This is a genomic window from Anaerovibrio sp. RM50, assembly GCF_000622005.1.
In the GTDB taxonomy this organism is placed as follows: domain Bacteria; phylum Bacillota; class Negativicutes; order Selenomonadales; family Selenomonadaceae; genus Anaerovibrio.
The window spans coordinates 173,015-230,685 of the sequence record NZ_KK211383.1; the positions used below are offsets into that span (position 1 = coordinate 173,015).

The 57,671-nt window shown below is 42.0% G+C and carries 44 protein-coding genes (2 of these 44 running past the window's edge); all 44 read right to left on the minus strand.

Annotated elements, in window-relative coordinates:
• Window positions 1–644: the 5' portion of an ABC transporter substrate-binding protein gene (locus T525_RS0112195; RefSeq protein ID WP_027407408.1), read on the minus strand. Its footprint begins 406 nt before the window's first position; the window shows 644 of its 1,050 coding nt (coding positions 1–644); it begins with the start codon at window positions 642–644; the stop codon falls past the left edge of the window.
• Window positions 645–661: 17 nt separating this feature from the next.
• The gene (locus tag T525_RS15165) at window positions 662–1,756 is read right to left on the minus strand and encodes a uroporphyrinogen decarboxylase family protein (RefSeq protein WP_037325654.1); all 1,095 of its coding nucleotides are present in this window, start codon (window positions 1,754–1,756) and stop codon (window positions 662–664) included.
• Window positions 1,757–1,786: 30 nt separating this feature from the next.
• Window positions 1,787–3,715 carry an ASKHA domain-containing protein gene (locus T525_RS0112205; RefSeq protein ID WP_027407409.1) on the minus strand — a complete coding sequence of 643 codons (1,929 nt, stop codon included), beginning with the start codon at window positions 3,713–3,715 and terminating at the stop codon, window positions 1,787–1,789.
• Between the two features lie 11 nt (window positions 3,716–3,726).
• Entirely contained in the window at window positions 3,727–4,749 is a 1,023-nt protein-coding gene (locus T525_RS0112210; RefSeq protein ID WP_027407410.1) for a methylcobamide--CoM methyltransferase, read from the minus strand.
• A 4-nt stretch (window positions 4,750–4,753) separates the two neighbouring features.
• A complete protein-coding gene (locus tag T525_RS0112215) occupies window positions 4,754–5,419 on the minus strand; it encodes a corrinoid protein (protein ID WP_027407411.1) in 666 nt (221 codons plus the stop codon).
• Window positions 5,420–5,623: 204 nt separating this feature from the next.
• A complete protein-coding gene (csaB, locus tag T525_RS0112220) occupies window positions 5,624–6,733 on the minus strand; it encodes a polysaccharide pyruvyl transferase CsaB (RefSeq protein ID WP_027407412.1) in 1,110 nt (369 codons plus the stop codon).
• A gap of 25 nt (window positions 6,734–6,758) precedes the next feature.
• Window positions 6,759–8,804: a DUF5693 family protein gene (locus tag T525_RS0112225; protein WP_027407413.1), complete on the minus strand. Its 2,046-nt coding sequence runs from the start codon at window positions 8,802–8,804 to the stop codon at window positions 6,759–6,761.
• 14 nt (window positions 8,805–8,818) lie between these two features.
• Window positions 8,819–9,517 carry a DUF2993 domain-containing protein gene (locus tag T525_RS0112230; protein WP_027407414.1) on the minus strand — a complete coding sequence of 233 codons (699 nt, stop codon included), beginning with the start codon at window positions 9,515–9,517 and terminating at the stop codon, window positions 8,819–8,821.
• Between the two features lie 95 nt (window positions 9,518–9,612).
• Complete coding sequence (gene prfB / locus T525_RS0112235; RefSeq protein WP_027407415.1) at window positions 9,613–10,719, minus strand: peptide chain release factor 2; 1,107 nt, start codon at window positions 10,717–10,719, stop codon at window positions 9,613–9,615.
• Between the two features lie 207 nt (window positions 10,720–10,926).
• Window positions 10,927–13,473, minus strand: a complete 2,547-nt coding sequence (gene secA, locus T525_RS0112240) for a preprotein translocase subunit SecA (RefSeq protein WP_027407416.1) — start codon at window positions 13,471–13,473, stop codon at window positions 10,927–10,929.
• 321 nt (window positions 13,474–13,794) lie between these two features.
• A complete protein-coding gene (gene hpf / locus T525_RS0112245) occupies window positions 13,795–14,343 on the minus strand; it encodes a ribosome hibernation-promoting factor, HPF/YfiA family (RefSeq protein ID WP_027407417.1) in 549 nt (182 codons plus the stop codon).
• A 159-nt stretch (window positions 14,344–14,502) separates the two neighbouring features.
• Complete coding sequence (locus tag T525_RS0112250) at window positions 14,503–14,703, minus strand: cold shock domain-containing protein (RefSeq protein ID WP_027397389.1); 201 nt, start codon at window positions 14,701–14,703, stop codon at window positions 14,503–14,505.
• Between the two features lie 224 nt (window positions 14,704–14,927).
• Entirely contained in the window at window positions 14,928–15,647 is a 720-nt protein-coding gene (locus T525_RS0112255; RefSeq protein WP_027407418.1) for an amino acid ABC transporter ATP-binding protein, read from the minus strand.
• Entirely contained in the window at window positions 15,644–16,300 is a 657-nt protein-coding gene (locus tag T525_RS0112260; protein ID WP_027407419.1) for an amino acid ABC transporter permease, read from the minus strand. Before T525_RS0112260 ends, T525_RS0112255 begins: the two co-directional genes overlap by 4 nt.
• 171 nt (window positions 16,301–16,471) lie before the next feature.
• On the minus strand, window positions 16,472–17,248 hold the full coding sequence (locus T525_RS0112270; RefSeq protein ID WP_027407420.1) for a basic amino acid ABC transporter substrate-binding protein: 777 nt from the start codon (window positions 17,246–17,248) through the stop codon (window positions 16,472–16,474).
• Between the two features lie 105 nt (window positions 17,249–17,353).
• A complete protein-coding gene (locus T525_RS0112275; protein WP_027397393.1) occupies window positions 17,354–17,647 on the minus strand; it encodes a zinc-ribbon domain containing protein in 294 nt (97 codons plus the stop codon).
• A 124-nt stretch (window positions 17,648–17,771) separates the two neighbouring features.
• Entirely contained in the window at window positions 17,772–19,499 is a 1,728-nt protein-coding gene (locus tag T525_RS0112280) for a hypothetical protein (RefSeq protein ID WP_198022695.1), read from the minus strand.
• A 109-nt stretch (window positions 19,500–19,608) separates the two neighbouring features.
• On the minus strand, window positions 19,609–20,337 hold the full coding sequence (locus T525_RS0112285; protein WP_037325686.1) for a glycosyltransferase family protein: 729 nt from the start codon (window positions 20,335–20,337) through the stop codon (window positions 19,609–19,611).
• Between the two features lie 997 nt (window positions 20,338–21,334).
• Entirely contained in the window at window positions 21,335–22,912 is a 1,578-nt protein-coding gene (locus tag T525_RS15170; protein WP_051533583.1) for a hypothetical protein, read from the minus strand.
• A gap of 30 nt (window positions 22,913–22,942) precedes the next feature.
• The gene (locus tag T525_RS0112295) at window positions 22,943–24,640 is read right to left on the minus strand and encodes a phospho-sugar mutase (RefSeq protein ID WP_027407423.1); all 1,698 of its coding nucleotides are present in this window, start codon (window positions 24,638–24,640) and stop codon (window positions 22,943–22,945) included.
• 320 nt (window positions 24,641–24,960) lie between these two features.
• A complete protein-coding gene (locus T525_RS0112300; RefSeq protein WP_198022696.1) occupies window positions 24,961–26,352 on the minus strand; it encodes an ATP-binding protein in 1,392 nt (463 codons plus the stop codon).
• A 116-nt stretch (window positions 26,353–26,468) separates the two neighbouring features.
• Window positions 26,469–27,590: a UDP-galactopyranose mutase gene (gene glf, locus T525_RS0112305; protein WP_027407425.1), complete on the minus strand. Its 1,122-nt coding sequence runs from the start codon at window positions 27,588–27,590 to the stop codon at window positions 26,469–26,471.
• A gap of 181 nt (window positions 27,591–27,771) precedes the next feature.
• Entirely contained in the window at window positions 27,772–29,706 is a 1,935-nt protein-coding gene (locus T525_RS0112310) for a flagellin (RefSeq protein WP_027407426.1), read from the minus strand.
• Between the two features lie 52 nt (window positions 29,707–29,758).
• Complete coding sequence (locus T525_RS15735) at window positions 29,759–31,534, minus strand: flagellinolysin (protein WP_051533584.1); 1,776 nt, start codon at window positions 31,532–31,534, stop codon at window positions 29,759–29,761.
• Between the two features lie 157 nt (window positions 31,535–31,691).
• On the minus strand, window positions 31,692–32,639 hold the full coding sequence (locus tag T525_RS0112320) for a sugar phosphate isomerase/epimerase (protein WP_027407427.1): 948 nt from the start codon (window positions 32,637–32,639) through the stop codon (window positions 31,692–31,694).
• A complete protein-coding gene (locus tag T525_RS0112325; protein ID WP_027407428.1) occupies window positions 32,640–33,884 on the minus strand; it encodes a sugar phosphate isomerase/epimerase in 1,245 nt (414 codons plus the stop codon). It abuts the gene before it with no gap.
• A 33-nt stretch (window positions 33,885–33,917) separates the two neighbouring features.
• Entirely contained in the window at window positions 33,918–36,164 is a 2,247-nt protein-coding gene (locus T525_RS16650) for an adenylyltransferase/cytidyltransferase family protein (RefSeq protein ID WP_232219219.1), read from the minus strand.
• A gap of 33 nt (window positions 36,165–36,197) precedes the next feature.
• Window positions 36,198–37,562, minus strand: coding sequence for a glycosyltransferase (locus T525_RS15740; protein ID WP_051533585.1), 1,365 nt, complete (start codon window positions 37,560–37,562; stop codon window positions 36,198–36,200).
• Complete coding sequence (locus T525_RS0112340) at window positions 37,552–38,934, minus strand: glycosyltransferase family 4 protein (RefSeq protein WP_027407430.1); 1,383 nt, start codon at window positions 38,932–38,934, stop codon at window positions 37,552–37,554. Before T525_RS0112340 ends, T525_RS15740 begins: the two co-directional genes overlap by 11 nt.
• Window positions 38,935–38,981: 47 nt before the next feature.
• The gene (locus T525_RS0112345; RefSeq protein ID WP_198022697.1) at window positions 38,982–41,012 is read right to left on the minus strand and encodes a hypothetical protein; all 2,031 of its coding nucleotides are present in this window, start codon (window positions 41,010–41,012) and stop codon (window positions 38,982–38,984) included.
• 77 nt (window positions 41,013–41,089) lie between these two features.
• Window positions 41,090–42,838, minus strand: a complete 1,749-nt coding sequence (locus tag T525_RS0112350) for a hypothetical protein (RefSeq protein ID WP_027407432.1) — start codon at window positions 42,836–42,838, stop codon at window positions 41,090–41,092.
• A 104-nt stretch (window positions 42,839–42,942) separates the two neighbouring features.
• Window positions 42,943–44,067, minus strand: coding sequence for a phosphonopyruvate decarboxylase (gene aepY / locus T525_RS0112355; RefSeq protein ID WP_027407433.1), 1,125 nt, complete (start codon window positions 44,065–44,067; stop codon window positions 42,943–42,945).
• Window positions 44,057–44,764, minus strand: a complete 708-nt coding sequence (locus tag T525_RS0112360; RefSeq protein WP_037325656.1) for a phosphocholine cytidylyltransferase family protein — start codon at window positions 44,762–44,764, stop codon at window positions 44,057–44,059. The genes aepY and T525_RS0112360 overlap by 11 nt, the downstream gene beginning before the upstream one ends.
• Before the next feature lie 8 nt (window positions 44,765–44,772).
• Window positions 44,773–46,068 carry a phosphoenolpyruvate mutase gene (gene aepX, locus T525_RS0112365; protein WP_027407435.1) on the minus strand — a complete coding sequence of 432 codons (1,296 nt, stop codon included), beginning with the start codon at window positions 46,066–46,068 and terminating at the stop codon, window positions 44,773–44,775.
• Between the two features lie 12 nt (window positions 46,069–46,080).
• Window positions 46,081–47,211 (minus strand): 2-aminoethylphosphonate aminotransferase, encoded by a 1,131-nt coding sequence (locus T525_RS0112370; protein ID WP_027407436.1) that lies wholly within the window; start codon window positions 47,209–47,211, stop codon window positions 46,081–46,083.
• A 2-nt stretch (window positions 47,212–47,213) separates the two neighbouring features.
• Window positions 47,214–48,788, minus strand: coding sequence for a glycoside hydrolase family 99-like domain-containing protein (locus T525_RS0112375; RefSeq protein ID WP_027407437.1), 1,575 nt, complete (start codon window positions 48,786–48,788; stop codon window positions 47,214–47,216).
• A gap of 64 nt (window positions 48,789–48,852) precedes the next feature.
• Window positions 48,853–49,890 (minus strand): hypothetical protein, encoded by a 1,038-nt coding sequence (locus T525_RS15745; RefSeq protein WP_027407438.1) that lies wholly within the window; start codon window positions 49,888–49,890, stop codon window positions 48,853–48,855.
• Window positions 49,891–49,930: 40 nt separating this feature from the next.
• Window positions 49,931–50,902 (minus strand): glycosyltransferase, encoded by a 972-nt coding sequence (locus tag T525_RS15750; RefSeq protein ID WP_051533586.1) that lies wholly within the window; start codon window positions 50,900–50,902, stop codon window positions 49,931–49,933.
• A gap of 49 nt (window positions 50,903–50,951) precedes the next feature.
• Window positions 50,952–52,190 carry a glycosyltransferase gene (locus tag T525_RS15755; protein ID WP_051533587.1) on the minus strand — a complete coding sequence of 413 codons (1,239 nt, stop codon included), beginning with the start codon at window positions 52,188–52,190 and terminating at the stop codon, window positions 50,952–50,954.
• A 50-nt stretch (window positions 52,191–52,240) separates the two neighbouring features.
• Entirely contained in the window at window positions 52,241–53,245 is a 1,005-nt protein-coding gene (locus T525_RS15760) for an FkbM family methyltransferase (RefSeq protein ID WP_051533588.1), read from the minus strand.
• A 26-nt stretch (window positions 53,246–53,271) separates the two neighbouring features.
• Window positions 53,272–54,705, minus strand: a complete 1,434-nt coding sequence (locus T525_RS0112400; protein WP_027407439.1) for a glycosyltransferase family 9 protein — start codon at window positions 54,703–54,705, stop codon at window positions 53,272–53,274.
• 34 nt (window positions 54,706–54,739) lie between these two features.
• Window positions 54,740–55,756, minus strand: coding sequence for an FkbM family methyltransferase (locus T525_RS0112405; protein WP_027407440.1), 1,017 nt, complete (start codon window positions 55,754–55,756; stop codon window positions 54,740–54,742).
• A 30-nt stretch (window positions 55,757–55,786) separates the two neighbouring features.
• Window positions 55,787–56,950 carry a radical SAM protein gene (locus tag T525_RS0112410; RefSeq protein WP_027407441.1) on the minus strand — a complete coding sequence of 388 codons (1,164 nt, stop codon included), beginning with the start codon at window positions 56,948–56,950 and terminating at the stop codon, window positions 55,787–55,789.
• A 63-nt stretch (window positions 56,951–57,013) separates the two neighbouring features.
• Window positions 57,014–57,671, minus strand: partial view of a YhcG family protein gene (locus T525_RS0112415; RefSeq protein WP_027407442.1) — the 3' portion only. 392 nt of this gene lie beyond the right edge of the window; the window shows 658 of its 1,050 coding nt (coding positions 393–1,050); its start codon lies beyond the right edge, outside the window; the stop codon is at window positions 57,014–57,016.

The following is a 57,671-nucleotide window of genomic DNA, read 5'->3' on the forward strand; positions in this document are numbered from 1 at the left end:
TCAAAGCCAGGCACCTCCGGACTGTACTTAACAATCTTTAAGCCCTGCTGTTCTGCCATTTTACGGAATGGAGTCCATACAACAGAAGCATCTGCTGCACCATTCTTCACTGCCTCCATAGCCGCAGAAGCTGATTCCATTTCCTTAAAGGTTACATCCTCGCCAATCTTTAAGCCCTGCTTAATAGCTGCCTCACGGAATACAATATCACCGGTGGCCAAACGAATGGTGGCCACAGTCTTTCCCTTAAGATTCTTTAAATCAGCTAATTCAGCAGCCTTCTCCGGCTTTGCCACCAGAGCATGGCCCATGGACATCTGCCCGGCAAAAATCGTTATTGGGCTTCCCTTGGACATATACACCATTGGTGCCGAGCTGCCAAAAGCTCCCACATCCAGCTTACCATTGGCCACAGCGGTAATGCCCTCACCGGAATTATTGAATAATACCAACTCTGAATTTAACCCTTCTTCAGCAAAATACCCCTTCTCCTGGGCAATAAAATATAAAATATGTCCAGTGGAAGCCAGATAACCAATCTTAAAATCCGTCTTTTTATCTGTTCCTGCGGACTTTTCAGAACCACCGCAGGCTGTTGTAATTATAGCAATTACAATTAATAATGCTGCTAATATCTTCTTCATACCCTATCATCCCTCTTTCATGCCACAATGGATGTGGCATCCTTAATCGCAAACGGATTGCCGATACGACGTACCGTATTTAACATTTCGTGAATATTTTCAAATGGGGTTTCCGTTGGCAGGCTACACCCAGAGGCTACAATAAAGCCCTTTGGTGAATCGTAAACCTTGCGGACAACTTCCACCGTGGCTTTACGCACATCCTCCACCGTGCCCTCCAGCATGGTTTCCGATGGCCGTACATTACCCATAAGCATTACCCTGTCCCCTACCAGCTCCTTGGCCTTTAGGATATCCGCATCATTGTCAATACTCAGGCAGTCCGCCCCGGCCTTTACCATATCCTCCCAAATACCATCAGTTTTCCCGCAAATGTGCAGGGTTACCTTCTTACCCTTATTGTGAATATGGTCAATTAGCTTTTTCAAATATGGCAAGGAGAATTTACGGAACAATCTTGGGCTTATAACTGTGCTTGATGACATGGCGTCTGTAAGACTTGGGGTAACTCCCGCATCAATTACTGCATCCACATAACGAAGATTACTCTCCAATGACACCTGACATAGCTTATGAACAGCTTCCGGATTCTTCAATGTTAAACGCACCAGATTTTCTGCTCCCACCAAAAAAGATGAGTTGGTAAATGGTCCGGTGACTGCACCACCCACGGGGACTTCCTTGCCTACTGCATCCACCACTATCCTCATGGCCTTTAAATGCTCAGGCAAATTGCCGTCCTTATAGGGATCCGCCGGACGCAGCTTATCGATCTCATCCAAATTGGACAATCGTGGATCCAGCTTTATTACCGGTTGACCGAGATATGCTGTTTCATCCTCGGGATATATTACCTCGGACCCCATGGCCTCAGCCTGGGTATACAGATCTGTAAATACCCGGATATTATCATAATGAAATAATTTATAGGCCTCGATGTGGGCCTTGGCTATCAGCTCACCATTGCCACGGAAATCAGAAACCTTCACTCCGATAACTCTGGCAGCTGTATTGCCCACTATAGGCACACATGGCAGGCGGTCAATATCTTCGCCCTTGGCATAGGCCGCCATGCGTTCAATGGCCGTCATCTCATCCTTCCACTCACTCATGAAATCATCTGCCTTTCTTGCTCAACATTTTCATTCTGCATTTACATGGGGAAATTTTGCCTTGGCATGGGGAATGGCTATTGCCTCCATAAAACGGTCCTGAAAATCAGGCTCCGCTGCCGTTTCCACGAATTCCACCCGACGAGCTATTTCATCTGCCTCCCGCCGTTTATCCACATTCAGCAGTGCAATACGGGCACCGTCACCGGCGGCATTGCCCACTGCATGGATATTTTCCAGAGCGCAGTCCGGGAACATTCCCATAGTCAGCGCACTTTTCTTGTTTATATAACTGCCAAAGGCTCCTGCAAGAATTACTTCATCCACATGATCAATACCATATTTGTTCAGTAAGTATTCTGCTCCTACATAAATTGCCGCCTTGGCCAGCTGTATAGCTCTTATGTCGGCCTGGGTTACCACTATATCCTGTCCGATGGCCGTCTCCTTGGCATAGGCCAACACATATTCCCACTTGCCATTTTCGTCCTTTCTGATACGGGGTGAGTTCAGCTTGCCGTTAATTCGGCCGCTTTTCCCCACAATACCCGCCTCGTAAAGGGCAGCAAATACATCTATAATTCCTGATCCACAAATTCCAAGAGCTCCTGTAATTTCCAGCTCCGGATACCATGTATCATTGCCTATAACCTTGTAGGATGGCTCCAGTGTTTCCTTGTCTATTCTTACTCCTTCAATGGCTCCCGGAGCAGCCCGCATACCATATTTTATTTGGGCTCCTTCCAGGGCAGGGCCGGTGGCACAGGAGGTACAGAGAAGTCTTTCCTTGTTTCCAAGGTCAATTTCACCGTTGGTGCCAATGTCTATAATCAGCTTTATTTTGTCGCTGTTATATGGCTCCTCCGCAATAACCACTGCCATGTTATCGGCTCCTACGAAGCCTGCCTCAATTGGCAATGAATGAACCCACCCAGCGGGATTTATCTTTATTCCCAAGTCCCTGGCCTTAATGTCCAGTGCATGGGATGCCACCGGTGCAAAGGGTGAACGGCCCACATAGCCGGGATAAAGATTCAGTGCCAGATGATGCATTACGGTGTTATAAACCAGCACCATTTCATCCACATCCTCGGGCTTTGCCCCAATGGCCTCTGTCATTTCCCCGGCCAACTCATTTATATCATTTATGATGATGTTATGAAGGTTCTGAAGGCCCTCCTCATTACCAGTGGCGTAAGAAACTCTGGAAAGTATATCCTCACCGTAGCCAATCTGGGAATTCATGCGGGAAGCCTTCTGCAGCAGCTCCCCAGAGTCCAAATCGCAAAGGTAGGCCGCCAATGTGGTGGTACCAATATCAATGGCAATGCCCAGCTTACAGCTGTAATCACCTCCACGGACCCTGACGATTTCCTTCTTGTCCTCCCGTAATGTTACGGTGACTTCCCAGTTGCTTTCACGCAGTGTCCTTGAAAGACCACATAAAACCTTGTAATCAACAATTGCCCCCTCTATTCCCGTTTCCTTCTGGAATGCGGTCAGAAGTCGCTGTTGGTCATCGGTGGGATCCTCCAGGGTTGGAGGTGTAAGTCTGATAAAATACGACTTCACTGCTGGCTTTATCACAATATTTCGCTTACTGCCAGCCTCCAACACCACCTGCTTGGCACTTTGGCTTTTCTTTGGTACGCTGACCACCAAATCACCCTGTATCTGAATACAGCAGGCCAGCCTAACGCCCTTTTCCAACTCCTCGGTGGTCAGTATCTTTTCCTCCACAGGACTTAGTGGTGAAATATTTGCCTTTTCCGAGGTAAGCCCCAGCTTTTCAAAGCTGCCAAACTCCGGTATAACCTTGCATTTGCCACAGACCATGGCACCGCCACAAGCGGCTTCTATACCTACTCCCAGACTTTGGGCAGCCTGTAAAACTGTTTTCCCAGCCTCCACTTCTCCACGGCGGCCAGAGGGCTGAAATACAATTTGATATTTTTCCATCAAATTCCCCCTCAAACTGCCTTGGCAACACCAGTAAAGGTCTGGATATTCTGCAACGGCGTTGAGGTACTTAAACCACAGGCCGGAGCCAAAATATTTATCTCATCCTGAATCAGCTGTTCAGTACTTCTCTGAATATTTGGAGTCTCACCAAACTCCAGCAGGAATGTACTCAAATTCCCCATGGTTGTAAGGTGAGGATATTCCTCCTTCAGCTTTTTTAGGCTTACCAGTGCATCTACGCTGATGGCATCCGCATGGAGATTGGCAATATGCTGGGTTACCGCCTGCATTCTGCCGCAGATATGGACGATAACCGGTACCCCCATTTCATGAATGGCATCCACCAGCTTGTTAATATATACCACTGCATAATCCCCAAACATCTTTGGCCCCAAAATTTCTCCCGTGGCCGTCGGGTCAGCAATGGAAATTACGCTGGCACCGTTATCCACCATATGCTGGGCATAGCCGATAAGCTGATTAGTTACATAGTCCACAAAGCGATGGGACTCATCCTTTACCTTCCTAAGCTCTTTCAAAAAGTTCATAGGATCCACCACAGAGGCGGCGGTACTCAAGGGGCCGGTTATGCTGCCAATAACCGGTATGTCAGGAGAGTGGCCTGCAGCATTGTATATGGCCTGGAAAACTGTACCTGCCCTGTCGCTTTTTACTAAAGCATCATCCTCTTTGTAGATAACATCCTTTACAGAGGGGAAAATTTCCTTGGCGATTTTGGGCTCACATTTTAATGTACCAAAATCTATATCACTGCCCAGGGCTTCCGCCTCCACAGTCATGCAGAAGGGAATTCCCACATTTTCAAAGCCCGTATCCGCCTGCACATCCAAGGCCAAGTCTGCCATTATCTTAGAATCACGATGTCCATCGGGTAATACATTTCCATGATTTTTCATTACATCAACAATAGCTGAATTCATCATGCCTCCGGGACAAATCACTGGAGCCCTTTCAACTGCTTCGCCCTTCAGAGAACGTAGCAACCGCTCCTTGGGAGATAACACATCCATATTCTCACGCTCCTAACGCCAAATCGGTATTACTCAGCAGCTTTTCCGCCACTTTTACGGCATCAGCAGCATTCCTGGCATATCCGTCAGCACCAATCTTTTTGGCAAAGGCTGGAGAAATTGGGCCGCCACCCACAATAACCTTAAATTTATCACGAATTCCCTTATCAGCGAGGATATCTACCACTTCCTTCATCCCCGGCATCGTAGTAGTCATAAGAGTGGCAATACCAATAATATCTGCTCCGTATTCCTCTGCTTTACTTACAAATTCAGCTGGAGGAATATCTCGGCCCAAATCCAGCACCTCAAAGCCACCAGTTTCCATCATCAGCCGAACCAGATTTTTGCCGATATCATGGGTATCGCCCTCAACCACACCAATTACAACCTTGCCCTTCTTGGACACGTTTTCACTCTTTAAATGGGGCTTTAATACATCAATCCCCACATTCATAGCGTCAGAACACATCAACAGCTCTGGAACAAAATATTCTTCTTCATCAAATAACTGACCGGCTCGTTCCATTCCCTTTGCCAAACCGGAATCAATAGTTTCATAGGCATCAATTCCGTCTTCCAGGGACTGCTGTGCCAATTCCTCCACAGTATCCTCTTCCATTTCCACAACAGCATCGGCTATCTGCCTGAATAACTCTTCCTTTTCCATAGCTGTCAACCTCCTGCTCATAACTCACTTAATTTCATTACACATATAACATACTTGTTTAGTATGTTTATTGTTATGTTGAGATAGATATTACAACATACCATAATGGTATGTCAATAGAAAAATTTATTAATTTTTGATATAGCAAAAAAACACCGGAAAATGATTTACTCATTTTCCAGTGTTTTTAACTGAATAACTGCATTACCGCTTTTCTTTTTTCTTTTTATCAATGAGCTCAATGGCCAGCTCAGCATTGTGCATAGCCAGGCGGCGAAGCTCAGCGAATAAAAGCTCGTTTTTCTTACTGAAGGCGGCCTTGTCATTCCACTTGGAACGCACCTTTTTAACCAGCTCGTCATACTTGACGTTTTCCAAATCACCCACTGGGCTTTCTCCCACAGACTCAAGGAAACGGTCAATTTTAGGGTCGTAGGAAACACCAATCATTGGCACTCCCATAACCGCTGCAAAAATCAATGCATGAAGACGGACGCCAATAAGGAGATCCATGTTGCCCACAATGGATAACAACTCCTTGGTGGTGTATTCCTTGTGAAGCACCACAGCATTGCAGCTGGTCATAGATGCCACCATTTCTGCACAGTGCACGTCCTCCGGATACTGCATAGGCAAAAATACTATACGGGCATCAAATTCCTGGGAAATCTGGTCCGCTGCCCTGGCAATAACCGCCTTGTAATGGGTCCAGTCCTGCCACTCACGGACGGAGATGCCCACCAATGGCTTGGCCCCATAGGCGTTGTTTTCCTTCAGAATAGTCCTGCCGATATTTCTGTCCACAGGGTGAATGGCGTGAACCGGGTCAGAGGTACACTCAATGGCAGGGTGACGAATCTTCATCTGGGCCAGCTCACCAAGGGAACCCTTGTCACGGACCGTAATCTGCTTAATGCCGTTGCCAACAAGACGCATAATCCAGCGGGCCATACGCCCCTGAATAGGGCCGATGCCCTGAGCGTACAGCATAACAGGAGTACCAATAAACTCCGCCAGCACAATTATCATGAGATAATAATAAAGGCTGCGGCGGGAGGTAACATTCTGCAAAAGACTTCCACCGCCACTTATGAGAAGGTCAGCCTTGTACAGGGCAACTATAATGCTTCCAATATCCAGCAAACCAACGGAGTTCACCTGATGGCGCTCCCTGGTGTCAGCCGGGTCGGCGGAAATAACTGTAATATTTAAATTGGGATCCAAATCCGACAATACTTCAACCATAGCTGCCAGCATTGCTTCATCGCCGGCATTTCTGGAACCGTAATACCCGGAAATTACAACATTACTCATGTCTGTTGTCATTCCTTACCTTTACTTATTTTAGAAAACTCAGCTTCGGGGCAACAAATTTGCTCCAGAGCTGAAGGAGAATCATACAGATAGCACCCACGCCTGCTCCCAATACAATGCCGCCAATGCCACGGGCAAAGGACATAAATACAGGAGAACGCATATGGGCAAAGGTCTCAACCATGGAGCCCTGACCGATGGTAGCCACCAGAACAAGGGCAAAGAGAACCATAGTTGGCCACTTGCGGAACCAGCCCATTACCGCCAGCATAAATGCCGGATGGCCGATGAGAAGCTCCTTGGAACGTGGACGGGCATACATGGCCTGCTCCAAAAATGCCCTGAACTTCAGCTCAGTGGCAGAAACAGGCATACCCATGGTGTGACCGGAGCGGGCAACAAATACAACACCCGCAACCAATATCAAAAATAGAATCAACAGGGATTTTACCTTCACAGGCATATCCAGCATCTTGCGGAACTGGTCCATAAATCCCTCAGTATCATCCATCTTGCCATCAAACACATCGAAACGCTGCAGGAAGGCAATAGCCACCAAAATAATTGGCAATATAAAGGTGAGCTTAATGCCACGGAAGATATTTACCTCCAAAAGGTACTCCGTATCAGCAAGGGATCCGGAAAGATAGGAGGCCCCCACATAGGACATGATACCACACGTAAAGAGGGCAATCACGCCAGTGGCAATCATCTTTGGCAATGATGCCTTTTCATCCGGACTCTTGGCCCGGAAACGGTCCATCTGCCAAATAACTGCAATGGCAGGGAATACATTGGCGCTTAAAAGGGCCGCCACCACGCGGATTTTGTTGCCATGACCCATGAGAACAGGGCCAGCAAAGACCAAAATACCAATAATCAGCAAACCATAAATATATTTCTTCTTAAAGCCAGGAATAACAAGGCACAAATACAGCACACATGCTGCCGCCACACCTGTCATTACAAGGGCACGAATCCAGCCCGCAGGATAGAAGTGGTCAAATACACCAGCCTTGCCGATGGTATAGCCCTGGGACTCCAGCTTGTCCCTTACAGCTGAAAAATATTTCATATTTGTTTCCAGCAGGGTCATACCAGGAGCCGGCTTGTCAAATATCTTAAGGAGATTGTAGCGGATGTTGCGCTCAGCATCTGTATTGGCCCAGCGCTCCACACATTCCTCAATCTTCATTTTCTTCTGCTCGTCCTTTGGAATGGAGTAGAGGCGGGCAGAATGATAATCGTTGGCCTTGGCAATTTCCAGCATGCCATCCTGCTGGAAGAACTGAAGCTGTGTTACACCTTCAATCATACCCAGAGTAAGGTCACGCTCTGCCATTTTTTTGGCCGTATAATCAGAGCAGTTCGGAGCTCCAAGGGCCTGGGAACCGGAAAATACAATGCCGGATACCTTGTAATTGTCGATGCGCTTAAAGAAGGCATCCACATCGTCCTCGGTACACTTGTTGTAGTTGGTAGGGCGGGCCAAAACATAGAAGCCGCCTTTATTTACAGCTTCCATTTCATCAGTAGGCATGCCCAGGTCCATCTTCTCAAAGGCCTCAAACTGGGCCTTCACTGCCAGAACTGTATTGCCACCTACATTAAGGGCCGTAACCCTGTCCTTGCCAAGACGGCGCACCAGATCCTCATGGACCTCCTTGAAGGTCTGGGCATGATTGCCCGTAACGTAAATATCAGTACCCTTAATGGTGCCATCCTCCACCAGCTTACGCCAGTTAGGGTCAGTCATGGTACCTGTATAATAGCTGGTGAGAACATCACTGCCATTTACAGCAGTGGTCTTGCCATTTACATTCAGCTTCTTGAAGGTGGTTTCATAAACCGCCAATGAAGTAATGCCCGCTTCCTTGGCCTGCTTCATAACCTCATCCACCGGCACCCCATCGCATTCCGCCAGGGCCACCAGATCCTCATAATCCACAATAAGCTCAATGGAATTATTGCGAACCTCCACCTCATGGCGCTGAATATTAATAAACAGTGTAGCAAAAAGGCCAATGACTATCAGCACTATTAATAATTTATTATACGCAAACTGCTTCATCGCAATTTAACTCCTTAAATACCATTTGTATGACGGCTGGCCTTGATAATAACCCGGCCATCCTGCATGTCCACATCGTCCACATGGGCCCTTATAGGCATTTTGTTCAAATCAAAGAGAAGAATATCCCCGAAGAAATTGCCCACCACAGCCTTGCCAAATACGGCATTTTTTATGTCCAGATGAGTCATGTGAAAATAAACGCCGCCATTTTCCTCAAAGACTGTACCCTCAAGGGTAAGGTCAGCGGTGCGGCCCAGCAGATTTACGGTGCCGCTGGCAGACAGCTTTTCCTTGTCCATGGTGGCAGTAATGTTATCTACCTTTTCCAGCTTGTTCTGCAAAAGCATCTGAAGGGATTCCTGAGAAATAATGCCGGTCATTTCCAGTTTATCGGCGGACTTCACTGCAGAACCGTCCCGGGCATCCAGCTTGGTAAGGTCCCCGTTGACATTTTCCCCTTCAAGGGTCAGCTTGTCCACACGGACCTGTCCCACCATGGCATTGTCAGCATCAATATGAATGCTGTCCATGTGCCCCGCCAGAAGCATAAAGCCCGGCATGCTGGAAACCTTCACATTTACATTATCCGCCTTGGTGGCGTTCTCAACGCTGTGGGCAATGGATCCCTGCACCACAAAGGGCAGAATCAGCTGGCAGAATACCAGCACCACCACTACTGCCGCTATACCAAACTTTAATGCTTTATTCACAGTTATCTCCTAAAAAATCAATACTTAGTACCGCTACGCAAACTAGTGAGCGAGAGCGTTACCAACCGCATCTCCCAACATACTATTATTAACATTTATAACTGATGATTGGCCTTGGCCCGAAGGAAGGCCTCAATGAACATATCGATTTCACCGTCCATAACTGCCCCGGTGTTTCCGGTTTCAGCGTTAGTACGATGATCCTTTACCATGTTGTATGGATGGAATACGTAGGAACGGATCTGGCTGCCCCACTCAATCTTCTGCTGATCACCTTCAAGGGCGGCGATTTCCTTTTCCTTCTTTTCCTCCTCCAGCTCAAAGAGCTTGGCACGCAGCATCTTCAGACACTGCTCACGGTTCTGGAGCTGGGAGCGCTCATTCTGGCACTGAACTACGATGCCCGTAGGCTCATGAGTCATGCGCACAGCAGAGGAAGTCTTGTTGATGTGCTGACCACCGGCACCGGAGGCGCGATAGGTATCAACACGAACTTCATCCATATTAATCTTAACCTCTTCCGTGTCATCCAACTCCGGCATAATATCACATGCACAGAAGGAGGTATGACGGCGGGCAGCGGAATCGAATGGGGAAATACGCACCAGACGATGCACGCCCTTTTCAGACTTCAGGAAGCCATAGGCGTTGTGCCCTTTGATAAAGAGGGTAACAGACTTAACTCCCGCCTCATCCCCCGGAAGGAAGTCGGCAGTTTCCACGGTAAAGCCATGACGCTCAGCGTAACGGCCATACATGCGAAGGAGCATGCTGGTCCAGTCCTGGGCCTCAGTGCCGCCGGCACCTGCGTGAAGGGTCAGAATAGCATTGTTGGCATCGTACTTGCCGGAAAGCATAACCTCCAGCTGAAGCTCCTCCAACGCCTTGTCAATCTCAGCCATATCAGCCTTGATGTCTTCCTCAACGCTTTCATCCTTGTCATCCATGCCGATTTCCCACATTACCTGCACGTCATCGAACTTGGCAACAAGGGCCTTGTACTTATCAACGCTGATCTTAACATCGTTAAGCTCCTGGTTGATTTTCTGGGCGCTTTCCGGGTCATCCCAGAAAGTAGGCTCACCCATCTTATATTCCAACTCTGCGATTTTTTCTTCTTTATGAGCCACGTCAAGAGCCTTTTCCATCTCCTTCAGCCGCTCCTGGAGTGCCCCAATACCTGGCTTCAAATCCTCCAGCATCTTCTCACATCCTATTTTTCAGTTATATATTAAATGTTAATGGACCTCATCCCCCTCCTGCGGAGGGACCTTCCCCAAGGGGGAAGGCTCAAGGCCCAACGATTCTTACAAGTATAGACTCAACCTCTCCCATTAATGCCTTCCCCTCTGGGGAAGCACCCAGGGGTACTAGGGCAAAGCCCGTCGGTGCCCGAAGGGCGGATGAGGTCACTTATCTCTTCCGCAGCAGTTTTTGTACTTCTTGCCGCTGCCGCATGGACATGGGTCGTTACGGCCTATTTTTTCGCCCTTTACAACAGGCTGCTTCTTGGCCGGCTCCTCATTGTTTTCCTCTGCGGCATGGGAGCTCTTGGCCTGGGCAAGACGCTGCTTTGCCTGCTCCTCCATGGCACGCTGCTGCTCAGGAGTTATGATGTTTACGCGGTACATCATGGTGGCAATATCAGTCTGGATAGTGTCAATCATGGACTGGAACATATCGTGGCCCTTGATCTTGTACTCAACCAGCGGATTGCGCTGACCATAGGACAGGAGGCCGATACCTTCACGAAGCATATCCATGTCATCCAGATGCTCCATCCAGTGGGTATCAATAACACGAAGCATAACAATGCGCTCCAGTTCACGCATATTTGCCTCGCCAAACATCTTCTCGCGAAGCTCATAGGCCTCAGTTGCCATATTCATCAGAGTCTCCTGAACCTCATCGCGGCTCATTTCCTCCAGCTCCTCCAGCTTCAGCTTGCCGGCAGGGGCATAAATCTGCTCTGCATCCTTAATGAGATCCCCAAGGGTCCACTGCTCAGGATACAGCTTGGCATTGGCATACTGGTCCATTTCGGACTCGATAATCTGGCCAATCATGTGCATGATGTGCTCCTTCAGATCCTCGCCCTTCAGCACCTGCTTGCGCTCGGTATAAATAACCTCACGCTGCTGGTTCATAACATCATCGTATTCAAGGACGTGCTTACGCATATCGAAGTTACGTCCTTCTACCTTCTTCTGGGCATTCTCGATGGACTTGGTAATCATCTTGTGTTCAATTGGGTCGTCCTCACCCATGCCCAGGCGGTCCATAATGGAGGAAATATTCTTTGCGCCAAAGAGACGGAGCAAATCGTCCTCCAGGGACAGATAGAATCTGGAATTACCAGGGTCACCCTGACGGCCGGCACGACCGCGGAGCTGGTTATCAATACGACGGGACTCATGGCGCTCGGTACCTACAATAAAGAGGCCACCCAGCTCAGGCACACCCTCACCCAGCTTAATATCAGTACCACGGCCCGCCATGTTGGTGGCAATGGTAACTGCGTCACGCTGACCGGCGTCAGCGATAATTTCTGCTTCCTTCTCATGGAACTTTGCATTCAGTACGTTGTGGGAAATGCCGCGCTTTCTTAAAATGGCGCTGATTTCCTCAGACTGTGCAATGGAAGTGGTACCAATGAGAATTGGCTGGCCGGTGGCATGGATTTTCTCCACGTCGTTGGCCACGGCCTTCAGCTTGGCACGGCGGGTCTTATAGATAACATCCGGGAAGTCAGTACGCTTAACCGGCATGTTAGTAGGAACCACCACAACAGGAAGGTTATAAATCTTGATAAACTCGTCTTCCTCGGTCTTGGCAGTACCGGTCATGCCGCCCAGCTTCTTGTACATGCGGAAGTAGTTCTGGAAGGTAATGGAAGCCAGAGTCTGGGACTGACGGCGAACCTCCAGGCCCTCCTTGGCCTCAATGGCCTGATGGAGACCATCGGAATAACGGCGGCCCTCCATAAGACGGCCGGTAAATTCATCAACGATAACGATTTCGTCATCCTTAACCACGTAATCACGGTCGCGCTTCATAAGTGCCTTGGCGCGAAGAGCCGCAGTGAAGCAGTGGGACATTTCAATGTTCTCGGAATCGTACATATTCTTTACACCCAGGAACTTCTCCACCTTGGAAACGGCGCCCTCGGAAGGAGCAACAGTCTTCTGCTTTTCATCAACGGTGTAGTCCTCACCGGCCTTCAGCACTTCAACGGCCTTGGCCATGCGGGTATACATATCTGTGGACTTGGTGCCGGCACCGGAAATAATCAGCGGTGTTCTGGCCTCATCGATGAGAATACTGTCCACCTCATCCACGATGGCAAAGTTCAGCTCACGCTGTACCATCTGGTTAAGGTCCACCACCATGTTGTCACGGAGGTAATCAAAGCCGTACTCATTATTGGTACCAAAGGTAATATCACAGCTGTAGGCGAATTTACGCTCCGGAAAATCCATGTCATGCTTAATAAGACCTACACTGAGGCCAAGGAAGTTATAGAGACGGCCCATCCACTCGCTATCGCGCTTTGCCAGATAGTCGTTGACGGTAACCATGTGAACGCCCTTGCCGGTGAGGGCATTAAGATATACTGGCAGGGTTGCCACCAAAGTTTTACCTTCACCGGTGCGCATCTCTGCAATCTTGCCCTCATGAAGGCAGATACCACCGATCATCTGAACATCGAAATGTCTCATGCCCAGCACGCGGCGGGAGGCCTCGCGAACAACGGCAAATGCCTCAGGAAGAATATCATCAAGGGTCTCGCCATTGGCAAGACGCTCCTTAAAGGTCTCTGTATGTTTAACAAGGGAGGAGTCGCTAAGCTCGGTCAATCCCTCTTCATAGGAATTGATCTGGTCCACGATTGCTCTCATGCGTTTTATTTCTTTTTCATTATTGTCGCCTAAAAATCTTTTAAAGATGCCTAACAACAAAACTCACTCCTAACCAATTGGATATGTGCATAAAAACACCTTTTAACAGTTTATCAAACTATCCTGTATAAGTCAAAAGAAAGGACTATATTTTATATATGTAAGAAAGCACAGTTGCAGTAGTGCACTAAGCTCAGTCTGCGCCTTTTCTGGCTTGCTTCGCTAAGTGCACCTTGCGTACGTGGAACTTGCCGATCATCTGCATTCTTACGAATTTGATTCACGGAGTTCCACAGTAAAAAGAGCCGCTGCCCGCACGACCTACGAGCAACGGCCCCCACCTATTTTACCGATCCTACAACCGGCAAAGATCTTTATTTATCTGTTATCGGACTCGATTAAGCCATACTTGCCATCGGAGCGGCGATAAACCACATTGACCTCCTCAGTATCAGCGTCACGGAATACGAAGAAATCATGGTTCAGAAGGTTCATCTGCATAATAGCCTCTTGTACGTCCATAGGCTTTACAATAAACTTCTTGCGCTTAACGATAGGATAATCGTCTTCCTCATCCTCCACACGGGTCTGGGTTGCATTTGCTGCAAATGCTTCATCCAGCAGTGTGCCATCGCGGAAGCGGCGCTGCATCTTGGTCTTATGCTTGTGAATCTGGCGTTCCAGCTTTTCAATGACCAAGTCGATAGAGGCATACATGTCATGGGAGGCTTCCTCGCCCCGGAGGAGTACCCCCTGTACAGGAACGGTAACCTCAACGAGATGACGGTCCTTTAAGACGCTGAGCAATACAGAAATTTCGCCAACCGAATCGAAGTATCTGGTAATCTTGCCGATTCTCTTCTCCACATAATCTCTCAGGGCTGGGGTAATCTCTACATTTTTACCTCTGATAGTGAATGTTGTCATACTAACATCCCCTTTCCATTTTCTATGATTATATTATTCGCCATGATAAGGAAAAACCCTTTTATTTAATCTTTAAAATTAAATTAACGTATTTACGCAACTTAAAAAGGTGCCCCGGAATCTCTTCCAAAGCACCCTGTGATTTGCTGTATTTAAGAATTAGGCCTGCTTAACAACATTGGCTGCCTGAGGACCGCGAGCACCCTCAACGATCTCGAACTCCACAGCCTGACCCTCATTGAGAGTCTTGAAGCCTTCATCTACGATTGCAGAGAAATGTACGAAAATATCGTCGCCACCTTCACGCTCAATAAAACCGTAACCCTTTTCAGCACTGAACCACTTTACCTTACCTGTCATTTTGAAACCTCCTAGAAATACCCGGTTAAAAACCGTTAAAACTTACTCCTCCAATATATCACCTATAGTTGGCATACGCAACTATTTGAGCAAGAATAAATTTACCTCAAAGTAACACTTTTGCATAAAAAAATTAATGGCTAATCCTATTTTTAAAATTAATATAGGTTTAGCCATTAATTCTAAAATTTTTATATGTTTTTGTAAGAATTTTTGCACAATTCTCACAAAATTTTTGAGAAGAATAGTTTTGTCCTTTCTTCCTTAGGATTATCAAAGACATCCTTTGGAGGCCCCTGCTCAATAATCTGGCCCTCATCCACAAAGAGAAGTCTGTCCCCCACCTCCCGGGCAAAGCCCATCTCATGGGTAACAATGGCCATGGTCATGCCCTTATTGGCCAGGGATTTCATAACGTCCAGAACCTCTTTTACCATCTCAGGATCCAGGGCAGAGGTAGGCTCATCAAAGAGCATAACCTTTGGCTTCATGGCCAGGGCCCTGGCAATGGCCACACGCTGCTGCTGACCACCTGAAAGCTGTGGGGGATAAGCCTCCGCCTTGTCTGCCAGTCCCACCTGGTTTAAGAGCTCCATGGCAGTCTTTTCCGCTTCCTCCTTGGAAATCTTGCGGACCTTCATTGGGGCCAGGGTAATATTTTCCAAAACCGTCATGTGAGGGAAAAGATTAAAGCGCTGGAAAACCATGCCAATTTCCTCACGGGCCTTGTTGATGTTGGCCTCGCCATTAAGTTCAATACCGTCAACCACCACTTTGCCGGAGGTTGGCACCTCCAACATATTCATGCACCGAAGAAGGGTACTTTTGCCGGAGCCGGAGGGACCGATAATAACCACCACTTCCTTGGGATTGATATGCAAATTTATTCCCTTTAAAACCTCGTGATCCTCAAAGGATTTCCGTAAATCTTTAATATCTATCATGATGTTTTCAACCTCTTCTCCATATATGCCACCAGACGGGAAATTGCCAGGGTCATTGCCAGATAAATTACGGCTACGCTAAGCCATATCTCCAGAGAACCGTAGGTTCTGGCAATAATGAGCTGACCACGGCGGGTAAGCTCCTCAAAGCCGATAACGGAAACCAGTGAGGAATCCTTCAAAAGGGCAATAAACTCGTTGCCCAGAGGTGGAATAATATTCTTGAAGGCCTGTGGCACAATAATATAGCGCATGGTCTGAACCCAGGTCATGCCAAGGGAGCGGCCCGCTTCCATCTGACCATCGTCAATGGCCTGAATGCCCGCACGGAAAATCTCTGCCACGTACGCTCCGGAGTTAATACCGCAGGCTGTTATGGCTGCCACAAATGGGTCCACCCGCTGATCAAGCATTATGGGCAGGGCAAAATAAATAAGGAAAATCTGCACCAAAAGCGGTGTGCCCCGCAGGAAGTCAATATACACTGCCGCCAGCATCCTTAGAGGAGCCACGTGGGAAATACGGGCTATGCCCACAAACATACCGATAATCATACCCAGTCCCACGGACAGGGCAGTAATCTTAATAGTAATACCCGCACCCAGCAGAAGCAGCGGGAAGGACTGTATTACCAAGTCAAAATTAAAACTCATTTTAATTCACCCGACCATTCCAAAATGTATTTTTTGCATAATCATAAGATGATTATACATCATTTGTGAATATTTTTCCAATGAAATGCAAAATTTATTCACTGCCCCAAAGAAAAAGGCTGCCGCATATGATATGCCACCCATACGCAACAGCCTCTTTTATACTATTAATTACTTCTTGTCGCCAAACCACTTAGCGTAAATCTGGTCGTACTTGCCATTGTCCTTCAACTTCTTCAGTGCCTCGTTAATCTTGGTCTGGAGATCGGCATTCTTCTTGTTGATGGCCATGCCGTAATCCTCAGAGGTCAGCAGCTCAGGAAGAACCTTAACATTGTCGTTCTTTGACTCAACAATGTATCTGTCGTTAACAGGACGGTCATTGATAACTGCATCTACGCCCTTGGCATTCAGCTCAATAAAGGTATCAGCGGAGGAATTCAGCTCCTTAACCTCAGCGCTGCCAAGCTTCTTTGCCTCAGTAGCGGAGGTGGTACCAATCTGAACTGCAATCTTCTTGCCCTTCAAATCCTGGAATCCCTTGATGGAATCATCACTCTTGGCAACCATGATGGAAAGACCGGATTTATAATAAGGATCGGAGAAAAGCACCTTCTGCTTGCGCTCTTCGTTGATGGTCATACCGGAAATAATAACGTCGATGTTGCCTGCCTCCAGAGATGGAATCAGACCGTCGAAGGCAACGTTGTTAATCTCAACCTTGTAACCCATTTCCTCACCGATCGCACGGATAAGATCCATATCAAAGCCTTCATAAGCACTAGGATCTGCCCCCTGGAACTCAAATGGAGCAAAGTCAGCGTTGGTGCCGACCTTCAGAACCTTCTCACCCTCAGCGGCTTTCTTGTTGTCATTGCCACAACCTGCCACCATAGCCATTACAGCCATCAGGGCAGCCATGCAAAGCACTAAAATCTTCTTGGACATGTTTAAATTTCCTCCTTGTGAATCAAAGTTAAACATATTATATACAAGAGAAGCCCGAAGAACTACATTCTCGGGCCTCTTCGCCATAACTAATTCAGTTGAAAATCAAGCGTTCTTTTTAGCCTGGAAGCAGTCACGGCAATATACCGGGCGGTCGTTCTTTGGTTCGAAAGGAACCTCGGTCTCCTTGCCGCACTCAGCACATACTACAGTAAACATCTGACGCTGCTCTCTTGCGCCCTCGCCATCGCGGCTTCGACGTCTCTTGTCGCGGCAATCGCGGCAACGTACAGGCTTGTTCTCAAAGCCCTTCTCTGCATAAAATTCCTGCTCCCCTGCGCTGAAGATGAACTCCTTGCCACAGTCCTTACATGTTAAAGTCTCGTCTACAAAAGCCATTAAAAAAATCCCCCATAATTCTGATTTGACATCCCACTGTACTCTTACTTTTTTACCTACTTTCAGGTGGTCAAAGAGACATCCTTACCCGTCAAGTATATATGCAAAAAAGAAAAAAAGCAAGCTAAACTTTACAATAGCTATCCCAAATTTGCTTAAATTTATTCTCTATATCCGTCATGTACGTCCTATTGTCCATCAGAGGCGAAGTTCGTATCATTTTTGGCAAATTATGATGCAATTCATTCAATTGTGTTATCTGCCGTCCCAGCTGCACCGCCTTGCTGACATAGGCCCTGTTGCCGTTGCAGATAAGCTCAGGCAATCCCGCAGCCTTGAGAATGGTTTCCCCATATCTGGAGCCGTGACTGTGCCCCGCAAGGGTAATAACCGGCACCCCCATATAAAGGGCATCGCAGGTGGTAAGGCCACCGCAATAAGGCGATGTATCCAGGGCAATATCGATATCAAGGTACTGGGTAAGATAATCCTTGCTGAAAGGTCTGAGCTCCAGCTTTTCAGGATCGCCCCCAATACGGCGGAAACGGTCCCTTATAATATTACGGCCCGCCTCCACGCTGCAGGTTTTGCTTTTTATAACCAGCTTTGAAGGCACACCATCCAGTATATTTCGCCACCTAAGAAGCATATCGTCAGTGACCTTGGCAAAATTGTTAAAGGAGCCGTAGGTCACATAGCCGTTTTTCTGAGCGGGAGTATCACGGCCCTCCGCCTTCATGCTTCTGAGAATGTCAGGAGAGAAGCAGAGATGACAGCCATCAAGCTTCAAAAGCTTTTCCGTAAAATGGAGCTGGTCACCAACCGCCGGACAGCAGGTGGTGTCCGTCAAAAAATAATCCACAACGCTAAGGCCAGTGGTATTGATATAGCCAATGCCGGAAACCTGCACCGGAGCAGGACGATATCCCAAAACTGGAAGACAGCTGTTCTGGGTGTGGCCGGACAAATCCACCAATATATCTATGCGGTCATCAAAAATCTGCCGTGCCACCTGAAGGCTGTCCTTCCCGGACATATCACGCCACACATCGGGCATTTTCTTGAATCGCTGGGTAATATGGTCCGACTTCCCGGTAAAATAGGCATAAACCTTAAATTCATTGCGATTAATATCCCTCAACAGGGGAGTGAAAAAATAGGCCGCCGCATGCTGGCGGAAATCCGGGGAAATATACCCTATTCTGAGGGAATGATTCTTCCGCCGTTTTTCCTTGTCATGGGGAAATTTCATTTCCGTCCTGAGGAGATGTGCATACTGCTTATGCTGCTCAAACTGGCGGTTGCTGCCGCTGTCACGGTAGTTTGTCAGAAACAGGGCCTTGCTATGGTACATGGCCTTTTTTGCCATATCAGAAACAGTACGGCTGGCCTTGAAGGTTGCCGCTGCCGCCTTGTCCCCCTCCCCTGCCAAAAGACAGGTGTCTGCATAAAAGCCATAGCCCCGTTCAATTATTTTGTGGCTTATTTCTCCCCAGGTACCCTTGCCAACGCTGGCATTAAAACGGTTAAAAAGCTGGTCATAGGCATCCATGGCCTTGTCCAGAATAAATTGAGCACCATAAAAGGCAGCCGTGGCAAAAAGGCCCCGCAAATTTGCCCGGGCCACACTTCTTTGAGAGTCAAGATTCCACAGCTGATTCAAGGCAGCCTCGGCAGTTTCAAAATCCTCCAAATAAACCGATGCCTCAGCCACCAGAGCCCAACCCTCAGGATTATTCAGATTTTCATCCAAAATCTCCCGTCCACAGGCACGCATGCTGGAAAAATTACCTTCATCCAAAAAATTCTCCGCCTGCCTGGACCAGGAAAAATCCTTTTCTTTGCTGCTCAATTCGTACACCATCCAAATAATATTTACAACCGAGTATATTACTCCAGAAATATATTTCGCTAAAACTTAATAAAATCCTCTATACATTTTACTACGAAATCTTAGTGATTCAAATCTCCGGCTCCAGCTCGCCGCCGTATTCCTTCAAAAATATTTTCTGATATTTTTTATAGGAGGGATCCAGAGGTTTTTCCTTTGGGCAGTGAATACACCAAAAATCATCCTCCTGCCGTGGCACAACCACCTGATAGCCGTGACGCCACATTTCCATGGACTGGGAAATCTCATAAAAATGCCAGCCAGTGAACAAATCCTCCCGCCATGGCAAATCCACCTGGGTGGCAAAGAGCAATCCGTCCACTGCTTCCACATCCACATAGTCCCCGTCAATATCCCGGCAGGTGCTGTCCACCACGCTTTCCGCCTCACAGGCGTGAAGCACCCTGCCCACGGTTCTGAGGCCGTCCCACCAGATGCCGGTTTTAGGCAGCTTGCGGGCGCCAATAACCCCCAGGGCACCAATGGATTTATCTTTAAATATATTGAGCAAATCCTCAATAAAATTCTTATTGGCAATAAAGGTATCCTGATGGATATAAACCTTGTATTTGGCATCTGTCTGTTTCATGCCAATATTATAGCCCTGACACATGGACTCGGCCCCGCGAATAGGAAGAAGCTCCACCCTCATTCCTTCGGGCACCTTTAAATTATTAATAAAGAGCTGGCACTCATGGTACCATTCTTCCTTGTTGACACATGAAATAAAGGCAATTTTTTTCTCCGGAGGAACATCTGATAATGGCGCCCCCTTTGATTCAGTAGTCCCGTTTTCCACACAGTTTTCATTTGGGGTGAAGGTATCATTTTCTGATGCCGCCCCATTTGTGGAAGGAGCCCCAGCTTTTACCATGGGCTCCCCAGGGGCAATATAGGTCATATTGGCAGCGTCCAAATATTTCTCTGCCCACTCATTATGTCCCAGTTTCTTCAGTTGGAAAACAAATGCAGCCACAAAATCATCCTGATGGATAATGGTCTGTCGGGCAAAATCCGCCACGTATTCCGGAAAAATCATATTTTTCTCAAAGAGCTGCCACAGTTTTTCCGCATTTTCTGCCACATCAATGCCGTATTCAATCCGGCGGAGACGATTTGACAGCTCACGGCGAACTTCCTTGGTGTAGAGCTTCTTCAGGGCAATAATCTCCCCTATGGATTTGGTGGCCCGCACCAGCCAGGTCCGCACCCCTAAATCATTGGAATGATTTTCAAAGCCCATGGATTCCAGTTTACCAATAAATTCCTTATCCACCTTGGAGCCGTCATTAACCGGCAAGAAAAAGGCATCCTTGTAAAAAGAAGCCGCCAAAAGGGACAGCATTTCATCACGGGTAAATACATGAGTGCATACATGATAAAAATGGCCTGCCATCAAATCACGGATATTCTTCCAATAACGGGCATTGGTAAAGGTGGTCAAAAGACACCCCGTATCCTTTAAGTAAAGCCCCAGCCCCGAGGCAATATCCTGGGGATTCCAGGCCTCCAAAAACAGCTCCTCCCCCAAAATAATATCAAAAAATTCTTCCTCCAGGGGCAGCTTCTCAGCGAGATAATTCAATGTTACCCAATGAATATCCATGCCCTTGAATTCCTCATCAAGAGGCAAATCTTCATCTGCCGCCACTACAAAAAGCTCCGCCCTGGGCATAAGAGAGCGAAGCTTATGAATGTATTCCACATTTTCTATAAGAAGAACCCTTAGAGATTCCTCGGTTTCATGTATGAAATTTAACAAGCAAAGTGACTTGTCCCCTGTCATATTTCCTACCTTAACTGTTTTTTTCCTTTAATATACGACAATACATGGTCTCCACCTGGGCGGCATAGCCCTCCTCGTCCATAAGTGGGGAGGCCTTTACCATATCCCGCAGCTGGAAGCGCAAATCACTGATGATCTCAGGATTATTGCCCAGAGCCGAAGCTATATCCACATAATCCCCGGCATTATCCGCAGCCATATCCCCAAGTCCCACATTCATCAGCATACTGTAGCCAAAGCGCTGGCCACGGCTGTCCCCGTAGAGGCTTACCACGGGCACTCCCATGTACATGGCCTCAAAGGTGGTCATACCCCCGGTATAGGGGAAGGTATCAAGGGCTATATCCATATCCCCATATTGCTTGAGATAATCCTGGCTAAATGGGCGCAACTCCACACGCTCCGGAGAAATGCCGCATTTCTCCAGCCGTTTTCCCATATATTCCCGTCCGCTCTCGTTGTCAAAGAGCTTGTGCTTCAATAACAGCCTGCTCTTTGGCACTTTATTAAGAATTTCCCCCCAGAGTCTAAGCATATCATCAGTGACCTTGCTGAAATTGTTAAAGCAGCCGAAGGTTACAAAGCCATTTTTCTTCCATGGAGTTTCCGTAACCTCCGGCATATTCTTAAACAAGTGGAAACAGAAATGGCTCCCCTTTATGGCCAGCAGCCTTTCAACATAGGCCTCCTGCCTTTCGGAGGTGCAGCAATACTGGTCCCCCAGCACATAATCCACGGTCTTCATGCCCGTGCTGCCCACCCAGCCAATGGCTGACATCTGGACCCTGGCAGGCCTGTAGGCCAATACTGGCAGCATATTATTTGAGGTATGCCCCCCCAAATCCACCAATATATCTATTTCATCAATGTAAATCTGACGGGCGATTTTTTCGTGGCTCCAGCCATACACCTGGCGCCACACGTCTGCCTTGTCGCGGAAGGCCTTGGTTACAGAGTCCTCCCCCTTGTTCCCGCAGTAGCAGAAAATCTGGAATTCCTTATCATTGACCTTATCCACCAATGGCCACAGCAATGAGGATACAGGGTGCTGCTGGTAATCGCTGGAGAGATAGCCTACGCGAATGCGATGATGGTTCCAGCGCTTTTCCGGAACCGTTCCCAGATCCCCCTCGGCCAGCAATGCATCATAGCCGGAATAAAGGACACGCCAAAATTCCCTGTCCGTATTGGGCAGGGAAGCCGCCGCAAAAATAGCATTGCTGTATTCCACCAGTCGCTGGCGCCAATCCGTTTCCATCTCCACCGATTGCAGAAAGCTCTCCACAGCCTTATCTGCCCGGCCGATAGTATTGTAGGCCTGTCCCAGCAAGCTGTACATGGTACCCCTTAAATCTGGCTCATCCTCACAGCCGCTTTCCTCCAGCTTTTCCAAAATGGCCAGCTCCCCCAGCACATCCTCAAGGGAGCGCTTTATATACGCCCCCAAAAGCTGTGCCTTGGAAACCTGTGAGCCCCCCGCATCCAGCAGGGTCCCCATGGCATTGTCCGCCTCCTGAAAACGCCCCATTTTCCAAAGGTCATGGATCTTAATATAAAGTTTCCAGCATTCCTTGCTCATTTCCGCCATAAAATTCACCCATTACAATCATTTTCCAAACTAAGCCGAAGCCACCAAATCCCCACAGGCCCCAGCAATTTCTCTCTCCACATTTTCTGCCAGTTCCCTGTTATCTGCACTGACACTAAGGTATATTTTCAGCTTTGGCTCGGTACCGCTAGGACGCACCACAAAGGAAATATTATTTTCAAGCTTGATCTTCAGCACATTGGATTTAGGAAGCCCATTGAGTCCCTGGCTGTAGTCCTCCACCTTAATAATCTTCCTGCCGGCAAATGCATCCCCTTCACCGATATTCTGACGGGTGTGGTCCATAATAGCCTTCATTCTGGCCATTCCAGCTGAGCCGTCAAACTTGTAGCTATGGAGGGTATTCAGGCAATAACCATATTTTGCGTACAACTCATCCAGCTTGTCCAGAAGGGATATGCCCCTTGTCTTGTAAAAGCTGAACATCTCGCAAATCATATAAGCGCCGTCCACACCATCCTTATCCCGGACATAACCACCAGTAAGGTATCCATAGCTTTCCTCGAAGCCAAATACATATCTATCTTCTTCTCCATTGGACTCCAAAATTCCTATCTGTTCACCAATAAATTTAAATCCAGTTAAAACATTTATTGTTTCAAGGCCGTAATCCGCCCCGATTCTGTCTGCCATATCGATGGTAACAATGGTCTTTAAAAGAAGCGGTCTCTCCGGCATGGTGCTGTGTTTTTTCCGCTGGCTGCAGATATAATCCAATAAAAGAAGTCCAACCTCGTTGCCGCTGAGAAGCTTGTATTCCCCTGATTTATCCCTTACTGCGATGCCAACCCTGTCACAATCTGGGTCCGTGGCCAGCATCAGATCCGCCCCGGTCTTTTGACAATACTCAATGCCCAGGTCCAGGGCCTCCTTGATTTCAGGATTTGGATATGGACATGTCGGGAAATTTCCATCGGGATTTTCCTGCTCCTTCACCAAAGTAATATTGGTGTAGCCCTCCTCCTTAAGAATACGGGTTACAGGCTCCAGGCCGGTACCGTTTAAAGGAGAATAAACAATGGATACATTTTTATCAATATCGTCACCGTAAAGGACTGACTGGTTCTTGACCTTCTGAAGGAAGCTGTCAAAAACCTTTTCATCAATATAGGAAATACTGCGGGAGTCCAATGCACTGTCAAAGCTTTCAGAACGCACCCCATCAAAAATATCCACCTCTTCAATGGCTTCCAAAATTTCAGCAGCTGCTTTGGTAGTAATCTGACAACCATCATGGCCGTAGACCTTATAGCCATTATACTGGGATGGATTGTGGGATGCAGTTATCATAACCCCTGCACTGGTTCCCAAATACCGCACAGCATAGGAAACAGTAGGCACTGGTAATAGACGGTTCCAGATAAACACCTTCACCCCGTTGGCAGCAAATACCCCAGCCGCCACCTTGGCAAAGAGGTCTGAATTTATGCGGGAATCATAGCCAATGGCCACGCTGGCCTCATTGCCGTACTCCCTGCGCAAATATTCGGCGAGCCCCTGGCTTGCCTTGGCTACAGTATGAATGTTCATGCGGTTGGTTCCTGCTCCTAGCACCCCGCGAAGTCCCCCTGTACCAAAGGCCAGATTCTTGTAAAAGCTGTCCTCAATATGAGCCTCATCATAGCCCCGAAGCTCCTGCTGCAAACTCTCGTCAGCCCTCTCCAACCAACACTCGTATTCTTTCTTATAATCTCTTGTTGATGTCATTAAATAATCTTCCTTACTATTTTATTGAATTCATAAATATTTACATTTATATATTCTAAACCATATCTGCAAACATTGCACCCATCAAACATTCCTGATGAAAAACTTTTTGTTCTCCAGCAGTATATTGTCAGGATAAATTTTTTACTCGGTTTTATCCGAGTCGATTTGGGCCGAGTAAATTTTACTTTACCAAATCATTATCATAATTGCTTCAGTGTATTTCCCCATTTCGACATCTTGGGCGACATCTTGAGGGACACCATAATTCAAATTATACAAAATTTAAACATTTGCATCGCGATGTTGATTTAATCGCTCTAGAAGTCTTCCAACCCATACAATATCAAACTATTATCTTTTTTAGCTATTCTATTAACCTCGGAGGTAAAGCCAGACTTGGAATAGAGCACATATACTTTATTATCTATTGCCGGAAACAGTTGCTGGCCTTTACGGACCAGATTGTCCAATATGGTCTTATCCACCTTTTCGTTACGCCACTTACATTCCCCAATGTATGCCCCTTCCTTGCCAGCAGCAAACAAATCTATTTCTTCCTGCCGACGCATTACCGGATTATTTCCCCACCATCGTCCTATATGGCTAAACCTAAATGGCAGTCTATGTTCTTTAAGCTCCCTTAAAAAATGCTGATGGCATACCAATTCAAAGCCCTGGCCATAATACTTTGGCAATTCCGGCAATATTTCTTCATTAAAGCTATCATCTACCATGCCTAATTCGAGCTCTGACGTATTCGGAAATACAAATCGATACCAAAACTTAAAAAATGCATCTTGAATTCTATATATCCCCCGCCTGCTGGATTTGGGCTCGCCCACAGGGATTTCCCGTTCAACCAGCAGAAGCTCCATCAAAGTCTTCAGATATTTTGAACAATGATCAGATGGCAGCTTTGATTTCCCAACAATATTATTTAAGGTCGTAGCACCAGTGGCAATGGCCTCAATTATGGCATTATAATTCATTGGCTCCCGCAGTTCCTGCTTCAGCAGATTTTTAGGTTCCTCATAAAGATATGAATACTTTCTCAATATCTTCCCTTTTATATTATCTTCCAGTGAATCATTATCATCAAACTGGCTCAGATATAGAGGAATACCACCCAGCATGCAATAGGCCTGTATCTGCTTCTCAATGTCATATTTAGGAAAGAATTCCCTGCTGTCAAAAAAGGAAAAAGGCTCAAGCTTTATCTGAGCTGTACGTCGTCCATATAAAGGACTGTTATATCCCAATACTTCCTTCTCCATAAAGCTGACCTGGGAGCCGCAAAGAATCAAAAACAGCTTTGTATCCTTCAAATAATGGTCAATCACATTTTGCAAAACGGATTTTATTTCCTTGTCAGCCTTTGCCAAATATGGAAACTCATCTATAACAAGGACCAGCCGTCTGTCCCTGGTTTCCTTAGCTATGAACTGAAAAACGCTCTGCCAGCTATCCAGCGTGCCTATGCTGGGAGCATTAAGGGCCTGATACATTCTGTTACAAAATTCCTCCCGCATGGAATCAGAATTATTCTCCGTGGCAGCGAAAAAAAGGGCTTGTTTGCCCTTTACAAATTCCGAAATAAGGGTAGTCTTCCCTACCCGTCGACGGCCATATATTATTACGCACTGAAACTTATCCGTAGAATAAAGATTATTCAGTTCCGCCAATTCTTCCTGTCTGCCAATGAACATCATCCATTCCTCCAGCAAGATAATTTGAATTAAGGTAATTTGGATTAAGATACTTTAGATTACCTTAATTATACAATTATCTTATCACTATGTCCAATAAACAGTTGTAATTTTGGTAGCTAATTATTCCCCAGCTCTGCTTTTGCTGCTTCCAATGCCTTGGCAATGGTCACGTCCATATCATAATAGGAATAGGTTCCCAGGCGGCCGCCGAAATTTACATTGCCAAGCTTGGCTGCCTCCTCCTTATAGCGGGCGTATAAAGCACTGTTTTTCTCATCATTAACAGGATAATATGGCTCGTCGCCCTTTTTCCATTCCGAGGAATACTCACGGGATATAACGGTCTTTGGCAAATCATTACCATTTTCGTCCTTGCCGAACTCAAACCACTTGTGCTCAATAATTCTGGTCCACGGCGTCTCCCTGTCGGTGTAATTTACCGCCGCATTGCCCTGAAAGCTTTCTTTGTTCAACAGCTCATTTTCAAAGCGCACAGAACGGTACTCCAGGGTCCCCAGCTTATAATCGAAGAATTCATCAATAGGACCAGTGTATATTATTTTCTCTGCCACATTTTCGTATTCGCCCCGATGCTTCAAATAATCCACCCCAAGGCGTACCTCAATACCATCAAGGAGATTCTCTATGAGCTTGGTGTAGCCACCTATAGGAATTCCCTGATAGAGCGCATTGAAATAATTATTGTCATAAGTGTAGCGCACAGGAAGGCGCTTAATAATAAAAGCAGGCAGATCCTTGCAATCCCTGCCCCACTGCTTTTCCGTATAGCCTTTGATGAGCTTTTCAAAAATATCCCGGCCCACCAGGGAAATGGCCTGTTCCTCCAAATTCTGTGGCTCTCCCTTTATTTCCTTACGCTGCTCCACAATCTTTGCTGCAGCCTCCTCAGGAGTCACCACACCCCACATCTTATTGAAGGTGTACATATTAAATGGCAGGGAATAAATCTCCCCCTTGTAATTGGCAACAGGGGAATTGGTGAAGCGGTTGAATTCCGCAAACTTGGTTATATACTGCCAAACTTTTTTGTCGTTGGTATGGAAAATATGGGCACCATATTTATGGACATTGATGCCCTCCACCTTTTCGGTATAAACATTGCCCCCAATATGATCCCGCCGATCGATAACCAGCACCTTTTTCCCAGCATCCCTGGCCTGCCGGGCAAACACCGCCCCAAAAAGGCCGGAGCCTACTATTAAATAATCATATTGCATGATATGTACCTCGATTTATAAAAAGACCTCACTGTAGTGTTGCTCAATTCTTATGTTATCCTAAATATTTCTTAACTGTTCATAATTATACTATATTTTTCCTGAATACCTGTCTAAAAAAAATATAAAAATCAAAAACTGCCGCACATCAATGTGATATGCGGCAGTTCCAAAGGTTATTTTATTGCAACAAACTCAGTACATCCTGAGAATTCTTATTAGCCTGGGCCAGCATGGCCTGAGAGGCCTGACTGAGAATATTACTTGTCATATAATCTGTATAGCTCTTGGCTACATCAGTATCCCGCATTACCGACTCTGCACTTGTTTCATTCTCTGAGCGGGTAGTGAGATTATCCATAGTAAAGTTCAGTCTGGCCGATTCTGCCCCCAAAGTTGTATTGGAGTTCAACAAGAACTTAATGGCCTGATCAACCTGACTGAGGAAAACATTAGCCTTCTCCATAGTTGCAACGCATGTATCCACATCCAGCTTCTGGATTTTCACCGGATATTGCCATACTTCCTCTGCCCACCGCTGTTTCTTTTCATCTTCAGTGAGTAAATCATAGCCCTTAGGCCATTTGGTAGGCCAATCGCTAGAGGCTATATCCGTATCCCACCTGTCGCCAGGAGCCGGAAACAGCGCATCCAGCGTAGTAGTTGGCAACTTTACCTTGGTAAATTGGGCACTGGTGATATCCGTCTGTAAAGCCTTAATCTGATAAGGCTGGTAATAATCCTCCTCCACCATCTCACCGCGGATACCATTCATAAATCTTATATACGGTCCATTTTTTGAAATAGTAAACTTACCAGTAGAAGCGTAATAATTTAACTGTATATTATGAAGGCTGGTAATGGTTGCACTAGTATCAGTAGCTGAAGGCAACTTATTGCTTCCTGCAATACCATTAAATATTGTCTGCATTAAGGAATTTGACAAATCGGACATATCCACACCAGCCACCCCCACCACATAGGAAAGTGGTTTTGGAGACCCCGATGAACCTTCATACCTTTTAGTTTCATTACTGGAAGCATCAAACATAATTGTGACAAACTGTTGACAACCACCACACTCCATTGAAAATCCTTTACCATCTAAATCACCTAGGCTGGATACAGCTCCCTGTAAGGCACTAAAATCTAATTCCGTTGCTGAAGGACCACTACCATAAACCTGATCAGCAACTGGTTTAAAGTAAGATAAAACATGTGACCCCGGAGTTTCCGTTACCGTCTCTGTCAACACATTGCCACTTGAATCGAATGATGGTTTTTTAGATATAGCGACCTGACTTCCGACATTAGGTGGTGTGGTTCTTAAATCAAGTTCGGGCGCCTTAACATTTGTTGATGAATCAGGTGGATTTCCCGGAGGGTTACTTTTACCATTAACCGTAACACGGGTACCCCCAATAAGCAAAGTTCCTGTAGAATCCTGTGTAACCTGCTTCACCGAATTCGAAGCACTATCCCAAACCCAGTCACCTACACTTGGCAAAGAGGTAAGATTAGACCCTCCATGCAAGGAATTTTGGTCATACCCCATACCACTATCCAGAGGATAATATGTCCCCATTGTTTCTTTGTATTTGCCACCCACTGCCTGTGTCAAAACTGGTGTATTATCCTTATTAGGCTTATAAGGTGCACTAGAATCAAACCAATAATCCCTTCTGGACAGCGTTCTCTGATTAAGTAACTGGATACCATTAAAAGTTGTCTGATGGGCTATTGTGTCGCTCTGGTCCAACATCTGGGCAACTTCCTTCTGGATAGTAGCCCTGTCAATATCCGTATATGTACCATCTGTGGCACGAAGGGCGCAGACCTTCACCTGCTTCATTATATTGACCTGCTCGTCTACTGCAGCTGAGGCCAAATCCAGCATACTCTTGCCCTTATCTGAATTGGCATGGCACTGATCAATAGCGCGAATTTTACCCTTCATCTTTTCGGTAATAGCATAAGTTGCAGCATCGTCACCGGCATTACGGATCTTTTCGCCCAAAGACAACTGTCCCATAGCCTTGGTGGCTTTTTTCAGATTTTTATTATTTTCATTCAAAATACTCATTGCTGGCAAGTTATTATATATTACCATTCCCATGATGAGTTACCCCCTAAAAAGTGAAATTTTACTTTAATAACACCTTGCCTAATTATTGAAGTAAACTAAGAACATTTGAAGAAGTCTGATTTGCCTGGCTAAGCATGCTCTGGGCAGCCTGCAACAGTACGTTGTTCTTGGTGTAGTCCGTCATTTCCTTAGCCATATCACTATCTCTTATTACGCTTTCCGCTGATGTTACATTTTCAGAGGCCGTAATAATATTTGCGTCAGTATATTCCAGTCTGCTATGGAGAGCACCTATCTTTGTCAGCTGGTTAAGGGCCCGTTCTATGGACTTATCCAGCTGGGAAATTGCATTTGAGGCATCCCACTGAGTCCTGACACTGATATTTTTCCCATCCTTATCTTGCAGACCAAGGGCCTGGGCATCAGCATTGGAAAAAACTGCATGAATATTCTGGGCCGCCTTGGTACCAATCTGGAAGAACAATCCCCCACGAATATCCATGTATTCCATCGGCCATTTTACTTCAAGTCCGTTGATATAGGTGGAATCAGCGTCCGGGTTAGTCCAATACTTCACAGAACCACCTTCCGGTACCACGGATTCAGCCGTTTTATCCGCACGGCTCACCCCGGCATCGTGGCCGGTAATGGCACCGGTGTCATTGTTTGGAAGTATAATATTGCAATAGTTCTCTAAAAAATCAGTTCCAGCGGTGGCCGCTGCAGTTTCATCAGCCGCCATCTGATCCTTCATTGCCTGAAAAGACTGGAATTTCCCCTTGGTGGCTGCGCTCACTGCCGCATCGATACGTGCAGTGGTCATTGCTCCGCTTCCGCTGGCCAAGGAATCCATAAAATGAGTAAGGGATTTTTCCGCTGAATAACCACTCTGGGCAGCCATATAACGGAACATTACATATCCAGCCGCATATTGATTTTCATCCCCAGTGCCAGTATCGGTGCTCAAGGTGGTGGCTATGTGCCCAGTCAAGGATTGAATAGTGCCTCTGCGTTTATCATCAATACCATGAACGACTTCGGCGGCGCCTTCAGTAATACATTCATAAAGACCACCAAAGCCCTCGATGCTGGCCGCCATGGTAGCATGAGTCATTTCATGGGCAATAGTTCTGTCAAGATATACACTGGTAGAGGTACTCTTACCGTTTACATCACCCTCTACCAAATTATTGTAGTATCCCATGTTGACAGTTAGGCTCAATTTTTTAGTCACACCGCCAAGAGACTGACTAGATACATACGCCAAAGTCCCATTAGTTCCCTCATCCTTAAAAACAACATCCATTTCATTAACACTGGTATTGCCCTTATCAAAGCCAAGACCAGTTGAGCGGGTAATCATATCCAAGCTGTTACCTATCCATTCAGTATTCAGGGCCGCCATAATAGTCTGCTCATTGCTGTAAGTATGGTCAGCCGCCCCGTCGAATATATATCTGCCATTAAAGGTCACAAGAGCATTATCATTAAGCTGGTCAATCTGCTGATCCAGCTGCTTTTGTATAATAGCACGGTCACTATCTGTATTGGTATCATTAGCCGCATCAATGGCCTTTTCCTTCATGGTCCGCATGATGGCAACAGAATTTGACAGAACACCATCTGCTACCTTCAAAAGGCTCTGGGCATTCTGGGCATTTCTGCTGTCCTGATCAAGGCTGCGGATCTGGGCACGCATCTTTTCTGAGATGCTGTATTCAGAGGCACCATCTCCGGCACTATTAATCTTCATGCCCGAAGAAACCTTTTCCAGGCTTTTTTGCACGGCCTTACTGTTTCTTTGTGTCTCACCCAATATGGTCATTGCTGCTATATTATTGTTGATAACCATTGCCATAATAATCACCTACATCTATAAATCAAAAACATTAAAATACTATTCACCAACTATATCGAAAACAAAGTGAACTCTCTAAAGCCTTTCGCAATAATCGAATACTATAAGCCAAAAAATTATAACACGGTAACATTATAAAGTATTTTCAAAGAATATGCTACTTACGTCCTATTTCTTTTTCAAAATATCTTCCTATTTTAGCAATAAATTCCAGCGCATCTACCTTCATCTCCTCAGGAAACGATGTCAGCACCGGTGCAGTTTCAAAATTCAGCACTCCATCAAAATTAATGGCACGCAATCCTTTTATAAAGCCATCCCAATCCGTGGAAGATTTATTCTCACGGGTCTTGGCAAATGTAAATGGTATCTGGTGCAAATCCATTATGCCGTCATTGTCGTGAATATGAAGCACCTTTAAACGATGGCCCAGTCGGGTCAAAAAATAATCAAAATCTATTCCCACTAAATTAGCGTGCCCTGTATCAAAACAAAAGCCCAACACCTCTGCCCCATATTGCTCGTTAATCTTGTCAATTCTTTCAACCACTTTGTCTACATTACAGCATGGACCTTCTACCAGATGGCCATTAATACTATCATAAAGATTTTCGATACAAATGGTTATGCCCATCTCTTTTGCCATGGAAGCAAGATAGTGAATAAATCGTTCCGTCTCGGCCCACTCCGCATCCTCCGAACCTAAAAAATAGGCCAATTTGAAGCCATGAATAACAATATAAGGACACTCCATATAATGGCAAATCTGCATACTCTTAGGAGCCATTTCATTCCATAGATAATCATTCAGCTCAGCTTTTCCCTGGGGAACATATGCAGGATACGGCATATGCATCTGTCCAATGGCAATACCACATTTAGCAGCAGCTTCCTTATGAGGACGAAAATATTCTTTCAACTCCGTAATGGACTTATCAAAGAAGTGGCTGTTCTTCATCTGATAAATGTCTTTATTAATCATGTACTTGTTCAGACTGAAATCCACATGGGAAAAGCCAGCTTCCTTTAAGAGGCGGAATCCTTCCGATGGGCAAGCATCATCAATAGCTTCTTTTGTCTGAACACCAATACCACTAATTGCCATTTATTTCACCTGCCCCTTCCATGCATCCGATTCCAAACGGGTAAAATGGAAGGATGGCATAAATTCATCATTAAATCTCTCTATAGGATTTTTTATTCCCATATCCTTAAGCTGCTGCTCAATTTCGTCATAATATGAATTGCAAATAAATATTGCACAATCTATCGGAAGAGATTTCAAATCCTCCGGATTATGAATTATGAGGCCACAGAATTCATTGCCCCACACACTGGAATTATTATCACAAGTGTAGAGCGGCGGATACTTTTCACCATAACACTTCATGTAGGCACGACACATATTGCCTGCCCCAAACAGAACTCTTGAGGAATATTTATCAAGGGTCGCCTCCATGTCCACCTGCCACTCCAGATACTTGGCCACCTTGTGGGCAAATTCCAGCATAGATGGGCGCAGCAGCTGTGACAGGGATGCCAAACTTGTTGAAAAATCCATAATAGCCAGGCCATCAAACCGAACTGCCCGCAGCCCACGAATCAAATTAAGCCAATCAAACTGAGAGCCAGCCCCATTTGCAGCAAAAAAAGGCATAATTCTATTGTAATGAATGCCGTCATTTTCGTATAAATACAGTGACTTTAAACAATTCCCCAGGGTGGTAACAAAATCATACATATTCTGCCCCACCATGTTGCAAGCACCCACATCAAGGCAGAAGCCAAATATCTCTGAACCAGCCTTCTTATTAAGCCCATTTACAAAAGTAACTGCCTGTACTGAGTCACTACAAAATCCTCGCAAAAAATGACCATTCAAATTACGCAGGCTATTCACGACTAAAATAGTAACATCTGCTTTTTGAGCGGACTCCGCCAAGGACAAATAGAAGTCACAATTTATGGATATGCTTTCCTCAAGGCTGTCTCCCTCAAATGGATGCACCACAATATATTTACAACCATATTCCCCGGCGTATTGAATACATTTCTTAACCAATTCAGACTTAAGAGCTTCCATATTGGGTACCTTTTGTTCTTTTACAAAATGAGGAGCTATAGCTATTCTGCTTTTCAGTCCCTGGCGCTGAGCTTCTGCCATGTAATTTTGCATCCACTCCCGCCAATGCTCCAATACCTCAACACGCTTTTTAGGTGAAGCAATACCACCAGTAAACATATTAAAATCAAGCACGATTTCATCAAATCCTGCCTGGCGGAATTTATTAAAACCATTTCTGGGGCGTTTAACTTCCGCAATGCCCCCAGCAGAGCAAACTATGTTCATACAAACAACACCTCAAATATTAACAGCCTCTTCCTATATCAGCCGCTCTGTAATTAGCTTCTTCAATTTTGTAGACGATGTACTCTGGGTATATGGAAAGAACACCATAGTACTGCCCCGCTCCTCCAGCCACTTTTTCTTCGCCAACCACACGGGATCATCTTCATAATCGCTGCCGGAAAATTGCACATCAAAATGATAAATTTGCCAAGCTGTATCCGTATCAGGATGTTCAAAGGGAATCTCATGAGCCTCATCCACATAACGACAGGATTTTACTATTTCCAATCGTTCCTCAAAGGGTACAAAGGGCTCCACCTTCTTATATTCCCGCACCTGTCTGTCGGAAACTACCCCCACGATAAGATAATCGCACTGCTCCTTGGCACGACGAAGAACATTTAAGTGACCATAATGAAACAAGTCAAAGACTCCTGCCACATAACCAATATGATACTTTTTGGGCTTTGAATTATCATTAACGCACTCTTGCACTATGGGCTTAAATTTACGCGGATATTCCCTATTGGCATCATAAATGCTATATTCTGACACCCCCATGGCATCCAGCTGGTTCATTATAGAATTAAAATTCTTGATGCAAATAATTACTTTATACTCATCCTGCCCCAAATCACGCAGATAATCCGGAGACACGATTTCCACACCATACAAAGTATCTCCCCACCGCTTTTGGTTATTATCAATAATCTTATAAACAGGATAATCAGATTTAAACAAAGTCATAAACTGATCGGCATACTTTCCCGAGCCGAAAATGATAAGCTTTCGTGAATCTGCATTATGGAAAATATCCACAAACAGCTTTTGATATTTTTCCGCTGAATAATTCATGCGAAAACGATTGGAAGATATAATTTCAAAATTACGCCGATGGGCATTATAAAAATCCGCCAAGCCGTTCTCGTTACGAAGTTCAACAAGAAAATCATAGCTTGATTTATTCCATTCATTCTGGTATTTCAGCAAATCATAACGCTCCAACACCTTGGCATAAGGATAAATCCTGTTAAGCTCAGCCTCGCCACCATATACAGCATTAACCATGCGGATTAACAAAACATTTGCCGGATAATTTTCTATATAAAATTCCTGATCATAAAACTGGAATGTGCCATCCACATAAAAACTATTTAATGGCACCATATCAAAATAGCCCCTTTTTAGCACAACGCCACTGCCATCTCCCATATCCTCTGACACATGCTCTGATGATTGCAGAATTAAATCACGGAATTTATCCAGTTCCAGTAAAAAGGCTTCTACATCCTGTCTTAACAGCTCCCTTAGATAAATGAGTCCACTTTTGGCGTGAACATATGGCATCCGATAGGAATCCCCTTCCAAGTTGGCAGGAACCACTGGAACGCCATGTGATTTCAAATCCTCTCCGTGCTCAATCAGTTCTTTTAGTCTTTGTTGACCAGCTGAAAATACTGCTTTCTTTTCCACTGTATCATTTCCATGAACTATGGTTATTAAAGCATCCCTGTCATCACGATCCAAAGAACAGGTCACACTATGTGCATCAGATAAAGTGCCATCCTTGGCACACTCAATCAAATACCCATTGGCCATAGGGAACCATAGCCCGTTATCCACCATAGTTTCATAAAGATTATTTTCATTAATAAATATAGTGTCTGGCTCATTGTAGAAAGGAAACAACCTTATAGCCATATCCTCATTGGGAAGAACATGCTCCTCAAATAAATGGGAAGCTACTGTCAAATCCGGCCATACAGAAAAAAACTGCTGGGATGAAAATCCAGCCTCTGACAACATGTTTTTTAATTCCTTATGGCTGTACATGCGCCCGATAAAGTCAGTATCTTGCCTCAAATCAGCTTGAAAATAGTCCTCAACACCATCGAAATTACGCTCTGTATAGCAATCCCTGTCACCACAGAAATACCGTATCCCAAGGCGATTATTCATACCAAGAAGCAGTTTCCCACTAGTGCTCAACAATGAAAACAACCTCTTAAAAATATTACCAATCTCAACCGCCTTTTCCAAAACCGCTATTGAAACAATATAATCGAATCTGCCATTATTGGCAGCACACCAGGAGATATCCTGCAGTTCATCCAGACCACAACAGACCACATCCAGCTTCCTATCTCCGAGCATACCAACTAAAGCATGGTCATCATCCCCCACAAACAATACCTGCTTATTGGGAATAAAATCATACCACGCCAATATGGCAGTAGACATTTTCTTTATGCGGTTTGAAGCAGTGTTCTGACTATTCAACTGAATATCCCCCATAATAAATCAATAAACAAATTACACAAAACTATAAGTTTTCTGATAAACCGAAATGTTCTCTTCAGCAATCCCCAAGTTTTTCAACTCAGTTCGAACACATTGAACATTATTGTAATTCGCCATAGCTATGATAATCTTTATGTTACCGCTTAACTTAACGAGTTCAGAGGTGCTAATTATTTTCAAACCATCCAACGATTTACCTTGCTTTTCAGCACTATTATCACAAAATGCCGAAACATGAATATTATTTAGTCTGAGCAAGTTCAAACATTCAACGCCATATTTTCCACTACCAAATATGACTATGCTGAAATCTCTGCAAAAGTCAATTAAATCCTTTTGAACATCTTCCAAGCCTATTTTCAAAACATCAATATATCCTTGAAGTGATGAAATCAATAACCTCAATGTCTTCCATTCAGATATCGGAAAATCATTTGGCCTAAGCACATTATTATTTATATCATCTGCAAACTGATTTTTAAACCACTCATAATACCGCATGAATTCTTTCGTATGTACAAATCCTTCATCATTCAATATAGTTCGTTTCATTTCACACAAAAAACTCTCAGCCATACGAATGTGTATTCCACACCGATGTAGGTTCATCTTTTTATTATTTATGGTTTCATCATTTAATAAATTTGAAAATTCCTGATACAAGTATTTTAGCCAACCAGGCTTATTTGTTGATGAATCGGTACGATCGACCTGATAGTGATATACAATCTGGTCTGTATAGTATATTTTATCAGCAGCCATAAGTGCCCGCTGAATAAAACCTATATCCTGAAATGCTGCCCCGGCTGTCTCTGAAGCAAAAACACGATTTTCCAAAAGCATTTTTCTACTATATAGACCATTCCAAATACTATAATCCAATTGATGCATAATCGTATACACATCTGATAGAAGAACCTTATTATAAAAAAGCTCCATTTCTTTAGGAAAGATATTTCTTCTGGTATGAGTGAATTCTGAATTACGCTCACAAACACAGTCTACATCGCCCTTAACAATATCAATATTATTTTTTTTTGCTATGTTGTATAGCGATTCAACCATGTCCTTGGGTATATAATCATCTGTCTCCACAATACCAACATATTCGCCACGCGCCTGATTAATTCCAATATTTATTTGATAACCATAGCTTTTTACAGGACTGTCGATCAGATTGATACGTTCATCTTTGGCACGAAACTCCTCTAAGATATCCCTTGTTCCATCTGTTGAACCTGCATCAACACATATAATCTCCATATCACAGCATGACTGGTTAATAACACTATCCAAACACCGCTTTATGTACTTGGCAACATTCAAAGATGGCAATATCAAGGAGGCCTTGACATACCTCTCATCACTACTTTCCATGATTAAAAGCTCCCTCTACATACTGTAATAATCTTTTGCTAAATGCTGGTAAAGAGAATTCATCCTCAAACACCTTACGACCACGCTTACCTATACTATCCAGCTTATCCCTATTTCGTACGCACCATTCTATACCCTCAGCCAATGACTCTGCATCAACCGAAACAACCAGTCCATTAACCTTCTCCGTAATATATTTTGCATTCCCAACTTTATCCGAAACTACCACTGGAATACAATTCATCATTGCTTCATTAACCACAACCGGCATGGTATCTTCTCGGGACGGACAAAGCAATACGTCTATCTCCGTATACAGCTTCTGGATTTCATCCCTATCAAGTTGCCCCATTATCTTAAGCTCAGGAGTCGAACTTGCCATTTGGTGCAACCATTCACCCATCTCATTTTCATCACAGCCCACTACCCAAAACTCACATGCACTTTTAATGTCATCCGGCAACTTTTCTATTGCATGATAAAGTATGTCTTGAGACTTTCGTTCACATACCCAACCAACAGTTGCAAAAATCAATCTGTCTTTTGGCGATTTGACTATTATTTTACATTCCATATCCGGCAAGCCATATGGAAGCATACCACAATATGTACTATTAATTTTAGTCTTACTTATCCATTCATACGGCATAGCACCAACAGTATATGTATATATATTGTCCATAGATATCCGATCCAATGTTTTTTGGTAACCTGGAAAATACGTTTCAAAAACAGGGGACTCATGTATCCACCATAATACCGGAATATCCTTGTTTCTACGAACCAGCAAATAGTGCATATTGAATGTATTTAAAAAAACCATATCAATGTCTGCCACCCATGGTAAATCAGCTAGTTTAGAATACTTGATATTTTCATCTATAATTACAGGAATATGTCTTTTTACACATTCATCTCGTAAAGGTCCGTCATCGCTGCTTACCACTATTACATCATATTCATTCTGTATTAGTATTTCTGCGGCATACATTAATACTATCTGTGCCCCTGACAAGGACATATCCCAAGATATCAATACCAGCCTTTTTCGTGCGCCTCGAGGTTTTACTCCATAGTAATATGTTTCTTTAATTCGTTTTAGTAACCCCAAATCACTTCCATCCAACACCAACTGGCGGTTAACCCCCAGATTCTGCAATTGAGCAACCATTTCATCAATATATACACTCAAGATGACAATATAGTCGTACTGTAAATTACAGATTTTTTCCGGAGATACTATCAAAACGCCATCCATGGTAGTCCCCTGCTTATTAACATCGTTATCCAATAAAGCGACTATATTATGCCCCTGCAACCATGCTTTATTCTTTTGATATTTTTTTCCCGTACCAAATACTACTATATCCATATTAATACCGACTTTCAATTTTTTAGAAAAATGAAAAGTAATTAAATTTACCCATTTTTATTCATGACTTTATTAATCAAATTATCTACAAACGATACTGCATAAAATAACTCATTTTCTGTTTTTTCTGAAACATTGTGATGGGAAAAAAACAGCATGCCTCCAAGTTCGGCTCTTAATGGAACAGATGGTATGTACAATTTATTAACATATGTTGCATAAAAATCCTCAATTCCATTAAAGCATTCCTGCAACCAACTCAGTTGATTCTCATTTTTTGTATTTGAATCAAACACTGGCTCACCAGCATCATCAAAACACACAAGGGAAGGGTCTGGAGAAGTTAATATATTCTCCAAAATAAAAACTTCATTTACATTATAAAAATCTACATCTGTACCCGTTTTAAACATCATAGATTTCACATTCATTGTCTCCGGATTAACTCCTACCAGACGAGCCAGATAATACCCACTAATTATTTTATTTAGCCCCTTTTGTAAATAAAATTGCGATGTTCCAGAAGATACTAAGTCTACAAACGCATCATTAGATAAATCAATCTCATTTCTAGACATATATTTTATATAATTATCTCTATATTTTTTTGATTTTTTTATTGCGGTTTGATTATCGGAGACTCCGTCTTTAAATATTTTATTTATTATATCTCCACCTATTCTATCTTTTATAATCTTAATATCAGCCTCACTATTTAAGCTGGAATTTATAGCCGCCTTTCTGGAAGTGAAAAAATAAACGCCTTCCGGCAATGCTTCAAAATGCCTGGATAGGTTATATTTTTTATATAATTTATAAAAAATATAACCATCCCTGGCGGCGAATAAAACTTTATTATGCCTTGAGTTAGAAATCTTATTAAGAAGCCAAATCATAAACACCGTCACTAAAGGAGCGATAAAGCAACGACAAAAATCAAAAATGGTAATTTTGTCAATTTTTCCTTCCACTATTTTTACAAAAGGATCATTATATTTTATTGAAATATACAATCCTAATAGCAACCGCTCGTTAATCGTCGATGTCGCGAAAACCATATATGGAGTATATTTATACAACAAGCTTGCAGCACTAGGTATGATAAACGCATCAATTCCATAAAACCGTGCTGCTAATCCATCAACGACCTTATTATCGCCAATATGCAAGTAGTTATGTCCCTGAGCCCTATTTTTCATTACATTAAATAGCCCGTCATATTTAGAAGCCCCCTCAAATCCTGAAATGAACAATCCATCATAACCGCTAATACCATTAGCCTGCAATAATTCTTCCAACACGGACTCAGGCAAATACATATCGGATACTAAGTATATTTTTTTATTTAAAGTTTTGGCCTTATAAAACAATTCAATTATTTTCCTGCGAGGAACAATAACATCCTTTTCTACATTTACTTCCTCTGCTTTTATAAAAGAACAATCTTCCATTGACAGATTTAACTGTTGTTGCAGCTCAGAATATATTCCATCCAACGTATGATTATGGTTTTCTATAGCTTTTCTCTCTGCGAATATACGATTTATTTTAAAATCTAAAACATTCAGTCCCTTGGCTTTTATTCGATAATCCACCATATCAAATACATCTTCAGGAGTCAGAGTCATTCGCATTAGCAATGTGTCGAAAATATCAAATGAAATAACATCATGATTTAAAAGTTCGGCTTCCAGCACCTCTAAACTAATATCTTCTTCAGATGAATACCCCCAAAAATTGTTTTCAAAAATATCCATAAGATTATTTTCAAAGCGATCAACAATGGCTATAGAATTTTTTCTACATATATTGGATATCCTGTCATAAATTGTTTTCTCATTCGTGATAGAAGCCAAAACAATAATTACATCTACCTGATCATTTATGGCCTTTTCCAATGACATTATTGGGTATCCTTCCAAAAACCCATCAACACGCTTTTTATCCAAAATGCCATATATTGGTAAACTAGAATAGTTTAAAATAAATTCCCTAGTTGGTAAGCCAGTTCCATATAATGCGATTTTTTTATATTTAGTAAATTTTCCCATTTTTATTAGCTTGATAATGTATCTCAAGCCCCTCCATTTTTGGTCCTACCCATATTTTTTCTCACACAAAATCAAGCATAGATCAACTATATAGTAAGCTGTTCTTATGATCCCATAACCGTTATATCCTGTGCCACAATTTTAAGTAAATATTCAATTTTCCTAGCATCAAACAGTTCATTATCTGCCAAATCATAGAGTTCAGCATGCCCATCAGCATATACTACTAATTTAAATCCATCCGAAAAAATAAAGCCTTCGAATGCCTGTAATCGTTTTTCTTCTCCTAGCAATTTATATAGTTTCTTAAAATCCGGATTATATATTTCAGAGCGGCCAATCTTTATATATGTATTATCCAATGGATTATATTCCCTATTTTCCAACAAGGAAATCACCACATCATTTATTGACATAATTGAATGAAGCTTTTTACAAGTACCATTTTTTCTTGTCTTATTTTTTATAAAAAATGGAATACGCAGCCATTCTTCCCCACACTGTAGGTATTCCTTCTTAATATCAGATAAGGTACTATACTTATCCATCAACAAATTTCCATGATCAGCATAAAAAACTACATTACAATTTACTCTTTCCAAAAATGGAGCCATTACATCATCCAGATAACGCAAAGCATCATCATGTTGTTGTACATAATCTGTCCTTAACTTCCCCCCCTTTACTGGTAACAAATCAAACAACAAGGCTGTCCCTTCTGCAATTAACGGAGCTTGAGTATAGGGGTTCAAAAAAGCAAAATGTGTTTCATACATGCCGTGAATATAAAACAACCCATTGTCTACATTTTGCGCATCGATAATAAAATCCCAAAGCATCTGACTGATGGTTTTGGGTACCTCAGAATAATGAATTTTCTCCTGTTCAACATAATGTGCGCCATCTGAATAAAAATAAATGTCCCGCTGCTGTTCTAACGCCTTTTTTACAAAGCGGCAATTAACACCATCAACATAATTATACTCATAGTATTTTGTATTCATATCCGTATTTTCACTGTATGCCGGCACAAGGCTCTCATAAGTCGAAGTTGAATACGAATAGGTATTGCTATAATTTATCCAATTATCCTTAAAACATTTATATATTTGGGGTAATAATATAGCATTAACATCTTGACCTCTAAGGCCATCCAAACACAGCATCAGTACATTATTTTCGTTTATATTGTATATATACTCTAATTCCAACGCATATATTTTTTCTAAATCAGTAGCCATCTGCTCATACTGTGACTTCGACGTAAAATCAAATGCCTCCCTGCAATATCTTATGGCTGATTTAAAATCCTTTATATGTATATACTTATTAATTATCTTAAAATATGTTTCATTTTTTTTATCACTATTCAACAATTCACATTGCAACTGGTTCAGATAATGATAATTATGATAAGGATGAATACCATAATAATAGTTAGAGTGCAAAACTATCCCATGATTTCGAAGTTTGTCATATATATTTAGCACCTTAACTTCCGGATGCTCCTCCTCCAGTTCCTTTACTATTTGTGACATATAATTGTAAGACGATACTACAATAGCATCTACATGTTCTGCCTTAATATCATCTTTGGTTATTATTTTATATCCACTGCCCCCCCCCTGAGCATAATTATCTATGATAATTTTAACCTTTCTTAATTCAAACACGAAATCAGATAGCAAATTTTTTGTATGTTTACCATTACAATAAATTGCAGGATTTTTTGCATCACAAAGAAATTTCTCTAATTCTTCGTGAATAATTCTACCTATACGTCCTGCTTCCAAGGGCTTTTCAAAATCATATTTATTGAGTAAATCATTATAATAATCTTCCAATTGCGTCATTAGAACATTACCCTTCCATTAACAAAATCCTCTAATCGCATAATTAACAACATCGGAGATTTTACATAAAATACAACTCACTTAAGCTTTAAAACATTTATAATTTATATCTGAGTGGCCAAATACCTCATAAAACATTCTTTATTATCTACGGCTTTTGTTGTTGGCCTGCCCAAGTCAGCACGGGATCCAATTGCGCAGGCTACCTCTATAAAACTAAGGATATTCCTTTGCTTTGCTGCATTTAGCTCCTTTTCCAAATCAGCAAAATTATAAACTTTTACAGCTGAATGATAGCCACAGGCCTTGGCTACACCTACCAAGTCTACTTTCGAAGCCACCGTTGGCATGCCCCCCACAGTTTCATGGGCACCGTTATTTATCACGATATGCACCAAATTAGCTGGGGCATTGGCACCAATCACAGCCATGGAGCCCATATGCATCAGGGCCGCCCCATCACCATCTATGCACCATATCTTCTGTTGTGGTTTATTAATGGCAACCCCCAGGGCAATACTGCTGGAATGTCCCATGGAACCAACAGTCAAGAAATCATATTTATGGCTCTGTCCATTAGTCTCCCGAATCTCAAAAAGCTCACGACTAGCTTTTCCTGTGGTGGAAATAATTGGATCCTCACCAGACACCTTAACAATATGCTTAATAATTTCCTCACGTCTCATGGTATTGTCATTGACGTATTTCACCTTGCCATCGTAGGAAAGCCCACTCTTGCCGATAACGAAGGCCACACTCTTGCCCTGAGACAGCACCTTCTGAAAATCCTTCATAGCCGCAGATACATCTTCCATTGTGGTATCCTGGCGAATAACAAAGGCTCTTATGTCCATATCTTCCAGCAGTTTTACTGTAACTTGCCCCTGATAAATATGCTGTGGCTCATCATGTATACCAGGCTCACCACGCCAACCCACCACAAAAATAACTGGAATGGCATACACTTTATCATTTAGTAAGGATGCAACGGGGTTAATAATATTGCCCTCACCGCTGTTTTGCATATAGACTACGGGAATCTTACCCGTTGCCAGATGATAGCCGGCCGCCAATGCTGTACAGTTACCCTCGTTGGCAGCAATAACATGATGCTTCTGATCAATGCCGTATTCCGCCATAAGATAATTGCATAAAGGCTTTAGCTGGGAATCCGGAACACCAGTATAAAAGTCTGCATTTAATATTTTAACAAACCGCTTAACATCCATTGTTTGCCAGCCTCCTGCACACTGCTTCCAATTCAGCTACAGTATCAATTTCTACAATCTGTGTATTATCTACCGGATGGACACGAAGCCTAAAATCCTTTATATGTCTATCCACCACTTCATCCCAGAACAGTTCTTCATAACCGGTCTTTCCGTATTCTTCCGTTATAGCATCATACAAAATTCTGGCATCCTTCTCCTTAAAATAGGCTATACCGGTCATATTATAGGCATCATCACCATGTTTCCCGACTCTGGTTATGATTCCCTGATCATCCAAATCAAACACCCAATCATCGGTATGTCCCTGAATCATTTTTCCATAATAACAAGATTCATTTAAATCTTCCTGAAATATGGAATCATCATGTACATACAAATCAGCCTCGCAAATAAAGCAATCTCCCTGTAGCAGATATTCTTTTGCAGCGTAAACCGATGAGATGTTATTTACTTTCTCATAGGCAGGATTATATACAATAACCAGATTATTATATTTATCTGCAAGGTAGCTAAACTGATTCCTCAAATATCCCGTAACAACAATAATTTTATCAACGCCCCGCTTTTCCAGACCGTCTATAATGGTTTCTATCATGGGCTTTCCCGCCACTTCAACCAGAGGCTTGGGAGTTTTACCCGTAATTGGACGCATGCGGGTTCCCATCCCCGATGCCATTAATATAGCAATCTCCATTGTGTCTCCTATAGTTCATCTATCAGTGTAATAATCTGCTTTATCGGCATAAGTCTGTCATCAACTTCCTTGGCCCGATGATAACGCAAAATATCCTCCGCTGTCCTTTTCATTGCCGGGAAGGCGCTACGAGTCAGCTGATTAGCATATATTACAATATTAACACCATGCTCTGCTAATTCTTCTTCAGTAATAGTATTAAAAGAAGATGGTACCACCACTATTGGGGTGGTTTTGTTGGTTTCACGGAATTTATCACAAAATTCAACGATTTCTGCGGGCTCTTGCTTCCGGCTATGAATCATTATTCCATCAGCTCCTGCCTCTACAAAGGCAGACGCACGCATCAGTGCATCTTCCATCCCCTCTTCCAAAATAAGACTTTCAATACGGGCAATTATCATAAAATCCTCAGTAAGTTGGGCTTCTTTGCCCGCTTTAATTTTTGCACAGAAGTTTTCTATTGAATCCTGCGTCTGTTTTACTTCCGTACCAAAAAGGGAATTTTTCTTCAACCCTTTTTTATCTTCTATAATGATTGCCGAAACTCCCATTTTCTCCAGTGACCGTACAGTATATACAAAATGCTCAGCCAAGCCCCCCGTATCTCCATCAAAAATTATAGGTTTTGTAGTAACCTCAGTAACATCATCTATGGTACGAAAACGGGATGTCATATCTACCAGCTCAATATCCGGTTTTCCCTTGGCTGTAGAATCACAAAGAGAGGATATCCACATTGCATCAAACTGATCAAATTCTCCATTATTTTCAATAACAGTTTTTTCCGCAATAAGACCTGTAATTCCAGAATGAACCTCTATGGCCTTTACCACAGGTCTTATTTCCAAGAGCTGTCTTAGACGCTTTCGTCTGTATTCCGGCATGGCCAGCTTTTCCCGCAATTGCCGGTCTATTTTACTTACCCTTGGATTAAAGGTATAGCCTACCTCTATCAGCTCACCGCCATACGCATCAAGGCATTTTAATACATTTTCCCTAATGGCAGATTCGGCTCCTTCCTTCCAGTTATCACCATGAACCACATAATCTGGCTTCAAACGTTTTATGACATCGTCATACATAATACTATCCTGAACGACGACGTCATCTACCCCATCAAGATTTTTATAAAGTTTTATTCTCTCTTCCAATGACTTGGTTGGAAAGCGATTATAGCGAATAAGGGCCGGGTCAGACAACGCACCAATTATCACCTTACCATGCTTATGAGCCTCTTTAATAATATTCAGATGTCCTTCATGAATAACATCTGTACAAAAGCATGTATAAACTGTCTTCATAGCCGAAACTCCTCATTTATATTTCACTGGGACTGCGACATCACATTTTTCCAATGCTTCCTTAAACACCACAAAGAAATCCTTTACATCCTTCTCATCTATAGCTCCCAATGCACACAATCGGAAAGTGTTTGTAGTGGAAATTTTGCCAGGATAAATAGTAAATCCACGCTCATAGCAATAATCATGAACCCTTTCAAAACTCCAATTTTCATCATCTGGGTAAATTGCCGAAGCCACCAGCCCAGCCCGCCATTCCGGCTTAATAACCTGCTTGAATCCTAGCTCATTCAAGCCATCATTTATAGCGTTATAAACTCTGGTATGCCTTGCCCATTTAGCATCTTCGCCTTCGGCCCAATATTCCTTCAACGCCTGCAGTGTGGCATAAATAGTCTGTACAGGTGGAGTAAAGTGCATCTCGCCTGTCCGCTCAAAGAAGTCATACTGCATGTATAGATTACAGTAATAACTTCTCTTAGGATATTTTTTACTATCCTCTATAATTGAGCGTTTTCCAACCACATAAGACAGCCCAGTAAACGCCTGTAAGCCTTTTTGAGCAGATGCCATACAAAAATCAATATTATCATCGTAAACATTAATAGGACGCATTGCGTAGGTTGAAGTAGTATCAACTACGAAAACAGCCCCATACTTATGTGCCAATGCACCTATCTCCCGAATAGGATTCAAAATACCAGTACCGGTCTCATTGTGGGTAGTATAAACAAGTGCAATATCTGAATTTTCTTTTAATGTTCCTTCCACAACTTTTAAATCCGGTAATTGATCAACGGGGAAATTAAGATTAATATGGGGCAAACCGTAATACTCACAGATTTTCACACCTCGAGAGCTATAGGCCCCATTATTAATTATCAATATTTTTTTGTCCGCTGGTAACAAGGAGTTAATGCATACATCCATGTTGATTGTTCCCGATCCGCAAAAAAGTACCGCTGTATACTCCTGTAAATCTCCATGAACCACCTTAACTAAATCTTCTCTCAGGCCTTTCATAAGTCCGCCAAATTCTTTTTCCCGTGGACAAATATCCGGTACCACCTGGGAATATTTAACTGTATCTGTTGTAGTTGATGGCCCTGGATTTAGAAGAATATTTCTTTTTGTTACGACCATTTTTATAAACGCTCCTTCACTTTTTCAAGGGCACTGCGTACAGCATTTAACCATGCATAACCATACCTCATATCTGGTTCAAGATGTGAACCTTCAGCCCATTCATTCCAAGAACTAATAAAAACGAAATCATCCTCAACATCGTGAATTGTTTTACTTTCAGTTATCAAATCAACAAGCCAATCTCTGAGTTTCTCTGGTGTTATTCCCCAAATAATCCTTGCACCAATTTTACCCTTTCGTGCAGTATTATCCCAGTTAGTACATGCACAACGATAATACTTCTTTGAAATATGCTTAGAAAAATACTTTTTTTCTTCAAAATAATCTCGTGTATCACGTATTGTCCCCTTAAAATGGGGATTAATATAGCCTTTGGGATATAAACTTTTTAATAAATTTGACTGGCACATATAGTTCGGTTGATATTCAACTAATGCATCTCCTCCCCAATCATGTACATCATCATCAAAATCGTTTGAACCTGTTGTAATAATGATATATATCCCTTGCACTCCTTTGACTAAAGCTTTTTTCCTCAACTTGTCGGTAAAGTCTCTAAACTCTGTTTTTTTAAATACATTACAATTATAAACAGATAATACAGGCATACCATTAACCTTAATATATCTCTCATCTTGAAAATATGGGATTAGTTCATCAAGAAATGCATCAATATCTTGGGGCAATTCTTGTTTAATAAATGAGTCCGAATAATTCTTACCACTGAAACCGTCATCCCATGTCATCCCCCAATCTTCAGTTGCCCAATTAATAAAATAATTAATATCAATATCTTTGTTTTCGCGAAGTAATTTTATGGGAGTATCTAACATTTTTGTACGTTCATTAAACCAATAATAATGTATAGCAAAGCCATAAATGCCATAGAATCTTGCAAGCTCTGCTTGTCTTTTTATTGTCCTGTAATTTGATAAATCATAATACCCCATATGAGATGGAATGTGGGGTTGATAGTGACCACAAAACTGCGGCATCGTTTTGGATGAATTGGTCCATTCTGTAAAACCCACACCATGAAAGCGGTTATTGTATTCTGTTACATGATACTGCGGTAAATACCATGCTATAACCTTGGTATCTTCATGCATCCTTTGATAGCCTACATCAGCAATCTCAACATATTCTTTTTTTTCACTATATTGTAATTCATCAATATATGAAATATACTCCTCCAAATCCTTCTTATCAAAAACTTTTTCATACATATCAATAATCAAAATGTCGGTACTCAGCATTATATTATTCAGCCTATTAACAATTGCTTTGTGATTCCATTTAGCTGCAACCAATATTACATTTATAATGTCTTTATAATCTTCCAATATTCCAACACGTTGACTACAAAATTCCAGCCCAATCATCGGACTACTATCTTGATCCAAGAATATTACAACATTATCTGATACCCCTTTTTTTACTAAATAATTATATACGCTTTTTGCACCATTACCAGTACCATATATCGCTATCTTTTTAGCAGCAAGCGCAAACTCGTTCCCAAGCCTACTAAATATTGCATCAAAGTGTTCTTCCTCATCATGTAAATATTCCATTTTTAGCCCCAATCAAACCCCAAATATTACTAATAAACATCACTGAATATTATTCACAGTAACGTTACTTTTTTATCAAAATACAACTTTCTCGAATAAAAGATATCATATCAATATCATTACTAATTTTGTATATGTATTTCTCTAAACACCCAATGGGGTACAACTCACGAGAAATATCTAATACCTCACCACTAACAACTACTTTTTGAATAGCTAACAAAAAATCATAAGTACTTACTGAAGCATCTCCGTATCCCCAATCCTTTATTGCTCGGAAAGAAGTATGTATATCCTCTATAATATATATACCACCATTATTAAGAGTTTCCCACAAAACCAGCAACGCTTTCAATTGGTGGCTCCAAAAATGGGATGCATCATCGATTATTATTTGAGGTTTAAGTCCACATAATTTAGCAAGTTCTTTCTCATCTCCAACATTTAAAATCTTAATTTTTATTCTTTCGGTCTCATTCTTTTTGCATTCTTTGTTAATATCCACACCAGTAACATTAGCATTAACAAAGTATTCTTCCAGCATTTTTACGCTACCACCTAAGTCAACACCTAGCTCTAAAACATTAATATACTCGTACCTATACTTGTCAAAAAAGAATTCATACTTTGCCAACATATCATCAGGTTTACGCGCCAGCTTTTTTCCGCCTATTGTTTTTAGACTTGCCATGTTGGAAAAAAAAGTACTTTTCATACTTCTGGGAACGTAAACAGATTCATCAATGAACCGATGGCTACATCTCCTTGCTAATTTGTAAAATATTCTGCCTTTAAATCCATTCGATCTCAAACAATCCGTAATATCATTCCAATACATTTCCATCGAAGACATGATAATTCCATCACTAGCAGATAAAAAGACTTCATCGGGAAATTCATATACTTTAATACCTTGTATGTACTCGCTAGATTTGTATCCCTTACTGCAAAGCACCCCCTTGACATCATATCCCAGTTCTTCCATGATTCTAGCTACATTATCAAAGCCATTTCCATTTCCCCAAATAAAAACAGCATCACACGCTTCTACAAATGAATCGAGTTCATTTTTATTACTTATTAACACATCGTATTTCCCCACCAACTTAATCCTCCTCGCTACCAACAAGCTAGTATTTTTCTTAATTATTCCCTAATTTGAAATCATGAGTAAAGATATCCATTCTGGTCAGCACCCTATCAGACAAGATTTTTGTAAGTGCAAATCTCAATTCATCCAAATAATCTATTTCCATTCTGCGAGCCTGTGCCATAATCTGTTGAAAGGCTAAATACAAACCTTTTAGCTCGTCTAGTGTATAATGATCTCTTCGTATCTCAGTAACTATATTACATATAGCACAAAGACTATTCTCATCAAGCTCAAAACCACTATCTTTTAATGATCTCCGTTGAAATTCAGCATATCGTCTCGCTCTTTTATCTCCATTTATTCTTCTCTGGACCTGAGTTACTTGTTCTTTATAAATTCTCTTTTTTATAAGGATTTCATCTATGCCCTTTATGGTTCCTATTTTAGAGGCATCCATGTAGAACTTCATATCATGAATACCATAGCAATTTTCGAGATATTGTATCTTATTTTTTAAGACAAACTCTCGTCTATACATAACCGTACAGTTTGTGAAACATTTTTTAAAAAATAGCTGGTATGCTTTAATTAATTTGGGATTTCTAATTGGTGGGCCACTGCACTTTAAATAACCGCCGTTTTCATCAATTTCAATATCTGCCCCACCTAAAACATCTATTTCCGGGTGATTTTCCAGATAATTAACCTGAATTTTAAACCTATCCTTTAATGCAACATCATCATCATCCAAGAGAGCAATATATTTACCACTGCTTTTTTCGATTCCTAAATTTGTGTTATATGCAATTCCCATATTTTTAGAATTTTGAATAAAATGGATTCTTTCATCATTAAATGTTTTAATAATCTCAACCGTTCTGTCCGTAGAACAATCGTCTATTACAAACAGTTCCCAGCAAGTATGTGTTTGGTCAATTATTGATTGTATAGCTTCTCCTATGAATTTCTCTCCATTATATGCTGGCATAATAACACTGACTTTTATTTCATCATAACACATTAAAAATATGACACCTCCCGTCCCCCAAAACTACTCATCAATATGAGGATTATTCCCGTATGCATATAAAACCAGTGTATCCAAGGTTACTAAGTTTTTCTTGTATTCCGCCACCAAACCTCTTTGACACAGCAATAACAACGGGTAAATCTCCTATATACCCCATTTCCTGTAATGTATTAACTTTAATCCCTCCAAAAAATTCTGGATTTCCCTCACGGGATTCCACCAATATATTACTTGGGCTTAGATGATATTTATTCAGACACTGCATAACTTCACTGGCTACTTTTCCGCACCCATATATCATAAATCTCTTTTGCTTTATTAAATATTCAATATCTTTCTTCTCTAATATTTCTTTCCCAGCATCATTGATATTATTAACAAGCGTATACATATAATCTACTGATGGAGTACTTTTTATATTATTGCCACTTACCTCTCCTGTGTATATAGCGCGTATATAGTGGAACCACAAAGTTTTTAGGTAGTTGCCAATAGCCTTATTTAACGCTTCGTCAGAATCATTATTAATCCAATAAGCATAAATTATAGATATAATAATAAACAAAGATTTAGCTCGTTCTTCCCTGAAAGATGTTGTTATCGTGTTATCACGCTTCCTATAAAAGTAAAGTTTTTCATTATACACTACAACACGCTTTGAGCACATACATCTTTTAAAATAAAAAAGCATGTCCTCATGTAATATTCCCTCATAAAACCTTAAGTTATTTTCATTTAGATAAACGCTTCTGTAAAGACAAGACCACGCAGTTGTACCTCTGCCAACAACAGACTGTGCTTTCTCGCGCTCAATAAAAACATCTTTTCCAGTTTTAATATCACTTTCCAGGACTTCACTTGTAAGAGCATTTTGTGGCTGCCAACCTGGATTATTACTAGCTGAAACCCATTCGCAATTAAAAAAGACCTCGTCTGCTTGTTGTTTTTCTGCACATTTCAAAGTTTTTTCTATTAGATTTTTTTCAATATAATCATCACTATCCACAAATAAAATATACTTCCCAGCAGCTACTTCAAGTCCCCTATTTCGCGCAGCAGAAGGTCCCATATTGTGAGGCTGATTTAATATAATCAATCTTTTATCCTTTTCTGCATATTCTTGAAGTATTTTTAACGAATTATCTGTAGATGAATCATTTATGCATATTATTTCCATGTTGTTATGTGATTGAGCAATAATGCTGTCCAAACATTCATGTAGATATGTCTCAACATTATATACCGGTACAATAACACTTACCTTTATCTCAGCACACATCTAATATATCTCCCATAATACTACTCCAAAGAAAGACTAACCAAACAAAATCAATACATCAACAGTTCAGCATGAAAAACACGGTATTTAGCAAGCAATTCTTCCCTATTTAAAAATCGTTTTGTTAACTCCCTGTGTTCACTTGAAACATAATAACGATTTACTCCAAGCTGAGTCACGAAAATATAATTATAGCCAAAGATAATATTCTCCCATTTCTCATGGCAAGGGGTATCGGTCCCTGGATAGGTGGACTCTATGCAAATTATCCAAGGTCTAAACATTGAAAAATCCGAACCCAGCAATACGTCTTTTTCAAAACCCTCCACATCTATTTTCAGGAAGTGGATTTCTTGACCATGCTTTATATATTTCCTACAAATCTCCTTCAATGTCAAAATATCTATCTCTACCCCAGTTGAAGAATCTGAACGATTCTCTGCTACTACAGTGCTAAGCCCTCCTCCCAAAGCACCTTGATAATAGAGACACTTTCTACCATTCTCTGCACCGACACCTGCACATATATTTATATCTCTTGGTCTTTCTCGATTTGAAAGGACTATAAGTTCTTCTATTGGGTCTATGTTTATCCCATGTCCCCCCCTGTCATACAAAAGCTTCGTAACCGAGTACATCCATGGATCATTACTACCAACATCTATGTAAAAAATCTCCTTTATATCATGAAGCACATTATAGATGACAATATCTTCCATATCGTTCTCTTGGCTGTAAGAAACAAGTGATTCTCTATCCGCTCCTGACCAAAGCTTGTGTGTATCAAAAACAGTAACGTTCTTAATCCCCATATCATGTAACTGTTTTGTTATGGCACCATGATACTTGCTTGAGCAAGTTAATAACACATGGTAACTCTTTCCCAACTTACAAAACGCATCCAGCCCCATCACAGGCACTCCCATGACGCTGCTCCCCCATTTACTAGATTCATTGTCCAAAAAACAAAATACATTCTTCCCCTCTTTTCTAAAAAAACTAAGCGCTGCCTTGCCTATTTTTCCTGCACCAAATAATGCTATTTCTCCGCCCATTTTAAACATATCCTCCGATTAATAATTTATCCCTTGTCACCAATTTTATATAATGATTTCATGTATTGTTCTATCCGCTCCATAACAATATTGGGCGTTATAGATCTCATACATTCAGGTTCCTTCATATCCTTAGCACATAAAAATGCATTATCATATAGTCCATAACAACCGCTACAAGACGAAGATACTATGTTAATGTTTTCAGGATAAGCATATATATATTCTTGTGTAGGACCAAACAAAACAACACACTTTGTCCCCAGATTGGTTGCCAAATGAACCAATCCGCCCTCTATATCAATATGAAGCATTGCCCCTTTTAAAATAAACTTTAATTCTTCAATATCCGCTCCAAAAATATATCTATCTGCACCTGCGATTTTTTCTGTTGAATTATCCCCTACTTGTACCACCATACTGCTATTATAAGTATTCTTAAAGAGTGCTATAAACTCACTAAAATATTTTAATGGCCATTGTTTATTTGAGCTTTCCTTATATCCCTTACCCACAGCCCCATTTCCATAGTTTATTGTTATATAATTATCCAAGCTGTATTTTCTTAATATATCCTTTTTTGAATCATCAAGTGGAATTTCAACTTTGCCTTGTTCAACATTAAATACTCCAGTATATTTGTATAAAGAATAACAGCTCCACCCCATAAATCTGGCACGCCCATAGTGTATCCAATTCTGTGTCGATGGAAAATTACTCAACTTATATTTATTATGATTATTAATATGCTTCCTCATTAACTCCGCAAATTGATGATTGAATTTTTCTAAAACAGTAAAATCTATATAGTCTACCTCAATTAACCTAAATACTGATAAAGCAAGCGTATATTTCGTCTTATTCTCAAAATATAATCCACCACCATCATCTACGACACAATTAAGACTATGTTGATCACTGTATAAAGATGGTATAAATTTTAATCCACCTGGAGCATATATATCCACTAATACATCTGGCAACAAGCGTACCAGTTCAATATAAAACGCTTTTTTAATAATAGAATCTCCTAAACCTGGTCCATATTTTAATGCCACTGAAACAGAAGATTTTTTATAAGCATATTCTGCAGTATCTAAATTCCTTTCAGAAATGGTAAGATCAAGATTTACATTTCTAATTCCTTGATAAATAATTTTCTCTTTTTTTATACCTTTTTTTACCAATCTATCAGTTAATTCATTTATATAATCTCCTCTTTTGAAGGCCAATATTACATAATCAAATTGTAATTCTTTAATATTTTCCGGAGAATAAACAGGCACAATAAATCTATCATATTTTTTATGGTTTTTATCAATAAAACCAACAACCATGGCATATTTTGTTATTATCATCTGCTTCAAATATTCCTGTCCTAAATCCCCAGCACCATATATGACAATCCTAGACTTATGTGGTACTTGTTCATACGGAAATAGATATTTGTATTCTGACAAATCATCATCCCCTCTGTAGCTACTAATCATTCACCTATATTGCATATAAAACAGTTTCCTCTGCATACGGCGAATAATGTCTTATATAAAACTTATAATCCGGATAATATGACAGTATCAATGCCGGAATATCAAATATATCACTTGGCAAATGATATACAGAAATAGCAAGTTTAGGATGCAACTCCGAAATAATTTTTTTAGCACCCTTTAACGCCTGATATTCGCCGCCCTCTATATCCATTTTTACAAACGTGGGGTTCTTATCAAATAATACCGAGTCTAATGATACTGTCTCTACCTCCATATCTCCTTCCCCAAGCTTTGAAGTACCATTCTGACATGTAACAAAAGATGCTATGCCATTCTTCTCTGAAACTGCTTTTGTTATCAAGGTCAGCTTTCCATCCTCAAATAAATCCGTCATTTTCTTCTTACATTTTTCAGTATTATGTGGGTCAGCTTCAAAGCAATATATATGCTTATAATTTCCTTTTGACCACTTTATAAAATTTCTAGATGATTCGCCGTTTAGACACCCAACATCAACAAAAATCTCATCATCCACATGTGGCAAAAAAGGCCCATCAAAATACTGTTGGTTACTTAACGTAATCAGTAATTCACCAACATTAACAATACGTTCTTCACTTATACCAAGAGAAACAAGCTGCTGCTTTATCTCCTCTTGGTACCATTTCACCGCTAAATAAACTGTAGCATCTTTTGGTAACTCTTTAGGTGGAATAATTTTTAATCCACCTATATTCCCACCCCACAGACTTTTCTTATTGTCTACAAAACCACACCATTCTTTATCGATTGTTTCAAATAACCTCTTGCCATGAATGCCGCATCCAAAAATATATGCATTTTTTTTGCTACTTTTTTCTATGTATTGGCGCGCAGGATTTCTTCTAACATACTCGTTGAAAAAACCTACTTCGCCTGTCATAGAATATAAACTACGAAGCCTAAATATTTCCCTTGACTCGTCATCTTGCAAGTGACTATAAATATCAGCAATTGTTTTATAAAGTCCTAAAGACATTCCTCTTTCCTCCTGAAACACCACGCTATATCACTTTTCCCGTTTCATTTGTACTCCAGCAACCACTTCATAATGGTTATCTGTGCCTAGACCGTAGCAAACATTACACATACTAATATATTGATTATCTATATCTCCAAGACAATAGCGCATAATTCTCAACTTATCTCTTTCTAAACTGCCCTCCGACTTTGAAAGATCAATATAATCACCTTCACTAAAATTCCACAATTTACCTCTGGCCGCACCAAGAAGAGCACCACAATAATATAACCTTCCATCCCCAACAATATGGCACCCTATCGAACAAGTTAACATATGTCTCCTAGCATCTTCAGGATTTTTAGCAATAGGCTTTATTGCCGCTGGAAACACCAATGAACGCCATGTATCATGTATCCCCATTGACCAATCCACGCCTGATTTCTCCAATGTTTCTTTCACTTCTGCAAGTTTTTGATGATAAGGTACCTGCTTTGTATAATCACTTACACGTATTTTTGTATTGCTTTTTTTGCACGCATCAAGTAATTTCTTTGATGGCACCAATGTACCATTTGTTATAATCTGTATGCAGCCTATGCGATCATGAAATTCATTATAAACATTCATAATCATTTCAGGAAGGCTCTTGTTTAGTAATGGTTCTCCACCAAATATGAAATAACTTGCTAAATAGTCAACGCGCTGAAAAAGCAATTTCAGGTCCCGCATTAACTCATTCGTTGTAGTTTCATAATGTTCTTTATAATATGGCATAAAAACGTTACAATGCTCACAGTTAAGTGTACACTTAGAAGTTATAGCAGATGACATATCGGACAAAACGACTTCACCACGATATTTCCAATACCATTCCGTCATGAAATTCTCCAAGCGGCAATAATCTTCATACTCTTTGAGCCCTAAAGATTGCAAATCTTTTTTTATACTTGCATAAGCCAAAGAACTTGTGCAGATAATGACTTTATATAATTTTATCTCTTTACTTGCCTGCTGCAGATTATGAATGCCAATTCCCTGATATTCCCCACCTGCTGCATACCTCGGATCATTATCCACTATACACTTTACAGAAAAATCTTTTATTAACTTGTCAATATTTCTCTGAGCTACCTTACCGAAACCATATACCACTATTTCCCGCAAATCTAGCCAAGAATCAGATAATCTATTCAAAACTTCATTACTCATGCAAACTACTTCCCCCTTAAACTCACCACAATAAGTTTTGTTACTATGCAACAAAAAAATCATCTATGCATCCATAAATTCCGACTCTATTTCTTCAATAGTAGGCATACTTCCCTTGAACTCCTCCGGAATAAGTTTTGATAGTTCATAACTTGATACTCCCAGAGGTTGACTGCTGGATTCCAAAGCATACTGAGCTTCTACCTTGTCCAAGTCCTTGCATATTAGAAGTCCTATAGTAGGATTATCCTCTTCAGTTTTAAGCTGATGGTTCACAGCCACCACATATGTTCCTAACTGCCCTGCATAAGAAGAGTCGAATTTCCCCGTCTTTACTTCCAGTACGACGTAACAATGCCTTTTTGTATTATAGAACAACATATCTATAAACTTTTCCGTCTCGCCTACTTCGATTCGTACTTCCCGTCCCATATATGCAAAGCCTGTACCCAGTTCTATCAGGAATTTACCAACCTTATCTATCAATGCATCTTTAAGCTCTTTTTCATTATATCTTTCCTGCAATGTCAAAAAATCGAAATTATAAGGATCTTTTGTTATCTCCTGTGCCAAGTCACTTTGCTCTGCTGGTAATGTTAATGAAAAATTTGACATTGCCTTTCCTTGGCGTTCATAAAAATCTGTACTCAAAAAATTTAGTAAAACTGATCTTGACCAATTGTTCTCTATCGTCTTACGAACATAAAACAGTGCCTTATCT

Excerpts from the sequence above, each read along its gene's own strand:
- T525_RS0112370 (WP_027407436.1), bottom strand. The coding sequence starts at position 47,211 with ATGGTCGTAACAAAAAGAAATATTCTTCTAAATCCAGGGCCATCAACT.
- T525_RS0112375 (WP_027407437.1), bottom strand. The coding sequence starts at position 48,788 with ATGGAATATTTACATGATGAGGAAGAACACTTTGATGCAATATTTAGT.
- T525_RS15170 (WP_051533583.1), bottom strand. The coding sequence starts at position 22,912 with ATGGCGGAAATGAGCAAGGAATGCTGGAAACTTTATATTAAGATCCAT.
- T525_RS15755 (WP_051533587.1), bottom strand. The coding sequence starts at position 52,190 with ATGTGTGCTGAGATAAAGGTAAGTGTTATTGTACCGGTATATAATGTT.
- T525_RS0112300 (WP_198022696.1), bottom strand. The coding sequence starts at position 26,352 with ATGATGTTCATTGGCAGACAGGAAGAATTGGCGGAACTGAATAATCTT.
- aepY (WP_027407433.1), bottom strand. The coding sequence starts at position 44,067 with ATGGATGTTAAGCGGTTTGTTAAAATATTAAATGCAGACTTTTATACT.
- T525_RS0112255 (WP_027407418.1), bottom strand. The coding sequence starts at position 15,647 with ATGATAGATATTAAAGATTTACGGAAATCCTTTGAGGATCACGAGGTT.
- prfB (WP_027407415.1), bottom strand. The coding sequence starts at position 10,719 with ATGCTGGAGGATTTGAAGCCAGGTATTGGGGCACTCCAGGAGCGGCTG.
- T525_RS15165 (WP_037325654.1), bottom strand. The coding sequence starts at position 1,756 with ATGAGTGAGTGGAAGGATGAGATGACGGCCATTGAACGCATGGCGGCC.
- T525_RS15750 (WP_051533586.1), bottom strand. The coding sequence starts at position 50,902 with ATGTGTTATGATGAAATAAAAGTCAGTGTTATTATGCCAGCATATAAT.
- T525_RS0112405 (WP_027407440.1), bottom strand. The coding sequence starts at position 55,756 with ATGTCTTTAGGACTTTATAAAACAATTGCTGATATTTATAGTCACTTG.
- T525_RS0112210 (WP_027407410.1), bottom strand. The coding sequence starts at position 4,749 with ATGGATGTGTTATCTCCCAAGGAGCGGTTGCTACGTTCTCTGAAGGGC.
- T525_RS15760 (WP_051533588.1), bottom strand. The coding sequence starts at position 53,245 with ATGGGCGGAGAAATAGCATTATTTGGTGCAGGAAAAATAGGCAAGGCA.
- T525_RS0112260 (WP_027407419.1), bottom strand. The coding sequence starts at position 16,300 with ATGAGTTTTAATTTTGACTTGGTAATACAGTCCTTCCCGCTGCTTCTG.
- aepX (WP_027407435.1), bottom strand. The coding sequence starts at position 46,068 with ATGAAGACAGTTTATACATGCTTTTGTACAGATGTTATTCATGAAGGA.
- T525_RS0112275 (WP_027397393.1), bottom strand. The coding sequence starts at position 17,647 with ATGGCTTTTGTAGACGAGACTTTAACATGTAAGGACTGTGGCAAGGAG.
- hpf (WP_027407417.1), bottom strand. The coding sequence starts at position 14,343 with ATGACAACATTCACTATCAGAGGTAAAAATGTAGAGATTACCCCAGCC.
- T525_RS0112310 (WP_027407426.1), bottom strand. The coding sequence starts at position 29,706 with ATGGGAATGGTAATATATAATAACTTGCCAGCAATGAGTATTTTGAAT.
- T525_RS0112205 (WP_027407409.1), bottom strand. The coding sequence starts at position 3,715 with ATGGAAAAATATCAAATTGTATTTCAGCCCTCTGGCCGCCGTGGAGAA.
- T525_RS15740 (WP_051533585.1), bottom strand. The coding sequence starts at position 37,562 with ATGGAAAGTAGTGATGAGAGGTATGTCAAGGCCTCCTTGATATTGCCA.
- T525_RS0112295 (WP_027407423.1), bottom strand. The coding sequence starts at position 24,640 with ATGACATCAACAAGAGATTATAAGAAAGAATACGAGTGTTGGTTGGAG.
- T525_RS0112350 (WP_027407432.1), bottom strand. The coding sequence starts at position 42,838 with ATGACGCAATTGGAAGATTATTATAATGATTTACTCAATAAATATGAT.
- glf (WP_027407425.1), bottom strand. The coding sequence starts at position 27,590 with ATGCAATATGATTATTTAATAGTAGGCTCCGGCCTTTTTGGGGCGGTG.
- T525_RS0112325 (WP_027407428.1), bottom strand. The coding sequence starts at position 33,884 with ATGAACATAGTTTGCTCTGCTGGGGGCATTGCGGAAGTTAAACGCCCC.
- T525_RS0112270 (WP_027407420.1), bottom strand. The coding sequence starts at position 17,248 with ATGTCCAAGAAGATTTTAGTGCTTTGCATGGCTGCCCTGATGGCTGTA.
- T525_RS0112340 (WP_027407430.1), bottom strand. The coding sequence starts at position 38,934 with ATGGATATAGTAGTATTTGGTACGGGAAAAAAATATCAAAAGAATAAA.
- T525_RS0112360 (WP_037325656.1), bottom strand. The coding sequence starts at position 44,764 with ATGGAGATTGCTATATTAATGGCATCGGGGATGGGAACCCGCATGCGT.
- T525_RS0112320 (WP_027407427.1), bottom strand. The coding sequence starts at position 32,639 with ATGGCAATTAGTGGTATTGGTGTTCAGACAAAAGAAGCTATTGATGAT.
- T525_RS0112410 (WP_027407441.1), bottom strand. The coding sequence starts at position 56,950 with ATGAGTAATGAAGTTTTGAATAGATTATCTGATTCTTGGCTAGATTTG.
- T525_RS0112225 (WP_027407413.1), bottom strand. The coding sequence starts at position 8,804 with ATGAAGCAGTTTGCGTATAATAAATTATTAATAGTGCTGATAGTCATT.
- csaB (WP_027407412.1), bottom strand. The coding sequence starts at position 6,733 with ATGAGTAATGTTGTAATTTCCGGGTATTACGGTTCCAGAAATGCCGGC.
- T525_RS0112250 (WP_027397389.1), bottom strand. The coding sequence starts at position 14,703 with ATGACAGGTAAGGTAAAGTGGTTCAGTGCTGAAAAGGGTTACGGTTTT.
- T525_RS0112215 (WP_027407411.1), bottom strand. The coding sequence starts at position 5,419 with ATGGAAAAGGAAGAGTTATTCAGGCAGATAGCCGATGCTGTTGTGGAA.
- T525_RS15735 (WP_051533584.1), bottom strand. The coding sequence starts at position 31,534 with ATGGCAATGGTTATCAACAATAATATAGCAGCAATGACCATATTGGGT.